This is a genomic window from Staphylococcus sp. ZWU0021 (genome assembly GCF_000798895.1).
Taxonomy (GTDB): Bacteria; Bacillota; Bacilli; order Staphylococcales; family Staphylococcaceae; genus Staphylococcus; species Staphylococcus saprophyticus.
Map to the genome: position 1 here is coordinate 460,981 of NZ_JTLN01000027.1, position 57,671 is coordinate 518,651.

Consider the following 57,671-nt stretch of genomic DNA (forward strand, 5'->3'; position numbering starts at 1 on the left):
TCTTATTTTTTTCTGTGTTTTCAATTTCTACAAATTCTGGATTTTCTAAATATTTATTTAAAAATGGGTGCAATGACTTAGGAATAGTTGCACTAAATACTGCAATATGTGCATTTTCATCTAGTCTTGTTGCTACGTAATCCACTTCATCTATTAGTCCTAAATCAATCATTAAATCTGCTTCATCAATCACCAAATAAGAAGCTAAGTGTACATGTAAATCCCCATGTTTAGCTAAATCGTTAATTCGAGTTGGTGTGCCTATGATAAGTTGCGGTTGGTTCTTAACTCGGCTACGATCTTTTTCGATATCTGTGCCGCCAATGAAGAGTTTTACAGATACGTCTTCTTTGAATCTTGTTAAATGACTTGCTACATCAAATAGTTGTTGTGCTAGTTCACGTGTTGGTGCAACAACTATTGCTTGTGGTTCTTTATAGTCTGTATCGATTGAATTTAATAATGGTAATAAAAACGCATGTGATTTTCCTGTGCCTGTTTGTGATTGACCAATTAAATTCACTTGTTTAATTATCTTTGGTATGACACGTGTCTGTATTTCAGTCGGTTGATTAAAATTCAAATCTTTCACAGCATCTATAAGACCTGCTTCTAAATTAAATTTTTCAAATGGGTGATTTGCCATGTCTTGGCCTCCTTAAATCTTCATCTTGTCTATTATAAAGCAAAACACTATAATTTTGAACTAAATTATTGATTTGGAATCTGACTTTGAACCTTTAAGTAGTCTTTGTAGAGAAATACGCACCTTATCAAAATAATTTCGCAGAACAATCTTACTTTTTACTCTACAGCATTTAAAATGGTTGAGATACTTATTTATATCTCAACCACTTATTAACTTATTTAGTGTATCTACCATAAAAAAGTATCCCTAATAATTCATATAGTATTTTACTATTTGTTGTTTCTATTGATTCGGGCATATTTTGGTTTAAGATAACCTATAAATTTTTAAAATTTTAATTATAGATAGTTGAAGGGATCTGTATTAAGTTTTGACGCTATAATTTTAAAATCTTCTGTTTCATTATTTAACCAATCTACTAATAACTCACATAAACCTTCTTTCATTACATATTCACTGTAATGATTAATATCTAATAGATTCATACCTGCGATTTTTGCATCTAAAGCATCATGGTGTTTTATGTCTCCTGTTACAAATATATCTGCACCTTTATTTATAGCGTCAAATTCAAATCCAATACCTGAACCACCAATAATTGCTACTGTTTTAATGTCTGCATCTAAATTACCTGTAAATCTAACACTAGGCATTTTCAAATTCGTTTTCACATGGTTTACAAATGCCATTGTATTCATCGTTTCTTCCAATTCACCAAGCATTCCCAAGCCATAATCTGCTTCTTTTTGTAATTCTATAAAATCAAATACAGGTGTTTCATATGGATGGTGTTGCATTATAAGTTGTTGAGCTAGTTGTTTCTGATTATAATCAATCATAAATTCTAATTTATATTCTTCAACAGATGAAATTTGGTCTAATTCACCAATGTGCGGATTGGCACCCTCAATCGGTTTGAATTGTCCATTTCCTGGGGTTTCAAAGAAACAATATTGATAATCCCCTTCTTCTGCTAATCCTGCTTCACTTAATTTATTTTTAAAGTCTATTAAATTTTCTTTAGGAATAAAGACTTGAACTTTATAATAGGAGCGTAACTCAGGATTTAAAATACGTTGATGATTTAACTTAAGTTTATTGGCAAGCATTGCATTAACGCCTTTAGGGTAAACATCTAAATTTGTATGTAGTGCAATGACATTCATATCATGTTTAATTAATTTTCTTAAAATTGCACCATAACCATCATCTTGTGTTATTTGTTTGATTCCTTTGAAGATAAGTGGATGGTGACAAATAATGGTATTACAGTGATTTTTTAATGCGTCATCTACTACTTCTTCAGTACAATCAAGTGCAGTCATAATGCCTGAAATCGTTGCGCTTTTATTGCCAATTAACAATCCTACATTATCCCAAGATTCAGCAGAAGCAAATGGAACATGCTTATTAATGATATTCAGTAAATTTTCTATGTTCATTTAAATCACCTCATTAATTAAATTAATATCCTTATCAATTTCTCTTAAACGTTCTGTATGTACATTTGGATTCAAATTACTTTTTATTTTTAACAATGCGTCATGTTCGCGTTTCCATTTTTTATAAAATAATGGGGTTTTATTTTGGAGTAATTTTGGGCCAAATTTTATTTCTTGTTCAGTCATAGGTTCACAATGATTATTATAATCAGCAACAAGTATTTCATAGATGTGACCTTTTTCTTCCAAAATTTCTTCTGCGATTATAGTGTAGTTTAACTTTAATAGTTGCTCACGTATTGCACTAGATTGAATATTACTTTGTAATATCAGTCTAGGTTTGTTTTCTAATTTTTCAGTGCCTTCATTTAATATTTTAGCGATTAATGGACCACCCATGCCACAAATTGATACAGAAGTGACATGGTCTTCGGGTCTTATAACAGTTAAGCCATCTCCGAGCCTAACATCAATTTCATGACTCAGTTTATAATCTCGTACATTGCGAATAGACGCATCAAATGGTCCTTTAATCACTTCCCCAGCAATTGCAGAATCAATTAAATGATTTTCAATGGCATAAATTGGTAGGTAGGCGTGATCTGATCCAATGTCAGCTAAACAATTACCTTGAATAAAAGTACTTACTTTTTTTAATCTCTGATTTAATGGAATCATATTGTTACTCCTCTGATATATGTAAAAAAGGAGCGGGATTGAAATCTAAAAATGTAATTAGATTTCGTATGCCCGCCCCCTACAAAGATAAATTGATTTCAAAATACTTAGCGTGAGTGAATTTAGAAATCAGTCAGTCATTGCTTTAACAATTTATACACAATAACGTGTGGTTTCCAATTTATGTTTATATTACTTGTTAGTCCATAAAGTCTTTTAGACGTTTACTTCTGCTTGGGTGTCTTAGTTTTCTAAGCGCTTTTGCTTCTATTTGACGAATACGTTCTCTAGTAACGCCAAATACTTTACCTACTTCTTCTAATGTGCGCGTACGTCCATCATCCAAACCAAAACGTAAGCGTAGTACATTTTCTTCACGGTCCGTCAATGTATCTAAGACATCTTCTAATTGTTCTTTTAACAATTCATAGGCCGCATGATCAGAAGGACTTTGAGCCTCTTGGTCCTCAATAAAATCACCTAAATGACTATCATCTTCTTCACCAATTGGTGTTTCAAGTGATACAGGTTCTTGAGCAATTTTTAAGATTTCTCTTACTTTTTCTGGTGGTAAATCCATTTCTTCCCCTATTTCTTCAGGTGCAGGATCTCTACCTAAATCTTGTAATAATTGTCTTTGAACACGAATTAATTTGTTAATTGTTTCTACCATGTGTACCGGTATACGAATTGTACGTGCTTGGTCAGCAATCGCACGAGTGATTGCTTGACGAATCCACCAAGTTGCATAAGTTGAAAATTTAAATCCTTTATTAAAATCGAACTTTTCTACTGCTTTGATTAAACCCATATTACCTTCTTGAATAAGGTCAAGGAAAAGCATGCCACGACCTACATATCTTTTAGCAATACTTACTACAAGTCGTAAATTGGCTTCAGCTAATCGAGATTTCGCAACTTCATCGCCCTGCTCAATTTTTTTCGCCAATTCAATTTCTTCTTGAGCGTTTAATAAATTTACTCGTCCGATTTCTTTTAAATACATACGCACTGGATCATTTATTTTTACGCCTGGAGGTGCACTTAAATCATTTGGATTTAATTTGGAATCTTTATCTGAACTATCTTTTTCATTAACTAAACTTATGTCATTATCAGTTAATTGATCAAATAATTCGTCCATTTGATCAGAATCCATTTCGAAATTTTGCAGTTTTTCTGCAATTTCTTCATGACTAAGGTGCCCTTCTTTTTTACCTTTTTCAATTAATTGTTTTTTTACATCTTCTAAAGTTAGAGATGGATCAATCGTTTGTTTTTTAACTTTAACGTTATTTCCAGACATGAAATGGCCTCCCGAATATAATATCAAATTGATATTAAAATATTTTTATAGATAAAATTAGTGAAATCTACTCAAAATATTTACTTAGTATACATTTTAGCAACCCCATATAAATAAATATACAGACAAATACATAAAAAATTAATTCATTCTATTTTTATTGTGATTTACAATTTTTTCTAAATAATATTTTTGCAGTTCTAAATCACCTAACCTTGAAGCTTCCCGCAACTTTTGATTAAGCGATTCAATCGTTTCTTCATTTCTATTAGATGTCAGTGTATTTATATAATCGTCAATCTCATATTCATAAGGTTCTTCATTTATCATATAATTATCTAATGATATAAATGCTTCTTTGATTTCATTGATATCGATATACTGTAACACATCACTAATATTAAACGTATCATTTTCAGAGTAAAACTCATGTAAAACATTAAATATACGCTTAAAATATTGATTTGTAAAGTCCTCTGTTTGAAGTAATTTATGATAATTCAAGAAAGTGTCTTTATCGTTCATAAAATGTTTTAATAAAGCACGTTCTGCTTTTTCATGTTTGCTCAAATTATTAAATTCAGGAACAGTGGGTATTTGATAATTGTGTGGCTGATAATAATCTTGTTGCTGTCCTACTTCATTATTTAGACTATCCAAGCTAACTTTAAACAATTCAGATACTTCTTGCAATATTTTTTTGCGTAAAATCGTTGATTGCATAAATGAAATATCATTAGTTATCTCTTTTAAATATCTTTCATATGCTAGATCATTGTTTTCTATTTCGTCTTGATGAGTGTGAATTTTGTAAATGATGAAGGACTTCTTCTCATGTTCAACATAATAATTAAAAGCGTCTGCGCCATGTTTACCAATATATTCATCAGGGTCCATATTTTTAGGAAGTTGTACTACAAAGACGTTAAAGCCTTGTTGTAATAGAGCCTGTCCTGATTTCAAAGTAGCTTCAGTACCCGCAAAATCACCGTCGAACATCAAAGTGACATTTGTTGTTAATTTCTTTATAAAGGCAATATGTTCATTTGAAATCTGTGTACCCATACTAGCAACAACTTGTTTCAATCCTGCTTGATCTGATTTGATTACATCCATAAAGCCTTCTAATAAAATAATTTCATCATTTTTACGTATTGATTTTCTTGCTTTATCTACATTGTAAAGTAATCTTCGCTTTTGAAATATGGGTGTTTCTGGACTATTTAAATATTTTGGCTCTTGATTTGTATATGTTCTACCAGAATAACCAACAGTTCTTCCTTGTGCATTATTTAATGGAAACATGATACGATCACGAAATCGATCATAATAACTAAAATTCTCTTCATTTCGTGACAACAAACCAGATTCATAAGCTAGTTCAATGTCATATTCTTTTTTCTTTAAAAAATCATGACAGAAATGCGCATTATTAGGTGCATAACCAATTTTTCTTGCATCTATTAATTCATCTGTAAAACCACGTTCTTTTAAATAATTTAATGCCGCTTCACCTTCAACAGTTTTCTTCAGTGCGTAATGGTAATAATCTTGCATTAATTCATGCATTTCAATCATTTTTAAATCATCTGAAGCGACTTGATGCCCATTGTCTTGATTAGCATAACTTTGATCGGTTTCAACTTTAATATTTACACGTTCACCTAATTCTTTTACTGCTTCTGTAAATGGGATATCTTTAATTTCTTGTGTGAATTGAAAAACATTACCACCTTTTTTACAACCGAAGCAGTGACAAATTTGTTTATCTTCAGAAACTGTAAATGAGGGTGTTTTTTCATCATGAAAAGGACACAAACCTATATAATTGCGTCCTCTCTTCTCTAACTTCACATACTCACTAACTAAATCAAGTATATCCGTTTTATCTTTTATTTCATTTATCGTGGATTGATCGATTCTCAATATTATCACCTATTAAACATTAGTCATACTATTATAATTGTTTTCGTTAATTTTTGAAATTATTTTGCTCAATAAGACTGATAATATCATTTGCTGTTTCTTCAATAGCCTTATCTGAAACATCAATTATAGGACAACCAATTTTATCAACTAATTCATGGAAATAATTCAGCTCTTCTTCTATGCGTTGTTCAGTAGCATATCTTGCACTTTCACCTAAGCCAAGTTGTCTGAGTCTTTCTTTACGAATTCTATTTAATTTTTCTTCACTAATTTTTAAAGCGATACATTTAGAAGAATCTATATTAAATAAATCATCTGGAGGTGTTACTTCAGGTACGATTGGAATATTCATAACTTTGTAACTTTTATGTGCTAGATATTGTGATAACGGCGTCTTAGACGTTCTTGAAATCCCTAACAATACAATGTCAGCCTTGAATAAACCTTTTGGATCTTTACCATCGTCATATTTAACTGCAAATTCAATTGCATCAATTTTTTTGAAATAAGCTTCATCTAGTTGATGGACTAAACCTGGTTCAAAATACGGCTTTTCATCTATTTGATCTAATAAAATATTCATTAGTGGCCCCATAATATCCACTGCTTTAATTTTAAATTCTGCTAATTTCGCTTCCATGTATTTTCTAATTTCTGGTTTAACTAGTGTATATACCACTATCGCTTCGGTATCTTTTGCTACTGAAATCACTTCATCCACATTTTCTAGTGCTTCTATATAGGGATACCTACTTATTTCACTTTCACATTGTTTAGGATTAAATTGTGAAATGCAAGCTCTTGCTACAAGTTCGGCTGTTTCACCTACTGAGTCGGATGCCACGATTATTTGAATATTTTTCATTTACTTAAAACCACCTATTCATTTAGTAAGGATACAAAGATTTTAGTGATCGTAGTTTTAGAAATACGACCTTTAACTTCATATTTATCATTATCTTTCTTTACTACAATTGGTAATGAATCAATTTCTTTTTCGATCATAAGATTTGCTGCATGTATGACTTTCTCACCTTCAAGTACAAAACTCAAATTCGGCATTCGTGTCATAATAATATTAACTGGCATTGTATGTATATCATCACCAATCATAGAAGCTCTCAGTAAATCTTTACGAGAACAAACACCCATAAAGTCACCATCACTATTAATAACAAACAATGTGCTGACATCTTCTAAAAATATGGTGCAAATTGCATCATAAACTGACGTCTCACTTTTAACGACGACAGGGTGAGACGCATAATCTTTCACAACATATTGCTTCAATTCATCCGCAATTAATTTATTCTGAGGTTTGCCAGAATAATAATAACCTACACGTGGTCGAGCTTCTAATATGCCAGACATTGTTAATATGGCTAAATCCGGTCGCAATGTAGCTCTAGTCAAGCTCAGACGATCAGCAATATGTTCTCCTGTAATAGGCCCATTACTCTTTACTATTTCAATTATTTGTTGTTGCCTTTTACTTAGTTCTATAACACTCACCCCTTTATTCATTCTTCTTAATTATACATTGAATTTTTAATTGCTACAAATACATATATTTACTTGCTTATAAACTATCAATACATTAAAATTAGACTTAAAGCGAGTTAAGGATGGTGAAAGCTTAACAAGTAACAATGGCTAAAATTAAATGATAGTTAAAAGCGAGTGTACACACTAATTTGGGTGGAACCGCGGGTTAACATGAATCTAGTAAATAAACACATATATTACATATGTGATTAAAAAGATTAACTCGTCCCAAGATATAGATTAAACTTTTTGGCTTATTCTGTGTCTTGGGGCGTTTTTATGTAAAAAAGGAGAGTTATATTTAATGACAAAAGATATGGAAACAATCGTCTCATTAGCAAAACATAGAGGTTTTGTATTCCCTGGTAGTGACATTTATGGTGGTCTATCAAATACATGGGACTACGGCCCACTTGGTGTCGAATTAAAAAATAATGTTAAAAAGGCATGGTGGCAAAAATTCATTACACAATCACCATATAATGTTGGTATTGATGCTGCAATTTTAATGAACCCTAAAACTTGGGAAGCATCAGGTCATTTAGGTAATTTTAATGATCCGATGATCGATAACAAAGATAGTAAAATTCGTTATCGTGCAGATAAAATCATTGAAGACTACATGTTAAATGAAAAAGGTGACGAAAACTTTGTCGCTGACGGTTTAAGCTTTGATGAAATGAAACGCATTATTGATGAAGAAGGTATCGTTTGTCCTGTAAGTGGCACAGCGAATTGGACTGATATTCGTCAATTCAACCTTATGTTTAAGACTTTCCAAGGGGTTACTGAAGATTCTACTAACGAAATTTTCCTACGCCCTGAAACTGCACAAGGTATTTTTGTTAACTATAAAAATGTACAACGTACTATGCGTAAAAAATTACCTTTTGGTATAGGACAAATCGGTAAATCATTCCGTAATGAAATTACGCCTGGTAACTTTATCTTTAGAACACGTGAATTCGAACAAATGGAATTGGAATTCTTCTGTAAACCTGGTGAAGAAATTGAATGGCAAAATTATTGGAAAACATTCGCGAGTCAATGGCTTAAAGATTTAAATTTAAGCGAAGAAGCAACGCGTTTACGTGATCACGATGCAGATGAATTGTCTCACTATTCAAATGCGACTACTGATATCGAATATCGTTTCCCATTTGGTTGGGGTGAACTTTGGGGTATCGCGAGTCGTACGGATTTTGACTTGAAAAAACATAGTGAACATTCTGGTGAAGATTTCCAATATCACGATCAAGAAACAGGAGAAAAATATATCCCTTACTGTATAGAGCCTTCATTAGGTGCTGACCGTGTTACTTTAGCATTTTTATGTGATGCTTATGATGAAGAAGGAGTCGAAGGAAGCAAAGATTCAAGAACAGTACTTCACTTCCACCCTGCACTTGCACCATATAAAGCAGCTGTATTACCATTAAGTAAAAAATTATCAGGCGATGCAATTAAAGTGTTCGAAGAATTAAGCGCTGATTTTGCAATTGATTTTGATGAATCACAATCAATTGGTAAACGTTACCGTCGTCAAGATGAAATTGGAACACCATACTGTATCACTTTTGATTTTGATTCTTTAGAAGATGAAAAGGTTACAGTTCGTGACCGTGATACAATGGAGCAAGTTCGTATGCCAATCACTGAATTAAAATCATTCTTAGCTGAAAAAGTTAAATTTTAATTTTAAGAATGATATATTCAAAATCAAATAAAACTTAAATAGCAATTTAAATATTTATGGGACAAGAAACTAAGATTATTTCATTGTAATGGATTAATTTTTCTTGTCCCATTTTTTTATATAAAAAAAACAAACCTATGGTCTGGGCCAATAGGTTTGAATATAAATAATTATTATAAGTTATCTAATCGATATAATTGATTAATTAGTTTTTGACTTTTGAAATACATACCCGCATACTCTTTATACAATAAGATAACAAGTTCTGACATTTCATCGACAATTGTTTCGTGTATGCTCAATGAACTCATTTGATTAATTGGTAACTTCTGAAGGATATCTAATAAATACAACGTTTTGTTTGATAACTGAAATGCGTGTGTATCTTTATATGCAACATTTTCAGAAATTGCACCATCATATTTAAAACTATAACCGACTAATTTTGATTGATCTTCACTTTGAGTTATCACACATCTGTCAAATACTGCATTAAATCCAAATTTTGTCATACATTTTAACAATACAACAACTGACATGAGTTGTGCTGAAATCCCCTGCCTAATCTTATCTAATACAAAATGCAATAATTCGTAACTATTTTTAGAGATTTCATCTGTTTCCATGGAACGGTCGATCGTTTCAGTACACAAACTTGCATAGCTACTTTCATATATATCTAGTCGCAGATGGTAATTTTGGTCAATGACATCAACTGAACTTAAGGTGCCCATACCTTTCCACTTTGAATAAATAAACAAGCCATACACAAATAATTGCGTATTAGCCTGCAAGCCGCTCTTACTTTTCTTGGCTCTTCTTACCATAAGTGGGACTTTAGCACCATATTCATTTAAGATAGTTATAATTTTATCGGATTCGCCATAATCAATGGTTTTTATAATAATCCCTTTTTGTTTGATTAACACACGAATTCACCGACTTTCAACTTTAACTTAATCTCTATCTTCTAAATAACCCATTTGGCGAATGAAATTAACTTTATTTCGCCAGTCTTTTTGTACTTTAACCCATAGTTCCAAGTAAACTTTCGAGCCTAATAAACGCTCTATATCTTGACGCGCACGTTTACCAACCTCTTTTAATTTTTTACCGCCTTTACCAATGACAATCCCTTTTTGAGAATCTCTTTCTACGTAAATAGTAGCTTCAATTCTCACTCTATCTTCATCTTCTTTAATCATACGGTCTACATTAACACCAATCGCATGAGGAATTTCTTCACTTGTTAAATGTAAAATTTTCTCTCTTATCAGTTCTCCAACAACAAATTGTTCTGGATGATCTGATATTTGATCATCAGGATAATATTTAGGGCCTTCTGGTAAATATGATTTTATAACATTAATAAAATGATCTACATTTAAGCCTTCAAGTGCAGAAATAGGTACGATTTCTGTAAAATCCATATATTTTTTATATTTTTCAATTCTAGGCATTAATTCATCGGGATGAACCAAGTCAATCTTATTTAACACTAAAAATACTGGCGTTTTGATTGTTTTTAGCATATCCATAATATATTCGTCGCCTCTACCAATATCCTCATTGACGTTTACCATAAACATAATGGCATCTATTTCAGATAGTGTATTCGTCGCAACGCGCATCATATAATCTCCTAATTTGTGCTTAGGTTTATGAATACCTGGTGTATCTAGGAAAATAATTTGCGCATCTTTTTGTGTCATGACACCTTGAATTTTGTTTCTAGTTGTTTGTGCTTTATCGGACATTATCGCAATCTTATGTCCTATTACACGATTTACAAAGGTTGATTTACCAACATTGGGTCTACCAATGATAGATATAAAGCCTGATTTGTGTTCTGTCATTAATTTAAATCCTTTCCTGAAAATCCTAAAGGCAATAACTCGCCTACTGATAATTCTGTCATATCACCTTTATGATTGGTCATATAAACTGGCATTTCGTCATCACAAAGCTCTTTCATTACTTGTCGACATGCGCCACATGGTGAGGACGGTTCATCTGCATCTACAGTTACAGTAATTGATTCAAAATCTCCTGGGCGGTATCCATCAGCAATTGCCGCAACTAAACTTGATCTTTCAGCACAAATCGCCATTGGATAAGCTGCATTTTCAACATTACCACCGTAATAAGCTTTGCCATCTTTCGTTCTTAAATACGCACCAACTTTAAAATTACTGTAGGGTGCGTACGCATTTGCCTGTGCTTTTCTTACTTCTGAAAAATAATGTGGTTGGTATGCCATTGCTTCATCTCTCCTGTTCAATATTCAACACCATGGAAATGGGTGTATAACTATATTTTATTAAAAGCTTTATTCATTAAGTATAAACAACTTTTGTGAATTTGCACTATTATTTAAAAATATACGGTAAAAAAACAATCAGCCCAATTAAGACAGCTATAATAGCCGCAATAATCACGCTAAAAGCAGCAACGTCTTTCGCTTTCTTAGCTAAAATATGATAATCCGTTGTTACCAAATCGACTACATATTCAATAGCTGTGTTTATCGTTTCAAATGCTAGCACAAGTCCAATCGCTAACAATATAAAAAGCCATTCCACTTTTGTAATATGAAATATAAATCCACAAACAATGACTATCAAACCAAAAATAAGATGAAGTAAGAAATTCTTATCTTTTTTTAATAAAACTATCATGCCTTGAAATGCATATTTAAATCTATCCATACGCGCCTCTAATCTCTAGTTAAGCCGTATGCATTAAGAATTTGATCTTGGCGTCCGAACATTTGTTTCTCATCTTGCTCATTCATATGATCATAACCTAATAAATGTAAAAAGCCGTGTAATGCAAGGAAGCCCAATTCTCTTTCAAATGAATGTCCGTACGAGTCTGCTTGTTCTTGAGCAACATCAGTACAAATAATAATATCGCCTAAAACTCTCGGCATTTCTATACCAGTTATTTCAGGTTCATCTTCCTCTAATGCAAAAGATATAACATCTGTGACTTTGTCTTTATCTCGATACATTTTATTAATTTCTTGAATCTCATCTTTATCTACAAAAGTAACTGACAATTCAGCCTCTTCTTCGATATTTTCTTGTTCCTTTGCAAACGTTAGCAGCTTGTCAATTTGTGTAAACCAATCCTCTTTCACTAAATTAGTATGGTCACTAAAATCTATCGTAAACATTTATTCATCTCCCTCATAACGATCAATAATTTTACTTACTAATGGATGACGTACCACATCTGTTTGGTCTAAATGATGAATACTTAAACCTTTAACGTTTTCTAATTTTTTAATCGCTTCTTTCAAACCACTCTTTACACCTTTTGGTAAATCTACTTGTGTTTTGTCACCAGTGACTACCATTTTTGATCCAAATCCTAATCTAGTTAAGAACATTTTCATTTGTGCATGTGTAGTATTTTGAGCTTCATCTAAAATGACAAACGCATCATCTAATGTTCTACCTCTCATATAAGCTAATGGGGCAACTTCAATGATACCTCTTTCTATAAATCTAGCAGTTTGTTCTCTACCTAAAACAGTATTTAACCCGTCATAAAGCGGTCTTAGATAAGGATCTACTTTTTCTTTTAAATCTCCTGGTAGAAATCCTAAAGATTCGCCAGCTTCAACTGCAGGTCTTGTCAAAACAATGCGTTTTACTGACCCTTTACGTAACTGTTTAGCAGCATAGACTACAGCTAAAAATGTTTTACCTGTACCAGCTGGTCCCACACCAAAAACTAAATCATTATGGTGCATCGCATTTACGTATAAACGTTGTCCCATTGTTTTAGCACGAATCGTCTTGCCAAATGCATCTTTAGTAATTTCATCTTCATATAAATCTAATAAGTATTGAATCGTACCATTTTGTGCCATTTTCACTGCTGCTTCAACATCTTTAATCGATATTGTTACACCTTGTTGTATGACTTTTAATAAATTAATTAGTACGGATTCCGCTTTTTCAACATGCTCAACTTGCTCTCCTTTTACAGCAATTTCTTGACCACGAGCATGTATAATGACATCAAATCCTTCCTCAATTGATTTAAGGTGTTCATCATTATTACCAATGAGTGCTTGCGCTTCATTGATGTCATTTATTTGAATAATTCCAGGCATATAGGTGCTCCTTTACAAGTATATTCGTTTCTTTTATTTTATCCTATTAGATTTTAAGTTACAAAATGATTGTTAACAAATAAATAATCAGCTTGTATAAAAATATACAATTACTGTTTAAAACTATTGATTATACATCTCTATTATATCACGAATACTCAATATATTATTTTAAAGTGAATTGAATAGGACAGAATTTCATTAATTTTAACAGAAGATTTACATTCTATCTAATTTTATAATAAAACGAAAGCTTTATAATGTATAAATATGATTGTGATAATCAGATAAATAAAAGTTCTTACTACGATTATAATATTAAAAACGCCTTATAACATCAAATTACATTGATTTATAAGGCGTTAACTTAAAACATTATATTATAATTGTTTCGGTCTTTCTAATACTTCTGACCAAATAATACCATTAACAACTTCGTCCTCAGCAAACCTGAATTGTTCATTTGTAGCTGTTCCTTGTATCGCATGAGCATTCATAAGTTGTTTTAAACGAAAACGCTTTGTTCTTTCTGATAAATATTTATCAGCTATAATTGCACGTGCTTTTCGTTCAGTTCGTTGCAACTTCTTCTCAGTTTCGCGATCAATTTCACTACGTACATCTTGCATTTGTCCTATTAAATCGGATTCTAATTCTTGTTGTAATTTATCATCTTGCTGTTGTTGTGAACGTTTTGCTTTTTCAGCTTCAGTTTCATTATCCGTTCTCATCGTTCTTGATGAGCGCTCAGGACTCGGTGTTTCCATTTTTTCTGCACGTGTTTCAACCGGTTCTGCTTGTGTCTTAGTAGGTTGAGGAGCGCGTGGTTTTTCACGTTCTTGCGACATAGGGTCTTCATTTAATTGTTTCTCTATTTCTTTAAATGTTTTTCCTATTTCATCAAAAAAGCCACGTTTCTGTGGTTCTCCTCCATGGTCATTTGACCGTTTGTTGACTGGTGGTTTTTGGTTTTGTCTTTCTTTATGGCTATTATCACTAATAGCACCAATTATTGTCACAATCACAGATATTACAAAGATAATAATACCTATACTCATTTAATCACCCCTAATTATTTATCCGGTGATTCATCATCTTTTTGATTCGTACGTTGATTAATAGAATTTCTCATGCCTGTGTCAGCTTCAACATTTTTTAAATTGTAATAATCTTTTACGCCTAAGTTGCCAGAACGTAAAGCTTCAGCCATAGCCAATGGTACTTCTGCTTCTGCTTCAACCACTTTAGAACGCATTTCTTGTACTTTTGCTTTCATTTCTTGTTCTTGAGCTACAGCCATCGCACGACGTTCTTCTGCTTTAGCTTGTGCAATATTCTTGTCTGCAAGCGCTTGTTCAGTTTGTAAATCTGCACCAATATTTTTGCTAATATCAACATCAGCAATATCAATTGATAAAATTTCAAATGCTGTACCAGAATCTAATCCTTTACTTAAAACAGTTTTAGAAATATTATCTGGATTTTCAAGAACTTGTGTATGGTGTTCACTTGAACCTATTGTTGAAACAATACCTTCACCAACACGTGCGATAATTGTTTCTTCACCTGCACCACCAACTAAGCGAGCAATGTTGGCACGAACTGTAATACGTGCTTTTGCTTTAACTTCGATACCATTCATTGCTACACCAGCAATAAATGGTGTTTCAATGACTTTAGGATTAACTGACATTTGTACAGCTTCTAATACGTCACGACCCGCTAAATCTATAGCAGCCCCACGTTCGAATGGTAAGTTGATATCAGCTCTTTGCGCTGCAATATTAGCATCAACAACGCGATCAACATTACCTCCAGCTAAATAATGCGATTCAAGTTGATTTGTAGTTAAATGCAATCCAGCTTTGTGCGCTTTAATTAGCGGTGAAATCACTTTACGTGGAGATACTCTACGTAATCTCATACCTACTAAAGTACCGATGCCTACTTTAACACCAGCAGCAATTGCTGAAATCCATAATCCTACTGGAACAAATGAAAATAGCAACAACAATGCTACTAATACAATAACGACGATTATAATTAATCCGATCATACTTTCTCTCCTTTATGATTCGATTTCTCTTACAACAACACGTGTACCTTCAACTTCTAAGATGGTAACCTGTTTATTCCTTAAAATAAATGAACCATCTGAAACAGCATCGATTCTTTCATTATTTAATGTAATAATCCCTGCTGGTCTTAAGTCCGTTGATGTTGTTGCAGTTTTTCCAACTAAATGAGAGCGATCTTCATGTGAAGTGTAACCTGCCTCTGCATTTGTAGAATCTTTCAGTACAACTTTGTCTAAAAATGGAATTTTGCGTTTAAATCCTTTCACAAGTATCACCCACTCAATAATAGATAAGATTAATGCAAAGACAACATTAGCAATCATGAAGATTAAATTGTCTCCTAAAGTAATAATACTGAAAATAATAAAACCCATACCAATGATGCCAATAACCGCACCGACAACAAATAATTCAATGATAACTAATATGACTCCTACTCCAAAAAGTATCACAGAATAGAAATTAACGTCGCCTTTCACAAAAAATCCTAAGAAAAATATCAATAACGCTATCGTTGATATGATACCAACAACATTAATCTTATTAGAATATAATTGATATAGAAAACCAAGAAAGATAATACATGTTAAAATCAAAGCGCCAATTGGATGTACTATAAAGTTAGCTATATTATCAATCCAATTTCCATCCTCGACTAAATTGGAAGGAAAAATTGTATGTAAACTACTTGAAAGAATCACTCTATCACCTCGCTCTCAATTTGATTATACATGAAACTAATATGCGATTATACCGTTTACACTATAAAAAACTATTATCTTCAAAGAAATTTTCATTATTACTTTTTGCTTTAATAATGGTTAAGTACTACATGCTATGTATAATAAAAAATATGTTGATTTAAAAAGTACAATGGTTTTTTATAAAAAAATAATAGCCTTAGCTGTATATAACAACTAAGGCTATTATGGTTTATAATTAATGTTGGTGTTGAGGGAGTCAACGAAACTATTAATTATTTGAATTTACGTTTACGTGCAGCTTCTGATTTCTTTTTACGTTTAACGCTAGGTTTTTCGTAAAATTCACGTTTACGTACTTCTTGAATAGTACCGCTTTTAGAAACTGTACGTTTGAAACGACGTAACGCATCTTCAAGTGATTCGTTCTTTTTGACTACTGTTTTAGACATGTGTATTTCCCTCCCTCCAAATATCAACGAAACTTTATTATCAATACACGGTATGAACCATGTATAATCTAGTATAATATATCTGATTAATGTGGTCAATTACTAAAATTCAGATTTTGTTATTTTGAATAAATTCTATTAATACATGATTAAATTTATCCGGTTATGGATTTTTATCGTTGTATCATCTTATTCTTTATAATTCATATAACACGCTATTAGCACACATCAATACATTAAACTAATTGTGTAAATCCTTTTCGAAACTCAAAGCACTTAAAACATATAAAGGTGCTGTTTCAGCCCTTAAAATTCTAGGACCTAAGCCAATTTGGTAACCAACATCTTGTAACAGTGAGACTTCATCCTCATCAAGGCCACCTTCAGGTCCAAATATAATTAATACTTTATCATTTGGTTTAAATTGTTGAACTAACGATTTAAATTGACTTACTTCACCACTTTTAGCGGCATCCTCATAGGCAATTAGAATATAATCATACGTTTTGGTACTTTTAAGTACATCGTTTAATGTTGCTTGATATTGAATCGTTGGAATAGCTAATCTATAACTTTGTTCTGCAGCTTCTTTGATAATCTTCTGCCAACGCTCTAATTTCTTTGCAATTTTATTTTCTGTAAGCTTGACAACAGAACGTTTCATACCTACAGCAATAAATTCACTTGCACCTAATTCCGTTGACTTTTGTAGCATCCATTCATATTTGTCAGACTTGATTAGTCCACTACATATCGTTACATTTTGTGGTAATTCTGTATCCACATCAATACGTTCTTCTAACGAAACCATGATACCTTCTGCACCAATATTAACAAGTTTACATTTATAAACATAATGATCAGCAAATGTAATAATGATATAATCATCAACTTGATGTCTCATGACGTTTGAAATATGATGTATATCACCTTGATCAGTTATACAAAAACGCTGATTTACATCAGCGTTTTGATCTATAAAATATCTTTGCATGTCAATCGCTCACTTTCTGTCCGACGATACAAACCCAACTATTGTCATGGTTAATAGAAACTATTTCAAATCCACTGCGTTTCATATGTTCAACAATAGCCTCGTGTTTTTCTTCTATAATACCAGAAGTTATAAAATAACCGTCTTTATTAAGTGTATTATAAGCATCATCTATCATTTCTTCAATAATATGAGCTAAAATATTAGCGATAACAACATCAAATTTTTCAGTTTCTTCTTTTAATAAATTACCTGGGACTGCTTCAATAGCATATTCACAGTTGTTTTTTTGAAAGTTTTCTTTAGCTACTCTAACAGCCATTTCATCTACATCAAGTGCTTTTATACGTTTAACGCCTAACAAATGTGCTGCAATGCTCAGTATACCTGAGCCTGTGCCGACATCTATAACTGAATCACTAGACTTAACATATGCTTCAATTGCTTTTAGACACATACTCGTTGTCGGATGATCACCTGTTCCAAATGCCATACCTGGATCTAACTCAATGCATAATTCACTATCATCTTCCTGTTGGTATGTTTCCCAACTCGGAACAATTGTGAATTTTTCAGATGCGCGAAATGGATGAAAGTAATGCTTCCACTCATTCTCCCAATCTTGCTCTCTAATTGTTTGCTCATCAAAGCTAAACAAATCTAAATCAAGACTTTCAATGTCTTTTAATGATTGAATTAATTTTTCTTGAAAATCTTTTGTATACTTAATTTCATTAAAATATGCTTTAACTCTCACACCTTGTGTAGGATAATCTTCTGCATTTAATGCATATATTTCACCATACTTATCTTCGAAATCATGTGTTAAATCTTCTGAATCTTCTATAACAACACCATTAGAGCCATAATCTTCGAGTAAATTGGTTATGATTGGTGATACCTCATGGTTAGCAACGATTGCAACTTCAGTCCAGTTCATAAGTTATTCTCCTTTGAAGAATCTTTTTGCTTTATCTCTAAAATTTGATGGCTGCTCAGAAAGCTCCTCGCCATCTATTTCAGCAAATTCTCTAAGTAATTCTTTTTGGCGATCGCTAATTTTTGTAGGCGTAACTACATTGATGTTAATAAATAAATCGCCATAACCGTAACCATGAACATTTTTAATGCCTTTTTCTTTCAGACGGAATTGTTTTTCAGTTTGTGTACCGGCAGGAATTGTTAGCATGACACTACCTTTAAGCGTTGGTACTTTAACTTCATCACCTAAAGTGGCTTGAGCAATACTGATATCTAATGAATAGTAAATATCATCGCCGTCTCTTTCAAATTTTTCAGATGGTTTGACTCTAAACACAATATATAAATCACCTTGAGGCCCACCGTTTTCTCCTGGAGCACCTTCACCAGCTAATCTAATTTGTTGTTCATTGTCTACACCTTCAGGAATCGTCACACTAATTTTAACATTTTTATTTTCAGTACCTTTACCATGACAAGTTGGACAAGGTTCTTCAAATTCTTGGCCTGAACCACTACATACTGGACATACTTTTTCAGTTCTTACTCTACCAAGAATAGTATTTTGTTCAACTGAAACATGACCAGAACCATTACAGTAATGACAAGTTTTTTTCTTAGTTCCTGGTTTAGCACCTTCACCATCACATGTGTGACAAGCAACATCTTTGCGAATAGAAATTTCTTTTTCGCTACCAAAAACAGCTTCATCAAATGTGACAGTCATCGTATATTGTAAATCGTCACCTTTTCTTGGGGCATTTGGATCTCGTTGCTGTCTGCCACCACCAAAGAATGAACTAAAGATATCTTCGAATCCGCCACCGCCGAATCCACTAAAGTCTTGGCCACCGAATCCTTGGCCGCCAAAGCCACCTTGTGGTCCATCGTGTCCGAATTGGTCATAATTTGCACGTTTATTTTCGTCACTTAATACTTCATATGCTTCTGAGATTTCTTTAAACTTCTCATCAGCACCCTCTTCTTTATTTATATCTGGATGGTATTGTTTTGATAATTTACGATAAGCCTTTTTAATTTCATCTTTAGAAGCGCTTTTGCTAACACCTAAAACTTCATAATAATCTCTTTTGGCCACTCATACCTCTCCTTTCACGGTTTTATTAAATCTATTATAAAAAGGAAAAAGTCAAAGCCAATGTTCAATTGACTTTGACTTAATTTGGCTAAGCAATTGTGTCATATATTTCTGTTAATAACAATTATTTAGTCAATGACTCGACTTATTTTTGGTTATCTTGGTTGTCATCATCTTTAACTTCTTTGAAATCAGCGTCTTCAACATTACTATCTTGAGAAGCATTTGCATCTTCACCTTGAGCTTGTTGTTGAGCTTGAGCTGCTTGTTCATAAACTTTTGTAGACAAGTCTTGAACTACTTTTTCTAAGTCTTCTTTTTTAGCTTTGATATCATCAATATCTTCGCCTTCTAGTGCTGATTTAAGTGCTTCTTTTTTGTCTTCAGCATTTTGTTTATCTTCTTCGCTGATGTTTTCACCTAAATCAGTAATTGTTTTTTCAACTTGGAATACTAAGCTATCTGCTTCGTTTCTCAAGTCACTTTCTTCGCGACGTTTTTTATCTGCTTCAGCATTTTCTTCAGCGTCTTTAACCATACGATCAATTTCGTCGTCTGAAAGTGCAGAGCTAGATTGAATTGTAATATTTTGTTCTTTGTTTGTACCTAAATCTTTTGCAGTAACGTTCACAATACCGTTTTTGTCGATATCAAATGTCACTTCAATTTGAGGTACGCCACGTGGAGCTGCTGGAATATCAGTTAATTGGAATCTACCAAGTGTTTTGTTATCTGCAGCCATTGGGCGTTCACCTTGTAATACATGGATATCAACTGCAGGTTGGTTGTCTGCTGCTGTTGAATAAACTTGAGATTTAGATGTTGGGATTGTAGTATTTCTTTCGATAAGCGTATTCATACGTCCACCCATAATTTCAATACCTAATGATAATGGTGTTACGTCTAATAATACGACATCTTTAACATCACCAGTGATAACGCCACCTTGAATTGCTGCGCCCATTGCAACTACTTCATCTGGGTTCACACCTTTATGAGGATCTTTTCCAACTTCTTTTTTAACAGCTTCTTGAACTGCTGGGATTCTAGTAGAACCACCAACTAAGATAACTTCGTCAATGTCAGAACTTGATAAACCAGCATCTTTCATTGCTTGACGCGTAGGTTCCATAGTTCTTCTGATTAATGAATCTGCTAACTCTTCAAATTTAGAACGAGTTAAAGTTAATTCTAAGTGTAATGGACCATTCTCTCCTGCAGAGATAAATGGTAATGAAATTTGTGTTTGAGATACACCAGATAAATCTTTTTTAGCTTTTTCTGCAGCGTCTTTAAGACGTTGTAACGCCATTTTGTCTTTAGATAAATCTACACTGTTTTCTTTTTTGAATTCTGCAACTAAGTGATCAATAATTACTTGGTCAAAGTCATCCCCACCAAGTTTGTTGTCACCTGCTGTAGAAAGCACTTCAAATACACCGTCACCTAATTCAAGGATTGATACGTCAAAAGTACCGCCACCTAAGTCGAATACAAGTACTTTTTGATCTTGTTCAGTTTTGTCTAAACCATATGCTAAAGCAGCTGCTGTTGGCTCATTAATAATACGTTCAACTTCTAAGCCAGCAATTTTACCAGCATCTTTAGTAGCTTGACGTTCACTATCATTGAAATAAGCTGGAACAGTAATGACTGCTTTATCTACACTTTCACCTAAATAATCTTCAGCTGTACTTTTAAGATTTTGTAAAACCATTGCTGAAATTTCTTGTGGTGTATATGATTTTCCATCAACATCAACTTTATAATCAGTACCCATGTGACGTTTGATAGATTGTATTGTATTTGGGTTAGTAATTGCTTGGCGTTTTGCAACTTCACCTACTTGAGTTTCATCATTTTTGAATGCTACTACAGATGGTGTAGTTCTAGCGCCTTCAGGGTTTTGAATTACTTTTGGCTCATCGCCTTCTAAAATTGCAATACATGAATTTGTTGTACCTAAGTCAATACCTATTACTTTACTCATAAATAAATTCCTCCTGATATATTTAAAAATTTGGTGTTTTCAACAATAAAACGAATTATTGATTTACTTTAACCATTGAAGGTCTTAAAACTCTTTCTTTCAATTTGTATCCACTTTGTAGTTCTTGAGTGATTTGACCTGATTCGAAATCAGGATTGTCATCTTGAACTACTGCTTGATGTACATTCGGATCAAATTGTTGACCTTCTGTCTCAATTTTTTCTAAACCATTATTTTTTAATGCATTTAATAGACTTTCATGAACCATTTCTACACCTTTTTTAAGTGATTTAAATTGTTCATCTTCGCCATCTATTTGTAAAGCACGTTCAATGTTATCTATTGTTGGTAAAATATCATTTAGTACATCTTGTGCTTTATATGCTTTCATTGTTTGATTTTCTTTTTGAATTCTACGTTTATAGTTTTCAAACTCAGCGTATAATCTTAAATATTTTTCTTCATTTTCTTGAACATCTTTTTTTAATTGTTGAATTTCTTCATCTTTAGGATCTACGTATTCTGCAATTTCTTGTGAATCGTCCTCCTGCAGATTATCTTGTGATGTTTCTGTAGTTTCATCATTGTTTTCAACTGAATCGGTTTGTGAAGTTTCTTCATTAACTTCTTCATTTTCGTTGAAAGCTGATTCGTTTTGCTCTGTCATAGTCTGCCCTCCAATACAATTCTTAATTACCAAATCGTATTTAGTAATCGAATTACGTTCTGATAATTCATTGCTGTTGGTCCGATAACCGCAATTTGACCTTTCAGCCTATCATCAATATGATACTCACTTGTTACGATAGAAATATCACTTAAACTTGATTCAATTTCATGTCCAATTTTCACATTGATGGAAGTATTGGACATTTCATCAAGTAGTTGTGTGATTTTGTTCGATTCTATATACTGTAGAATCGGTTGAATAGATGATACGTTTGATTCATTCAACGCATCTATGAGTTTAACCTTTCCGCCCATAAAAATGCCATTACTTTGATTATCAAAATGAATATCAATCATATTTAGCATGTCTTTTATAAAATCTTTTTCAGTATCAGATTTTACAAAAGCATTTAATTCATTTTCAAAACGGTGGTTATTCCATTCATTATATTTAGCAGTAACAAAATTTGATATTTTGGTTAATTCGTCATTAGATAATGGTACTTCAGATGCTAAATGTAAATGTTCAACATGACCTGATGTAAACACAACCACCATAATAACCAAATAAGCATTTGCTCTAATCAAATGAATATTATTGATTATATCTTGTTTATGATTTGGACGCATTACCAGCGTTGTATATTGTGATGCAATTGAAAGTTCATTAGCAAAATCACTCAATGTAGAGGAAAGGTCATAATGATTTTCAATTACCAAATCTTTTAAACGCTGCATTTTAGTTTGTTGTTGATGAGATGTTTCTTGTAATAATTGATTCACATAATATCTGATACCTGATTCTGATGGATATCTTCCTGATGAAGTATGTGTTTTTTCTATTAGTTCGAGATCTTCTAATTGTTTCATCTCATTTCTAATAGTAGCAGGGCTAACATTTAATTTATGTCGTTCAATCAGTGTTTTAGAACCAATTGGCTGACCTAAATCAACATAATCTTCAACAATTGCATTTAATATGCTTAATTGTCTATCACTAATCATGTTTTCACCTCATTAGCACTCTTTTGTTTCAAGTGCTAATTATAATTTATCAAATTGGTCAAAGTAAGTCAATGTTAAAGCCTCGGTTTTTAATAAAAACTTATACATTTAGTAAAAAAGACTCAAATACAAGGTTTCCGATGACTTTCCCTCTCTCAGTCATTGAAATAAAGCCTTGGTTATCTACAATAAGTTCTCTTTTAAGTAAATCCTCAATTGTTGTGCCATATACTTCATCTATAGATAAATCAAACTTTTCTTTAAATCTAGCTTTATTGACACCTTGGTTCATTCTTAAACCTAAAAACATTTCTTCTTCCATTTGTTCATTTTTTGTTGGTCTCGTGGACTCTAACAAAGGTCTTTCATTGTTCTTTATTTTCTTTATATAGTGATTTACAGGATTAACGTTACTGTACCTTTCACCGTCAACATAGCCGCTTGCACCTGCGCCAAAGCCATAGTAACCTTCATTTTTCCAATAAACTTTATTATGCTCTGATTCGTGACCCATTTTTCCAAAATTAGAAATCTCATATTGATGTAACTCAGACCTTTGCATGCGTTCTAAAAGATATTCATACATTTCTTCCCCGATATCTTCATTAGGTATTTTCAATTTGCCTTTTTTATACATATTATAAAATTGAGTTTTAGGTTCTAAAATAAGACCATAACTAGAAATATGATCAATATCCATCGCCAATGCTTTTTCTAAACTATCTTTAAAATCATCGATGGTCTGTTTTGGTAAGTGATACATTAAATCTAAACTAATAGAAGGAATACCTACGGCTCTCGCATTTGTAACTGCTTGGTATATATCAGATGTATTATGTGTTCTTCCTAATATTTCAAGCAGCTCTGGTTTAAAAGTTTGAACGCCCATAGATAATCTATTCACACCAAAATCCTTTAATAATTGAACTTTTTCCAAAGTCAATTCATCTGGATTTGCTTCAAAACTAAATTCTCCTTTGATTTCGAAAATATCAGTAATAGCTTTAAGTAAACGTTTAAGTTGTTCATAACTAAGTGCCGTTGGCGTTCCTCCACCAACAAAAACAGTTTCTAACACCTTCGTTTTACTATATTGCATTTCTTTAATTAAACAATCTAAGTATTCATCAACTGGTTGGTTATGAATAAAATATTTATTGAAATCACAATACGTACATATTCTTACACAGAAGGGGATATGTATATATGCACTTTTCACTTCCATATTGTGTTCACCTACTTCCCTATTTAAAAACATGATGTTTCATAAAAAACTGGGGCATAAATCGTTCGGATTTAAGGCCCCAAGTTTAAAGTATTATTAATCTTCATCCATTTTGAGTACTGCAAGGAAAGCATCTTGTGGAATTTCTACATTTCCCACTGCTTTCATTTTGGCTTTACCCGCTTTTTGTTTTTCTAATAATTTTCTCTTACGTGTAATGTCTCCGCCATAACATTTAGACAATACATTTTTCCCCATAGATTTAATGTTTGTTCTCGCGACAATTTTTTGTCCTACAGCAGCTTGTACTGGTACTTCAAATTGTTGTCTTGGTATTAATGTTTTCAACTTATCGACAAGAGTTTTACCACGTTCGTATGCAAATTCTTTATGCACGATAAAGCTAAGAGCATCGACTTTTTCACCATTTAATAAAATATCCATCTTAACCAGGTCACTTTCTTTATTATCAATAAATTCATAATCAAAAGAAGCATAGCCTTTAGTATTAGATTTTAATTGATCGAAGAAATCAAATACTACTTCTGATAATGGAATTTCATAAATAATATTCACTCGAATATCATCCATGTATTCCATATTAATAAATTGACCACGTTTACGTTGACACAATTCCATTACAGCACCGACATAATCATTTGGTACCATCATAGTCGCACGTACAAACGGCTCATAAATGGTTTCTATTTTATCGCGATCTGGCATATTCGCTGGATTATCTACAGATACTTCCTCACCAGATTTTAATATACATTGGTAAATTACCGATGGCGCAGTTGCGATTAATTCAATGCCGAATTCACGTTCAATTCTTTCTTGAATAATTTCCATGTGTAACATACCTAAAAAACCAGTACGGTAGCCAAAACCTAATGCTTGAGAAGATTCTGGTTCAAATTCTAATGAGGCATCGTTTAATTGCAGCTTCTCTAAAGCTTCTCTTAAATCGTTATAGTCTTTGTTATCAATAGGGAATAATCCACAGAATACCATTGGATTCATTTTTTTATAACCTTGTAGTGGCGCTTCAGCAGGTCTCTCTGCATGCGTGATTGTATCACCTACACGGGAATCATCAACATTTTTAATACTAGCAATGATATAACCTACATCACCCACTGTTAATTCATCTACTGATAATTGTTTTGGGGTGTTAATACCTACTTCAGTTACTTCAAATTCTTTTCCAGTAGCCATCATTTTGATACGATCTCCAGCTTTAACAACGCCTTCCATAACACGTATGGATGAAATGACACCTCTATATGGATCATACTCAGAATCAAATATTAAAGCTTTTAAAGGTGCTTCTGGATCACCTTCAGGTGGTGGTACTACCTCAACTATTTTTTCCAATATATCTTCAATACCTATGTTTGATTTTGCACTTGCAAGTACGACATCCTCTTTATCAATACCAATAACGTCTTCAAGTTCTTGTTTAACGCGTTCTGGCTCAGCTGCAGGCAAATCAATTTTATTGATAACAGGTAGAAGCTCTAAATCATTATCCAGTGCTAAATAGACATTAGCTAGTGTTTGTGCCTCAATACCTTGTGCTGCGTCCACTACTAAAATAGCACCCTCACACGCTGCAAGTGATCTAGATACTTCATATGTAAAATCTACGTGTCCTGGTGTATCAATCAAATGGAACGTGTATGTTTCTCCATCCTTCGCTTCGTATTTCAATCGTACTGCGTTTAGTTTTATAGTAATACCGCGTTCTCTCTCTAAATCCATAGAATCTAGCAACTGTGATTGCATGTCTCTTGTTTCAACTGATTTAGTATTTTCTAAAATTCTATCAGCTAAAGTAGATTTACCATGGTCTATATGTGCGATAATAGAAAAGTTTCTTATATTTTTGCGTCGATTATAACGATCTTGTTTATCCATGTATTATCCTTCTCACTTTCATAATTCTAGCCCGTTTGTATGTATGACATTCTTTGATATAATAACGTTTTTACAAGTTAATTGCAAACTTGCAAAGCCATTAGTTTATAATAATTCAAAATATTAATTCACTTGTTAACACTTTATCAGAATATTTTATAGAATAAGTGTTTCATAACTTTATACATTATTATATCATTTATATTGAATTTACGGGCGGCTCATAAATAAATGATTGCAGAAAGTCGCTTGTTTTGATAAAATATTTCTTGTTGTAATCAAATTCATTTTGATAGCGAAGATCACTTTTAGGAGGTGACACACATGCCAAACATCAAATCTGCAATTAAACGTGTTAATACAACACATACTGCTGAAGAACGTAATATTTCTCAAAAAAATGAAATGCGTACAGCAGTTAAAAGAGCTCATTCAGCTTTAGAATCAAATGCTGATAACAAAGCTGACTTATTGAGTTTTGCTTTGAAAAAAGTAGATAAAGCTGCACAACGCAACTTAATCCACGACAACAAAGCTGCTCGTATTAAGTCATCATTAATGACAGCTGCTAAATAATATTAAAGTTCAAGCAATTGCTTGAACTTTTTTTATATCTTTTTTTAAATAAGTATCCTTTTAAAATACTCCCAATTTAATGTATGCACAGCGGGATAATATTGCTTTGTTTAAAACTACAGCGATAAAATAAATAACTCTAATATGAGATGTTTATCCATATAAGATGATTTTAATTTATAATCCGTCTCAGCACAGGAATCTATAATATTTAGCAAATTTTCAAGTTGGTAGTTTCTTGCTTGATTAAGCGCTAATTTTACTCTGTATGGGTGTACATTTATTGTCTTGGCAATTTGTTGACCACTATAACCCTTTTGACTTAATATTTTAGACTGATAAAAAAGTCGATAATTACTGGTAATTAATGCTAATAACTTAATTGGTTCTTCTTTCATTGCAATCAGATCATTAACCAATTGAATTGCATTTGATTTTTTATTTTTTTGAATATAATCTGTTAGTAAAAACACATTTTGTTCTAAACTTCTATTAACAATTTGGTACACATCTTGTTTATTAATTGTTGATCTGTCACCTAAGAAAAGGATTAATTTTTCGAGTTCTTGTTTAACAATATTAAAATTAACGCCTGTTAATTCTATAAATAGGTCAAGTGCATCTTGTTTGATATCTTTAAAATTTTCATGAAGCTCTTTTTTCATCCACTGCATAATTTCTTCTTCTGACATTTGCTCTATTTTTTTTAATTGGGCATTCTTTTTTAATGTTTTCACCAATTTCTTACGCTCATCTAATTTACTATGATATACCTCAAAAATAATCAACGTATCTCCATCATATTTTTCAATAAATTCAATGAGTTGATCTATGTTATGATTCAAATCTTTAGGAGGTTTTTCACCAGTGAATAGGTATGCATTTTGAACAAGTACTACTTTTTTATCAGAGAAAAAAGGCATGGTCAATGATTCTTCTATTACGGGTGCCAAATCATGTTCGTATAAATTATATTTTACGAAATTAAAATCATCTTTAGGTGCATTTAAATAGTTATTTATTTCTTCTGCTGACTTTTTTTCTATAAGTTCAGGTACTTCTCCGTAAATTGTTATTATATTATTGCTCATATATAGCACCCTTTCATCTCTATTACACATTAAATTATTATATCACGCAGTATTTGTTCTCTCTACCCAAATCATTTACCAAATTGTGATTTAATTTGTATCGAATTTGATAAAGTAATTGTGACTTCCCCAGAGAGACTTGTCATATATATTTTAGATCCTATTGCTTTCAATCTAGTAATAACTTCGGTACTAGGTAATTTATATCTATTATTTTGTCCAACTGAAATTAAGCTGATTTTAGGATGCATTATATTGACAAAGTTAGAACTAGAACTTGTTTTACTTCCATGATGACCTACTTTTAATACATCCAAATTATTAAGTTTGTACTTATTAAGTAAAAGAGATTCATTATGTTTTGAAGCATCGCCCATAAATAACATTTTATATTTATTATATTGTATGTAGGTAATAATAGAATGTTCATTTAGATCGTCTGAATTTTGTATTGTAGCATCTAACAAACGAATATCTGCTTTGCTAAGTACGATATGATTAAAAGTTTTAAAATCTAATAATTTAACCTTATGTTTTTTACATTGTAACGTTAGCGCTTTTAATTGTTCTAAGCTAAAGCTATTTGCATTTATTATTATATGATCTATTTGATATTTTCCTATTAGATAGCTTAATTCTCCCATATGATCAACATGTGGGTGTGTAATAATCAAATAATTAATTTTAGGTAAACCATGCTTTTTTAAAGTGGGCAGAATCTTTCGTTTTGATAGCATGTGGTTGTCTTTCATACCTTTTTTAATCAATACACCCCCAGTATCTATAAGCATAGATTCCTGTTTATCCGTTTCAAATAATATAGCATCTCCTTGGTTCACGTTTAACATAGTTAATCTGTAATCATTTGATTTCGGTAAAATGGTTAAAATGAAAAATATGCTTATTAGAATCAATAAAAAAAGAAAATAATGCTTATGAACGAATAAAATAAGTGCAACAATGATAAGAAACACAGCAATCGCAATAAAAAATGAAGATAATTCGGGGGTGAACCATTTTAAAGTAGAGAATTTCATAAAAATAGAAACAAAGTAATCATGAATCAAGAGCAATATATTTAGGCATTTTGTAAAAATTGTAACTTTAATAGGAAAATGAAGCGAAGCAAAATAAATTAACGAGGCAGGAAATAAAATAAATGTGTAAAACGGAACAAAGAATAAATTAGCTAAGATACCTATCCATTGGATTTGATTAAAATGGGCTGCACTAATAATGGAAGATGAAAGTTGTGCTATAACACTGACAAAAATCATGCTTTTGACGATATTAGCGTCTTTTAAAATCGGGAGTGCAAAAAGAATACAAAAAGTTATAAAAAATGAAAACTGAAATCCAATATTATATATTAATTGTGGAGAAATTAGTGTGATTAAAATAAAAACACCAAAAAGAACATTCATAGAATGTTTGTACAACTTTTTCGGAAGTAATAGAAGAATAAGCGCAACTAACACTGCACGAATAGCACTTGGAGCCATACCAGTGTAAATAGTATAAATGGGTAACAAAATAAAAATAATAGCTTTTATCAAAAATAAGGGACATCTGACTTTAGTCAAAGTATAAAAAATAATACTAACTAAAGCTGTGATATGTGTCCCACTTATTGCTAGTAAATGATAAATACCAATTTCTCTAATTTGATCTAATTGATGGTCTTTTATCTTGGAAGTATCTCCCGTAATCAATGCAATTATTTTACCTGGATCATCGTTGTGTTCTGTAACAAGACGCTTATAAATATATTGCTTATGTAAATCGACCAGAGACATCCAACCCATTGATATTGACTTACAACTTGATAAATCGAAGCTTTTTATATTGATATATAATTTTCTACTTATTCCTTCCCCATTAAATTTAAAAGCACCATGGATTTTACAATCGCGTCGGTATAATTCAGACGAATCCGAAGATTTAACTTTTCTGTTCGGCTTAAAATAATATTGATAATAATCGCTATCAATTTGGAGTTTACCACTTAGAGTATTGTCGCTAATGACAGGTTTAGTGATAAATTTTGCATTAGCAATTAAAGATTTACTTAACATATCATTTTGAAATTCTAACGTTTGATGATAATACCTATAAAATAATCCAAAAGCTATAAAAGGAACAATTATAATCATAATAACTTGCTGCCATTTGAACTGCTTTATTTTAAGTAAAAATATAAGGAATATAAAAAGAAGTATTGAAAGAAATTTGAGATGTAGCCAAAGAATGCCAACTAAATATGCTATGCCATAATAAACCGTGGCTATTTATTTAATAAGTATTGTGCTACATGCTCTTGATCAAATGAAATTTTTTTATACTCAATACCTGCTTGTTTCAATAACTCCAATGCATATGTATGGTTATGATAATCTTCGGCATAATATATTGTATCAATACCAGATTGTATGATTGATTTTGTACAGTTCAAACAAGGGAAATGAGTAACATAGATTGTAGCGCCATCTGTAGAAACACCTTGTTTAGCACATTGAAGTAAAGCGTTCATCTCAGCGTGTATTGTTCTGATACAATGGCCATCCTCTAATAAACACCCTTCATCAATACAATGAACTTCACCTGAAACCGAACCGTTATAGCCCCCTGCAATGATTCTATTATCTTTCACTATAGTAGCACCAACTGACAAACGTTCACACGTAGAACGCAAAGCCAAAAGATGACTTTGAGCCATAAAGTATTCTTCCCATTTGATACGATCCATGATGATTTACCTCCATATATGTATTATATTTTTTGATTAATTATAGATTAATTTGAATTGAACCATAATGCAACTAAAAGTTATATAGTCAGCTTTGAACCGATTTTTTCTAAAGTCTTAGCTCCAATACCATTTACGTCTTTTAATTGCTCTACAGACTCAAAAGGGCCATGTTGTTGTCTATATTCTATAATAGCCTTAGCTTTAGTCGGTCCAATCCCATTTATCGTTAATAACTGAGATTCTGTTGCATCATTAATATTTATTTGTTCTGAGTTTATTGTACTATTACCTTTTTTACTATCTTCTGTGTGGTTATTCTTTAAAGCAAAATGATTCATATTAATGTCTTTTTGATCTTTGTCACCAATTTTCGGAATATAAATGACTTTCTGGTCTTGTAATTTTTCAGCTAAATTCACACTTGAAAGATCAGCATCTTTTAATAAAATTGCTTTGTCCACTAATTGCTTAACCCTATCCGTATCTTTCATCTTATAAATATCAGGATGCTGTACAGCACCTTTAATATCAACAAAAATAAAGCTACCCTTTTTATCATTTTTTACTGATTTTGCATTATCATTATTAGTAGCAATTGTTTTACTATTGGTACTTTGTTCATTAATTAATGTGGAATCATCATTTGTACTTAAGTTTGCATTGCTGTTGTCATCTGTATTGCTGACATTTAAAAATTTATAACAACAAATAGCAAGCAATAGTACTAACGCGCATCCAACTATGATCACTAATTTATTTTTCTCAAAAATTACTTTCCATTTTGACCAGTCTAATTGCAAAAAATCACTCCTTTATACTTAACACGTATAAGGGAGTGATTTTACTTTTATTTTTTAGCTATGAAAAATAATCTATAACCATTTTCAGTGTGATTGTTTATGTCAAAGTCAACAAAAGTCTGTATATGGTTAAAACCTACTTCTTTTAACATCGCTGTATATTCATTTTCAGTATAAGTTTGCTGATAATGTGATTCATCAAACCTAGTATAATGCGTACTATCTTGTTTAATAAAAAACGACATATCGTGCCAAACACTCAGAGGTTCTTCGCCTTGGACAGCTTCCCACCCTAAGAAAACATCTTCGGATTCGTCAATATAACTTTGATTATTAAACAATGTATTCATTTTATAAGCTGTGTGAACATCAAACATAAAGACACCATCTTGAGATAAATGTCGATAAACATTTTTAAATGTATCTGAAACATTTTCTCTTTCAGGTAAATAATTCAAAGAATCACAAAATATTGTAATGACATCAAAATGTTGTTCAAGCTCAAAATCAGTCATATCTGCTTCAATCCAATTAACAACATTAGATTTTTGAGCAGCTATAGCTAACATATCAACACTAAGATCCATTCCTGTCACTTGCTCAAATTCAGTGAACAGCGATGTTAAACTACCGGTTCCACAACCAATATCTAAAATAGAATGCTTTTTACCTGCAAAATGATTAACAATGCTTAGCCAATCTTCATACGGTTGATCTAAGGTTAGCTGATCATAAAACAAGCTCATTTCTTCATATTGTGCCATTTTTAATAAACAGCCTGTCTGTATGATTCAAGAGGTGCATCTCTATACAGTTTTTCAATATTATAATAATCTCTTTCATCTTTATGGAATACGTGTACGACTACATTTGCCAAATCAATAAGAATCCATCTCGCATCATTAAAGCCTTCCATTCGTTTAACTTCAATTTCCGCTTCATTAGCTGCATCTTTGACTGCACGTGCGATAGACTGAACTTGTTTTTCATTATTTCCGTGGCAAACCACAAAATAGTCTGTCATATCACTAATACCTTGCATATTTAAAGAAATAATATCTTCTGCTTTTTTATTCTCAGTTGCTTCCACAGCTAATTTTAATAATTGATCTGATTTCATTTAATCATCCTTTACTCTTTCGTCACTGTAATTGTAATAATTCAAGCATGCAATCGTCGCGTCATAGACATTAATATCTTTATTAATTAAATATAAAACGGTACGCTTAGATATTTCATATATTGTTTTATCTAAGCCACCTTTATTGTATGCTAAATCTCTAATTTCTTCAACGCCTGGGGTTTGACGCCCAGGTTCTATATAGTCTGCAATAAAGACAAGTTTCTCTGTTTTTGTCATTTGAGCACGACCTGTCGTATGGTTTTTTATCGCTAATAATACTTCTTCATCATCGATACCATACTTCTCTTTCATAATAACCGCACAAACAGGTCCGTGTAAAATTTCCGAACCATAACTTAATAGATTGCTATCTAAATCATGTTGCGTAACAACTTGATACATCGTTCCTAAATCATCATATTTAGAATAATCGTGTAATACACCCGCAAGTTCTGCTTTATCTTTATCACCATCATAAATATCTGCTAATTTAACCGCAGTTTCAGCCACTCTTAATGAATGGTTAAACCGCTTTTCAGGCAATTTCTCTTTGACAATTTCTATTGCTTCATTAACTTTCATATAATCCTTCCTCTCGGATATATTGTTCAACACTTGGAGAAACGAGTGCTTGAATATTCTCTTTATTCTTCACTCTTTTTCTAATTAATGTTGAGCTTATATCAATACGTGGAATTGTTATCGATAGCATTTCTGATTCGACTTCTTGTGTCGTTTTATCTCTATTGACGATTACAAAAGTAATGTACGATTTTAATTCATTAATCTTAAACCACTTATGCAGTTGATTATATTGGTCTGTCCCTATCACAAGATAAAGTTTTGCATCAGGATGCTTATCTAAAATGTACATCACTGTATCATAGGTATAACTTTGTCCTCGTCTTTCTATTTCATTTAAACAGATACGACCAAAACCCAGATCATCTATAACAGATTGAATCATATCAACTCTATATCGACCTTCCAAATAATCTGTATGTTCTTTTAGCGGAGATATAAAACTAGGTATAAAATAAAATACGTCCGGTTTTATAAATGCGTTAACTTCACTAGCTACGACCATGTGGGCGATATGAATCGGGTTAAATTGCCCACCATATAAGACAATCGATTTAGCCATTATGGTAACTGAATTTGTTTATTATCTTGTGATTCTTTGTAAAGTACAATCATCGACCCGATTACTTGTACAATATCACTACGTGTTGCATCACTTAATGATTGTGCTAAGTCATTTTTATCTTCAAAGTTGTTTTGCAATACATGTATTTTAATTAACTCTCTATTTTCTAGAATATCTTGTATTTGCGCTACCATATTGTCATTAATACCAGCTTTCCCTATTTGAAAAGTTGGATCTACGTTATGGGCTTTACTTCGTAAAAATCTTTTTTGTTTACCTGTTAACATAATTCAATCTCCTTTTATAAATATTTTAAAACAGTGTCTTTCATTATTTGAATTTGTGGTAATTCACCTGTCCAAATTCTATAACTTTCAGCACCTTGGTATACGAACATATCTAATCCATTATGAATAGGATTTCCTTTAGCTTCTGCAATTTCTAAAATAGGTGTCTTAAATGGTACATAAACGATATCACTCACTAACGTGTGACTATCCAAATTATCAAGGTTAATAATAACCTCTTTATTTTGATTCATACCTGCTGGCGTTGTATTGATAATAATATCAAATTCTGATAATGCTGCTTCAGCTTCTTGTAAACTAATTTTATTCACTTCTAATTGCCAACTTTCAAATCGATCCATAGATCTATTGGCTACTGTAAGTTTGGGTCTAACGAATTTTTTTAGTTCATTAGCGAGCCCTTTACTCGCACCACCAGCGCCTAAAATTAATATATATGCATCTTCTAAATCTGGATATACTTGTCTTAAACCTGTTACATATCCAATACCATCCGTATTGTAACCAATCCATTTCCCGTCCACAATTTTCACCGTATTAACTGCTCCAACTGTTTTTGATTGTTCATCGATTTCATCCAGATAGGGTATAATACGCTCTTTATGTGGTATTGTAACGTTAAATCCAGAAAGTGCTTTGTCATTAATTATCTCTTTGATACGATGAAAGTCTTCGTTTCTAATATTAATCGCTTCATAAGATGATAAATCATTTAAAGCTGCAAAATTTGCATTATGCATAACTGGTGATAAAGAGTGATCAATAGGATTGCCTATCACTGCGTACTTCACATTAAACCCGCCTTACATTATAGAATTTCGTAATACGACATCGACATTTTTAGGTACACGAACAATGATTTTAGCACCTTCATCAATGGTAATAAAACCTAATCCAGAAATCATAACATCACGCTTTTCTTTACCTGTTTCTAGACGTACGGCTTTAACATTTTGCAAATCAAAATGATCTGGGTTATTAGGGGGCGACAATACATCCCCTAATTGATTACGCCACAATTCATTTGCATTTTCCGTTTTAGTTCTATGGATATTAAGATCATTTGAAAAATAACATACTAATGGTCGTTTACCACCACTTATATAATCAATACGTGCTAAACCACCGAAAAATAATGTTTGTCCTTCATTTAATTGATATACACGTTGTTTAACCTCTTTTTTAGGCATAATTGTTTTTAATTCTTTTTCCGTTACGTAATGCGTCATTTGATGTTCTTGAATCACACCAGGTGTATCATACATGAACGAAGTGTCATCAAGTGGTATATCAATCATATCTAAAGTTGTACCAGGGAATCGAGAAGTGGTAACTACATTCTTTTCACCCACACTGCGCTCTATCAATTTATTAATCAGTGTAGATTTACCTACATTTGTAGTCCCTACAATATAGACATCGTCATTATTTCTCAAAGTATTAATAGCATTCAATAAATCTTCGATACCCTCATTTTTTTCAGCAGAAATTAAAATGACATCTTCTGCATCTAAGCCGTATTTTCTCGCTGTTTTCTTCAACCATTCTTTTACACGGCGTTTATTAATTTGTTTCGGTAATAAGTCTAGTTTATTACCTACTAAAATGATTTGTTTATTTCCAACAATGCGTTTGATTGCATTAATAAAAGATCCTTCAAAGTCAAAAACATCCACAACATTTACAACAATACCTTTTTTGTCTGCTAAGCCATTAAGTAAATTTAAAAAATCTTCACTATCCAAGCCTACATCTTGCACTTCGTTGTAATTTTTTAACCTAAAGCATCTTTTACAAATAACGTCTTCTTTATAAAGACTACTTTCTGGAACATATCCAGGCGCATCTAAATCTTCAGATTGTAAGGGTGCGCCACAACCGATACATTTTAATATCTCAGTTTCTGCCAATCAATTTTCCTCCCATTTAATATAACCTTTTTTTCTAAAATGCTGTAGTAATCTACGTTCAATCATGCGATTAAACTTCGTTATAAATCCATCTGTTTTTTTCACTGGGACAACCATAATTGTGAATAATCCGCGTCTATTTCCGCCAAACACATCTGTTAGCATTTGGTCTCCAATGACAACTATTTCTTCTGGATTCAAATTCATTAATTTAGATGCTTGATTAAAGGCGCGACCTCTGGGTTTTTTTGCTTTAAATATATAGTCCACATTTAATGATTTTGAAAAATTGCCTACGCGTTGTTCGTTGTTATTTGAAACAATTGTTACAGTTATGCCGAGTTCTTTTGCTCTATCGAACCATTCTTTTACTGCTTCTGTTGGATCAGCTACATCCCATCCTACAAGTGTGTTATCTAAATCTGTAATTATACCTTTTACGCCTGAATTTGCGAGTTTTTCTATATCAATTTGAAAAATAGATTGTACATATTCGTTTGGCATAAAATAGTGCTTTATCATACCCATGTTTTATTTCACCTTTTTATATAGTTTTAATTAAACGATCAACAATTTGACTTGAAGCAATTGCTGCTTTTTCTAAGAATGCTTCGAATGTTATACCTGCATCACCATCTGCTAAATCAGAAATAGCACGTGTAATTATGAATGGTAGGTTAAACTGATAACATGTCTGGGCAATCGCTGTTGCTTCCATTTCTGCTGCCATGGCTTGTGGAAAGTTTGTTTTGATATCTGCGCGTTGTTCTGCAGTGCCAATAAAACTATCTCCACTTACAATTAAACCAGATTTAGCAACCCATTTTTGATCATTTATTGCTTCTTTTGCTAATTCAATTAAATGGCTATCCGCAACAAATTGTGCAGGCATTTGAGGAATTTGACCCAATTGATAACCAAATGCTCTTGCATCTGCATCGTGATAAGCTACCATGTCACTTACTATAATATCTCCGACACCAAGTGATTTGTCTAATGCACCCGCCGAACCTGTATTAATAATTAAATCTGGGTGAAAACGATTTATTAATAAAGTAGTAGAAATTGCAACATTTACTTTTCCAATACCACTTTGAGTCAAGATAACTTCTTTATCATGTAAACGCCCTTTATAAAAAACAACATGAGCAACATTAATTATTTCTAAGTTAACAATTTTATCTTTTAAGATAGCTACTTCTTCTTCCATAGCACCTATAATACCTATCATTATATTTCACCTCATTTTAAAATCCTAGCCTTTGTTATTCTACCATATTTGAACACATAGCTCGATAATAGTTCAATGTTTTTGCATAAAATAATAATTATTGAAATTATTTAAACTTTTTAATTATATTAACTATCATAAATTCGTTTATTTTAAAAATTTAACATGAAAAATACCCTGAACTTAATGTATTGTAACCATAAGTCAGGGTATTATCTATTTTCATTTAGCTACCAAATAATTCAGTTAAACCTTGAAGCGAGAAGATACCAATTACAATCGTTACGACTACTGCAACAATCCCGAACCAAAGCATCCATGTCGGGTGTTTGTAATCTCCTACGATTGATTTACGTTTACTAGCAATTAATATCGTACCTAATGTAATAGGTAAAATCAAACCATTTAGTGCACCTGCTACAATAAGTAACGTGACAGGTTTGCCTAAGAATAAAAATACTAACGTTGACACTACAATGAAACTAATTACAATAATATTCGTTTTATTATAAACAGATTTATGTAATGTTTTTAAGAATGTTGCACTTGTATATGCAGAGCCAATAACTGAAGACATTGCAGCCGCAAATAGTACAATACCGAAAATATTTCGTCCTATAGGTCCTAACACATGTTCAAATACAGAAGCAGGTGGATTATCAGCATTCAATGTAACGCCCGTTACTACTACACCTAATACAGCTAAGAATAATAATGTTCTTAGTACACCAGTTGTTAATATACCTGAAATCGCAGCCTTATTTACAAATGGTAAATAATCTTTACCTTTAATTCCAGAATCTAATATTCTATGTGCGCCAGCAAAAGTAATGTATCCGCCAACCGTACCACCAACTAATGTGATAATTGGTAAAACAAGCGCTAGTGGTTGCTCTGGCATCACTAAATGTTTTGCAGCCTCAGCATAGGGTGGATTGGCTTTAAACATAACAAAAGCGACAACGATAATCATCAATACACCTAAAAACATTGTTACGACGTCCATTATCTTTTGTCCACTTTTACTAATAAATATTGCAATTGAAAGAACGGCAGTAATTGCTGCACCTATTTTAACATCTAACCCAAATATCGCATTCAAACCTAATCCAGCACCGGCTATGTTACCAATATTAAAAGCTAGACCACCAATTGCAATGAGGATTGATATAAATGTACCCAGTCCATTAAAAATTTCATTAGCTACTTCTTGTCCACGTTTACCTGTAACAACGAGTACACGCCAAATATTAATCTGTGCACCAATATCAATTAATATAGATAGTAAAATTGCAAATGCAAAACTAGATGCAAATTGTGCTGTAAATACAGCAGTTTGTGTTAAAAATGCTGGTCCTATCGCGGATGTTGCCATTAAAAACACAGAACCTAATAATAACCTTTTGTGATTTTTAGTAAACTGGAAATCTTTTTCGTCTGACCTTAATTTTTCTCCCATTGCTTAGCCCCCTAACCTTGTAATTGAAATGCCTTCTTTCGTTAATTGTTCTCTAATTTGTGTTACAAATTCAATTGCATGTGCCCCATCGCCGTGCACACAAATAGTATCTGCTTTAATATCTATTGTATTGTTATTTTTTGTAATTACTTTTTGAAATTTAACCATATTTATCACTTGTTTAATCGCTTCATCTGTATTGGTAATCAATGCATCAGCTTCTTTTCTGCTTACTAACTGTCCATCGTCTTCATAACGTCTGTCGGCAAAAACCTCAGAAGCTGTGGACAATCCTAAAGCCTGTGCTTCTGAAATTAATAAAGTATTAGAAAGTCCCACATAGATTAAAGTCGGATCAAAGTCATAAACTGCTTTTGCAATAGCATGCGCAATAACTTTATCTCTTGCTCCCATTTGATAAAGTGCACCATGCGGTTTAACATGATTAATCTTAACGTCATGAATTCTACAAAAACCATTCAATGCACCTAATTGATAAACAACAATATCATAAACTTCTTCAGGAGATAAATCCATATTTCTTCTGCCAAAGCCTTGTAAATCAGGAAGTCCTGGGTGTGCGCCGATACCTATACCGTTGTCTTTTGCAAGTTTAATGGTATCGTTCATCACATGTTGATCGCCAGCATGAAAGCCACATGCAATATTTGCTGATGTTATTAAAGGAATAATTTGATTGTCACCACCAAATGAATAGTTACCAAACGCTTCTCCTAAATCACAATTCAAATCTACTTTCATTTATACTTCCTCCTTTAAAATTTGATGTCTATCTAAAAATTTAATGTCTACTTGGCTTGCATCACCATCAGCATATTCAGGATAAGATAATACAGCATACAGAAAATCAGCAGTTGTCGTAAAACCATCGATGACCATTTCATCAAGTGTTACTTTTAATTTATTAATAGCAAGTTGTCTAGTGGAAGACTTCACAATCACCTTTGCAACTAATGAATCATAATATGGTGAAACTTTATATCCGTGATATAACAAACTATCAACACGTATATTAAAGCCTTGTGGCAGATGTAAAGCTTCTACAGTGCCTGGTGTAGGTTGAAATTGTTTCTCTGGATTTTCTGCATTGATTCTTGCCTCAATGACATGACCATCAAAAGTAATGTCTTCTTGTGTGAATGGTAGTTCATTATGTTGCATGAGATACAATTGTGCTTGTAATAAGTCTCTGTTTGCTCTCATCTCTGTTACTGTGTGTTCAACTTGAATGCGTGCATTCATTTCTATAAAGTAATACGCATCATCCGTAACTAAATATTCAATGGTGCCTGCACTGCGATAATGAGATGCACGCGCCACTTTAACAGCATCATTACACATTGCTTCTCGCATCGACTCAGAAATTGCAGCGCATGGTGATTCTTCAATTAACTTTTGATTTTTCCTTTGTACAGAACAATCTCTTTCACCTAAGTGAATAAAATTATTTTTGCCATCACCGATAACTTGAACTTCCACATGTTTTGCAATAGGGATGAAAGCTTCAACATAAATACGGTCATCATCAAAATACTTTTCACCCTCACTTTTAGCTTCTTTAAAAGCTTTTTCGAGTGACGCTTCTTCTTTGATAATACGTATACCTTTACCGCCACCACCACTCGCTGCTTTTAACACAAGTGGATAACCAATATCTTGAGCAATAGATTTCACTTCACTTATCGAATCAACAGCACTTGTAGAACCCGGAATAATAGGAACACCGACATTATCAACTGTTTGTCTAGCAGTGATTTTATCCCCCATCATTTCCATAGTTGTCTTAGTAGGACCAATAAAATAAATCTCGTTCTCTTCAACTTTTTGGGCAAACGATGCACTCTCCGATAAAAAGCCATACCCTGGATGAATCGCGTTAGCTTGTGTTATTTTGGCTGCGCTAATAATTCTGTCTTGGTTTAAATAACTTTCAAGTGGATTTGCCTCACCTATACAAACAGCTTGATCTGCTAAACTTACATGCAAACTTGATTCATCACCTATCGCATAGATTGCAACAGTTTCAATATTTAGTTCTCTGCACGCTCTTATAATACGTACAGCAATTTCTCCTCTATTTGCTATCAGACAACGATACAATGCAAACACCCCTTTATTTGACTTATTTTACGTTAACAATCAGTTGATTGTATTCTACGCTCGAACCGTGCTCAACTAAAATTTCTTCTACAACGCCTGAAACATCGCTTGTTACTTCATTAAGCACTTTCATCGCTTCAATATATCCGACTGTATCTCCTTTTTTAATTTCGTCACCCACTTGTATAATAGGGTTTGTTAACTCTTTTTCGTCTTGTAAGAAAAATGTGCCTACCATTGGAGATTTAATTTGTTGATATGTATGCTCATTTGTTGAATCATTCTCTTCATTTTTAGCATTATCTATTTTATTACTATCATTTTTTTCTGCTTGGTTTGATGTAATATGATTTGCATCATTCTCAGTAAAATCAAGTTCGATTTCGTTTTCATAGTCTTTATATTTAAATTTTTTAACGTCGTTCTCTTTAACTAATTTAATTAACTGTTCTATTTTTTCAAAATTCATTATAATTCCCCTTTTAATAAATTTTTGATTCGTGACGCTGTTGGTCGAAGTTGTTTTATTTCAAAAATTGGATTTTTTATTATTTCTTTTCTTTTTTCAGAAAAACATTTTTCTTTTTGCTTTAGTGTCTTGATTGCATCTTCGACTGATATCCATTGGAATCGGATGGTTTCACCTGGCTGTTTTTGTGCCAGTATCGATAAATCAGCTGCACAAACTGTTGCAATTTTAGTATAGCCTCCCACAGTTTGCTTATCATTCAGTAAGATAATGGGATTACCATCGTTAGGCACTTGAATACTACCAAGTGCTACTGGTTCTGAAATGATATCTGCAGAATTGGTTGGCGCAATATTTTCGCCTTGTAAGCGGAATCCCATACGGTCAGATTTTTCTGAAATTTCAAACGATTCAGATGTTAATTTTGCTTTTACTTCTTCTGAAAACTGCTCTATTTGTGGCCCTTCTATAATATGAATCGTGTGTTGTTCATCGTTTTCATTTTCAATACGCGCACTTATACCTATCTGAGATAAATAGTGATCGTTTTGTTGAATAGTCAATACATCACCTTTTTTTAAAGCTCGTCCTTTATAGCCGCCAATTTGATTACGGGTGTGTGTGGCATAACTATTAGCTATCAAAGGTACATTGATAGGTTGTCCAAAAGCTATGTATCCTCTGGCACCATGTAACGCTGAATTTAACTTTAATATATCGCCTTTTTGTGCTTTAATAACCGTTTGATGAGATATAGGTTCATCATTAATAGTAGCGTCAAACTGAGCACCTGTTATAACAAAGGTATTATCTGCTGAAAATTGAATGGACGGGCCGATAATTGTAACTTCTATTGCAGGTCCTTCATTATTAATTAATGTTTGTGCAAGTCTATACGCATAGATGTCTAATGCACCAGCTGTTGAAAACCCTTGATTTTGATAACCAATTCGCCCTTCGTCTTGGATTGTACTAAACAAACCGGGCGTTAATATTTTAATACTCATTACTTACTGTCACCCACTTTTCAATATCAAATTGATTACTTTTTTGTTCCTCTTCAATCTGATTTAAGGTTTGTTCATTAATAGCATAAAACTTAATATAATCTCCTGAGTTGTATAAACACATTGGATCTCGATTTATATCAAACACTTGTATAGGTGTTTGTCCGATAATTTGCCAACCACCTGGAGAAGATTTTGGATATAATCCTGTTTGGTTATTTGCAATACCAACAGAACCCGCAGGAATACTTGTCCTCGGTTCCTCTCTTCTGGGTGTATGTAATTGTTTATTTAACCCTCCTAAAAATGGGAAACCTGGCATAAAGCCCAGCATATATATTAGGTAGGTATTTTCAGTATGTAATTTAATAACTTCTTCTGAAGTTAATTGATTATGTTTCGCGACTGTTTCTATGTCTGGGCCACGGTCACCACCATAGTATACGGGTATATGTAAAATTTTAAATTGTGAGTTTGATGTCAGTCCTGCATCAACATCAACATTGCCTAAGTCCAAGCTGTTTATGATTTCTGTCGCATCGCTTTGAGTGATATCGATAGTCAACATAATTGCGCGATACGAAGGTATTATTTCTAAAATAGCTTTATTACTTTGATCCTTAATATACTGTTCTATTCGCTGTACTTCTTTAAAAGTATCAGGATCAATCTGTTCATCAAAATAAATCATGATGGTTTGTTCATTAATGATTTTATATTCCAGAAACGTTGCCCCCTTTGTTAATTATCACAACTTATTATAAAAACAAACTAAGTTGTACATTCAACATTTCTATTATATCATTTATTATAAATTTCTGTTTAATAGCAAATAATTATCATAGATTATAATAAATAATGAATTCGGCTTATATGAAAAGAATCAATATAGATAGCCTAAATAATTTTATAATTGTTATCAATTTATCAGAATATAGTCTGCAAGTATAGAAATATTTTAGCAAAGTGTAAAATCCCCCCAGACATTTAACATGTGTGGGGGGATTTGCACTAAAATTTATTTGATATTTACGATTTTAACATTTATTTCTCCACCATTTGGTAGTGGAACACGTACTTCATCGTCTAATTTTTTGCCAATTAAACTTTTGGCCATAGGTGATTCGTTAGAAATTTTACCTTTAAATGCGTCTGACTCTGCAGAACCAACAATTTGATATTCTTCTTCTTCTTCACCAGGTAATTCAACAATCGTAACTGTTTTACCTAATTGTACTTCGTTATTATTACCTGTATCTTCGATAATAAGTGCATTACGTAACATGTTTTCTACACGTTGGATATCTTGCTCAATAAAACCTTGTTCATCTTTTGCCGCATCATACTCTGAGTTCTCTGATAAGTCACCAAAAGAACGGGCAATTTTAATTTTTTCAACGACTTCAGGTCGTTTAACAGTTTTTAATTCTTCAAGCTCATGTTCTAATTTCTCAAAACCTTCTTGCGTCATTGGATATTGCTTTTGGTTTTCCATTATGTCATCTTCCTTTACTTATAAATACTATTGTTTACTAACTAAAGTTTGAATCTTCGTCGTCATTATATCGATAGCTACTTTATTACTTCCGCCTTCTGGTATGATAATATCTGCGTATCTCTTAGTTGGTTCTATGAATTGATTATGCATAGGCCGAACTACATTCAGATATTGATTAATAACAGATTCCATTGTACGTCCTCTTTCTTCGGTATCACGAAGCAGACGTCTTAATATGCGCAGATCAGCATCTGTATCAACATAAATTTTGACATCCATTAAATCTCTTAATGTTTTGTTTTCAAGTGCAAATATACCTTCTACGATGATAACATCTTTTGGCTCAAATGCAATCGTTTCCTTACTTCTCGTATGATTTGAGTAGTCATATGTTGGCACTTCAACCTGCTTACCATTCCTCAAGTCATTCAAATTGTCAATTAATAAATCATTATCAAATGCAAATGGATGATCGTAATTGGTTTCTAAACGTTCATCAAAAGTTAAATGTGATTGGTCTTTATAATAATAGTCTTGAGCCAATAGTGCAACACTATGACCTTCTAAATTTTTCATTATTTCGTTTGTAACGGATGTTTTCCCCGATCCTGAACCACCGGCAATGCCTATTATTGTTGTACTTTTCATTATCCAATTTCCTTTCTCATCATGTTATTCGCATAAATTGGATGAGCGACTTTAATTTGAACTATCTGCAACGGATGGCGTGCAGCATCAAGTTCATTTCCCTCTTCATCATAAATTGTTTCCACAACTTGTCGAAAAGTATCAATTTCTGGTCCAAAAAATTCAATTTCCTGTCCAGGTTCAAATTTATTGCGTTGTTGTACTGTAGCAATTTTAGTCGCTTTATCATAATCTAACACTAACCCACAGAAATCATAAGCAGAATTTTTCTTATTTTGTTGACCAAACATTTGCTCTTCATAACCTGGTGTACCTTCTATAAATGCAGATGCAGTATCTCTATTAGCGCATTTGTCTAGTTCAATCAACCATTCTGGCTTAATCTTAAAGTTCTCTGGATCACTTGCATATGCGTCTATAACTTTTCTATAAATTGAGACTACTGTCGCAATATAATGTATGGATTTCATGCGTCCTTCAATTTTTAAAGAATCTACACCAATATCCATCATATTAGGAATCGATTCTATTAATTTCAAATCTTTAGGGCTCATTGCAAAAGGTGCAACCTCATGATCACCATAATATAAATCTAATTCCCCATCAGATTCAATATGTAATAAATCATAATCCCATCGACAACTTTGACAACACCCACCACGATTTGAGTCACGCGCAGTCATATGATTACTTAATGTACATCTTCCTGAATAAGCAATACACATTGCACCATGTATAAAAGATTCAATTTCAATATCAACTTTTTCTTTCATCTCTTTCATTTCCATAGCACCTGTCTCACGTGCTAAAACAACCCTATCTAAACCTTCTTCTTTCCAAAACTCAACTGCTTTGTAATTAGAAAGTGATTGCTGTGTTGAAAGGTGGATTTCCAATTCTGGCGCTACTTTTTTACAAGTTTCAATTATAAGCGGATCAGCAACGATAATACCAGTTGCACCTGTTAATGCTAAATCGCGTAAATAGGTGTCTAAGCCGTCTATATTTTCATCATGAGCAATTATATTAGTGGTTACGTATATTTTAGCACCATAACGCTTTGCAAATGCAACACCCTCTTGGATTTCTGGCATTGTAAAGTTATCTGCATTAGATCTCAAACCATATTCTTGTCCACCGAGAAAAACAGCATCTGCACCATAATGTATAGCTATTTTAAGTTTCTCTAAATTACCAGCAGGGGCAAGAAGTTCAGGCTTTTTCATTTTAGGTTTATTTTGAACATTAATTTCTTCTAAAATTTTCACGAGTTAACCTCCATTAGTATACTGTTTGTTTATATAAGAAGCCTTCGTCAAACGGGCGATGTTCCGGTTGTATTGCTTCTATTGGATCGACAAGCATGAATTTTTCATCTTCATATGCATCTGGGTCCTCATTATACAGATCTATTGCTTCTCTGTATTGTTCAGTACAAATATTGATATAACTTTCTGACTGTAAGATGCCGTCTATTTTCAGTGAATCTATACCCGCTTCAAGTAATGGTTCCAATTCTTCTATTAAGCAAATATCGTTTGGTGACATAATATGTGTTCCATTATAATCTTCATAAACTGGGTATTTATTATCACGTTCTTCGTCATATAATAATAAATCATTCGTTTCATCGTTACGGGAGATCTTCATTTGACGTTCTTGGAAAGTGTAATAATTACCTAACAACATACGCTTAGATTGGAACATGCAAGTCATACCATGAACTTGAACTTCAATTTCAACATTCGCATGGGCTTTGATATTAAGGATTTCGTCCAAACTCAATTCTCTAGCAAGTTGTGCACGTGCAGCTCCTTTTTCTCCCCAATAATTACATTGAAAATAATTAGTCACCAGTGCTTCTGCATCCCAATGTAAAGGAATTGGATCTGTGTGTTGTTTAACATACATAACAACAGCTGGGTCTCCAAAGATAATTCGATCAACTTTTATTTCATGAAGAAAATCAATATAAGCTTCAACTGCACTTAAATGATAGTTATGGAATATACCATTTACTGCAGCATATGCCTTTTTACCATTACGATGAATCATATCCACTGCTTCAATCATTGCTGCTTTATCAAATTCTCCTGCTAATCTCAAACCAAATTTTTGCTCGCCAATGACAAAGGCATCAGCACCTTTTTCAATTAATGTTTCGATATGTTTAACCGATTTGGGTGTCACTAATAATTCTGTCATTTAGATTCTCCTTTAATTGAAATGGCTAATCCATCATCAATATTTAAAAAGTTAGTCGTATAAGCTTCGTTATTCATAAGCCATTCGTTATATTCAATCACCTTTTTAACCATTTGGCGCACATTGCGAGTCCGCACAACTGAAATATCAGAAACAAAGCCATGATAGAGTACATTATCCGTAATAACTACGCCACCTTCTTTTAATAAAGGTGTATATAATTCAAAGAATTTCTTAGACTGTGCTTTAGCAGCATCAATAAATATCATATCGAAACTTTCTTGTTCGACATTATGAAATTGCTCTAACGCGTCACCCTCAACCAATGTCACTTGATTTGAAAAATCGTATTTCCTAATATTTTCTTTTGCTTGCTGTTGCATATCTGAATCACGTTCAATTGTCGTAATATGTACATCCTTAGATACAGATGCAAATTGCATTGCACTATAGCCAATCGCTGTACCAATTTCTAAAATATTTTGTGGTTTATGCAGCCTAATCAATTGCTTAATCATTTCTAAAGTAAGTCTGTCTACAATAGGGACGTTATTCGCTTCTGCATATGGTCTCAAAGACTCTATCGTTTCATCGGTTTGTTTATGTAAATTTAATAAATAGGATTGATTATTATCCATTTTCAAAACTTCCTTCGTTATAATATAATACATAAGTTTTAACAATAAAATAGGGAGTAGTATAGAAGCCTTTTGTACATAAGGTTCCTTGCCCCATCCCGGCAAAAATGGCCAATTAAAAACTCAAAATACTTATAGATTTGCGCTAGAATGCGTCATTTTATGTATGACCATCATATTTTCTTTAGAAATTATGCTTTAACATCTATTATCATTGTATTTTCAACTTAATCAGTTACCGCACAGACTATCAATCACACTAGTCATTGGTGCTCGTGCTAGTTTAATTTTAGTAAAGATGAAAAATATATTTACATATAACATTTATATGGTCTATTCCATTATTAATAAATGCAATTTCAAAATCGTATGTGTTTGAATTTAACTTTATATATTTTACCATAAACACCCCGATAATATAAGCATAAATTCCGTAGTTAGTTAACTCTTAAATATATAATTATCATTAATCATTCGATTTTTATTCGTTTATTTACAGAAAAAAACCATACTGCTTTTCCAGTATGGTTTACTTCATAGTGACTTATATTTAAAGAACGATTTTTTAATTATTCGTGGTCATGATCGTGGTCATGATCATCCATTTCTGTATTAACGACTTCTTCAATCATATCCCATTCTTCGTCAGTTTCCACTGGTAAGAATTTGCCACCTTCACCATTTTCATCTGGCTCATTAATCATAGGCACCAATTCAATTAAATCGTCATCATCTGATTCTGCACCTTCTTCAGCAAGAATAACGTATTCTTTTTTGAATTCTGGGTGGAAAAATTCTAATACTTTACGATATAAGACTTCATTACCTTCTTCATCATATAATGTAAGTAATTCCTCTTCATTGTTAATTTCTAATTGAGAATCATGGTTATGCTCTGTCATTATTAAAAGCTCCTTTTTATTGTAATGAGTCTAAATAGCCTTGCAATATAAATACTGCTGCCATTTTATCTATTACTTTTTTTCGTTTCTGTCTAGAAACATCCGCTTCAAGTAATGAACGCTCCGCAGCCATAGTGCTTAGACGTTCATCCCACATAATTATTTCTAATGATGGCAGTGCTTCTTGAAGTTGCTCCTTGTATTGTAACGAAGCCTCGCCTCGAAATCCAATAGAATTGTTCATATTTTTTGGTAATCCAATAACTACAGTACCAACGTTATCTCTTTTTATAATTTTTACTAATGCTTCAATACCTAATTCATTGTTCTCTTCGTCTATACGGAGTGTGTCTAATCCTTGGGCTGTCCAACCCATCAGATCACTTATTGCAATGCCAACAGTCTTACTTCCTACATCTAATCCTATAATTTTATGCTTTAACATAAACTAATTCGATTTCTCTTGCAAATAGTTTGAAACTAATTCTTCCATGATATCATCGCGATCAATACGACGAATTTGATTTCTAGCTTCGTTATTACGTGGAATATATGCAGGATCTCCTGATAATAAGTAACCAACAATTTGGTTCACAGGATTATATCCTCTTTCTTCTAAGGTATGATAGACATTTTGTAATACTGTTTTGACATCTTCTTTTGGAATTTCATCATAATTAAATTTCATTGTTTTATCAAAATTTTCCATTGTTCTTACACTCCTTTGTATCGAGTAAAAAAAGTTCTTACTTATATTCTACATTAGAATCGAATCAACTTATAGAGATTTAATGTAATCTTTAATGAAACGTAATGATTCTGTTATGTTCTTTGGTTCAGTACCGCCGCCTTGAGCCATATCAGGGCGTCCGCCACCTTTACCGCCTACTACAGGAGCCATGTTTTTAATGATATCTCCTGCTTTCACTTTATCAGTTAATGCTTTTGGTACGGTAGCTACTAATGACACCTTACCATCTATATTACTAATAAGTACAATAACAGTATCTTGTAATTTTGATTTAAAATCATCCATAGTTTCACGTATTGCTTTAGCATTAGGAACGTCTACTTCCGTTGCTAAGACTTTCAATCCATTAATTTCTTCTACTTGATTAGTGATGTCACCCATTTTTAATGATGTCACTTCTTTATTCTTTTGTTCAAGTTGTTTTGTAAGCTCTTTTTCTTCGTCTTGCATATGAACGATTTTCTCTAATACTTGGTCATCTGATTTTACTTTTACTTGCGATTTAACTGCGTTAAATTGAGATTGAATCGTTTCTAAGTATAAGAAAGCTGATTTACCAGTCAATGCTTCTATTCGACGCACTCCAGCACCTGTACCAGACTCACTTACTATTTTAAATAAACCGATTTCTGCTGTGTTGTTCACGTGAATACCACCACATAATTCAATTGAAAATGGGGCCATATTTACAACTCTTACAATTTCACCATATTTTTCACCGAAAAGTGCCATAGCACCTAGTTGTTTTGCTTCAGAAATTGGCATTTCTTGAATATCTACTTCAATACTGTTCCAAATTTCTTCATTAACACGACGCTCAACCGTGTCAATTTCCTCTTGTGTCATTGGGCCAAAGTGTGAAAAGTCAAATCTTAGACGATCTGCTTCAACAAGTGAACCTGCTTGATTAACGTGATCTCCAAGGACTTCTTTTAATGCAGCGTGTAATAAATGTGTTGCACTATGGTTTTTCTTGATTGAACGACGTTCTTTGTGATTCACACTCGCTGAAACTTCAGCATTCTTCTTAACAGTACCAAATTGAATCTCACCTTTGTGCAAATTCTGACCATTTGGTGCTTTAGTCACTTCAGTAACTGCGATTTCAAAGTTTTCATTACTAATTGTACCTTGGTCTGCCACTTGACCACCACTAACAGCATAAAATGGTGTCTCACGTAAAATAAAGTAAATCGTCTCTCCTGCTTCTGCAGATTCTACAAGTTCACCATTTTGGATAATATCTGTGATGACAGAGGCTTTGTCCATAACATCATACCCAACAAATGTGCTATCTGTGGTAATCTTTTTCAATACTTCACTTTGAACTTGCATAGATTGTGAATTTTGTCTTGCTTGTCTTGCTCTGTCTCGTTGCTGTTGCATTTCTTCTTCGAATGTTTGCATATCTATTGATAAATTTTCTTGTGTCGCAATTTCTTCTGTTAACTCAACTGGAAAGCCGTAAGTGTCATATAATTTAAAAGCGTCTTTACCACTGATTTCATGGGTAGATGTTTTCGCTTGTGCAACTAAGTTATTTAGAATAGCTAGACCTTCTTCTAATGTTTCATGGAAGCGTTCTTCTTCTGATTTAATGACGCGCTTAATAAAGTCTGCTTTTTCTTTAACATTAGGATAATATGGTTCCATAATGTCAGCTACAATATCAACTAGACGATACATAAATGGTTCATTAATATCTAATGATTGACTGAATCTTACTGCTCTACGTAATAAACGACGTAAAACATATCCTCTTCCTTCATTAGCTGGTAGTGCACCATCTGCAATGGCAAATGCAATTGTACGAATATGGTCGGCAATCACTTTAAATGCCACATCATAGTTATCATTTTCCAAGTATGTTTTACCTGATACTTTTTCTACTTCATGAATGATAGGCATAAATAAGTCTGTTTCATAATTTGTACGCACATTTTGAGCAAGTGATGCCATTCTTTCAAGACCCATGCCGGTATCAATATTTTTATTAGGCAGTGGTGTATAAGTATGATCTTTATTGTGATTGAACTCACTAAACACTAAATTCCATACTTCAAGGAAACGTTCATTTTCTCCCCCTGGATACATTTCTTCTGCAGGATCATCTTGTCCAAAATCTTCTCCACGATCATAGAAAATTTCCGTATTTGGACCTGATGGGCCTTCACCAATATCCCAGAAGTTGCCTTCAATGCGAATAATACGACTTTCCTCAAGTCCAATGTCTTCATTCCAAATTCTATACGCTTCTTTATCCTCTGGATGTATTGTCACATATAGAAGTTTAGGTTCCATTGCCATCCACTTTTCACTTGTTAAAAATTCCCATGCAAATTCTATAGCTTCTTGCTTAAAGTAATCCCCAATTGAAAAGTTACCTAACATTTCAAAAAATGTATGATGACGTGCTGTGAAGCCAACATTTTCTATATCATTTGTACGAATTGCCTTTTGAGAATTAACTATTCTTGGTTTTCTAGGTGTTTCTCTACCATCAAAATATTTTTTCAGTGTAGCTACACCAGAATTAATCCATAATAGTGAATCATCGTCAATAGGGACTAATGGTGCAGAAGGTTCTACCATATGGCCTTTTTCTACGAAATAATCAATAAAATTTTGTCTAATTTCACTTGCTTTTAAGTTTTTCATACTTAAAATTCCTCCATCTCAACTCATGTTAGTTCTTTAAATAATTAAAAAAGAAAATAAAAAACGCCCATCCTCATAAAGGGACGAACGTTTCGCGGTACCACCCTAGTTATAAGTGTTAACAAATTAATTCAATCTTAATTGTAAGTATCACACAGATCAAACGACTGACTTTAATTCCCTAACATACACTTATCACTTAATTAGTTATTATGCTTGCTGACACAAAGTAGCATTCAACTATACCGACTGTACTTTTCACCAACCAGTACATCTCTTTTCGCTCAGTATAATTTACTCATCTTTATGTGAAGTTAATTATATTGTATTTATTTTCTTGTCACATGTCAATCTTCAACGAAGTCATATGGGGAAATATCTCCCATATTAATCATTGGGTTAATTTTAAAAATATTGTCTTCAGTTAGAATGATATCAGCATCAAATGTGTCGCTGATTTCTTCTTCAGTAGATGCATCGTTATTAAAGTAGGCTTTTAAAAATGTGCATAACTGTGTCATTCTCACTTGTCCATGCGTTTTTAAACCAATATCAAAGGCTTGCGGATCACCTAAAAAGACAAGGGATTGTTTAGCCCTTGTTAAGCCAGTATATAATATGGGCTTTTGTAGCATTCTAAAGTATTGTTTTACCATAGGCATGATGACTATTGGGAATTCAGAACCTTGTGATTTATGGATCGACGTACAATAAGCATGAGTTAATTCTATTAAATCTTGACGAACAAAAGTAATTTCATTACCTTCAAAATCAACGACTAATACATCTTTGTTCAACGCATTTTCTTTTGCCCAAAAAACACCCACGATTACACCAATATCACCGTTGAAAATATTATCATTAGGCCTATTTACAAGTTGCAAGACTTTGTCACCTTTTCTAAAAAACACATCACCAAATTCTATTTCACGTGTATCTTTATCCTTAGGATTTAAAATATCTTGTAATACCATATTAAGTTTTTTAATGCCTGCTGACCCTTTATACATTGGTGCAAGCACTTGAATGTCACTCATATCATAGCCTTTATTCACAGCGCTTGAAACAACTTTTTCCACAACTGTCGGAATCTGATCTGTATTACAATTTATAAAATTTCGATCATGAAAACGTTGGGTTATATCAATCGGTTCACCTAGTTTCATCCGATGCGCTAATTCAATAATACTAGAACCATCTTGTTGTCTATAAACTTCTGTTAAATTAACACGAGGTATCACTTTTGAATCAATTAAATCTTTAAATACTTGACCAGGACCTACAGAAGGCAATTGATCTTCATCACCTACTAAAATGATTTGTGCATCTATTGGAACTGCACTTAAAAATTGGTGAAACAGCCAAGTATCAACCATAGACATCTCATCAATGATAATTAATTTTGCTGATATTTCATTATCTAAAATATCTTCCGGTTGTGTATCCTGATTCCATCCGATTAAGCGATGAATTGTCATGGCTTCTAAACCTGTCGACTCTGCCAAACGCTTTGAAGCTCTTCCTGTAGGCGCACCTAATACGACTGGATAATCATCATTTTGATAATCATCATAATTTAATGAGAGACCATGAATTTCTGCATATAATTCTACAATACCTTTTATCACAGTTGTTTTACCTGTACCAGGGCCACCTGTGAGCAGCATAATTTTAGAATTAATAGCAGTCTGTAACGCATCTTTTTGTGAATTTGCATAATTAACTTGATTGCGCTCTTCAATTTCTCCAATCTTCATTAAAAGATCAGACTGTTCTATTTGTTTGAGTTTATTCTTATACGCATAATTGCGATAAAGATTCTGCACACTTTTTAATTCTGAATAATATAAACTCGGAATTGCAACTTCATTTTCTTGTTGAATGAGTTTGGTATCATTTACCAATTCTTGTAATACATGATTCAATTGTTGCATTTCTATTATTTCACTAGGTGCTTGAGAAAGCATATCTTGAGTCATTTCTAATACATTTTGAGTAGGTAAATATGTATGTCCTTGCTTAATACATTCCTCTTCAAGTACATATAACAAACCCGCTTTTAGTCTTTCTGTATCATTGAACTGGATTCCAACATTACGTGCTAAGGTATCAGCTTTATTAAATCCAATTCCTTTTACATCATATACGAGTTGGTAGGGTTTATTTTCAACAACATTAAGTGTTTCTCCTAAATACGCTTGGTAAATCGCCATAGCTAGTTTTGGTCCAAACCCTAAATCATGTAAGCGTATGATAATTTGCTCCGTCTCTTGATTACTAGCAATTTGTTCAGCAATTTGTTTTTGCTTTTTCTTAGGTAAACCAGGTACTTGCTCTAATACCGACGGGTCATTCAAGATATCGTTTATAGCATTTTCACCTAGTTTATTAACAATACTTTGCGCAGTTTTTTTACCAATACCTTTAAATAAATCACTTGATAAATAACTAATAATTGCCTCTTTAGTTTGTGGTAATTCTTTTTCAAACGTTTCAGCTTTAAGTTGTTTACCATACTTTGGATGTGTAACAACTTGGCCTTTGAATGTATAAACATCACCTTCAGCAATTTCTGGGAAAAACCCTACAATCGTAGGCATTGAATCAAATGTTTCACTTGACTCAATTGTATCAACTTTTAAAACCGTATAAAAATTTTCTTTATTTTGAAATAAAATCGCATCAACGGTTCCTTTAATCATTGAATTATTAAATAGTGTAGGGTCTCCCATCAGTTATTCCTCCTCTGCGATAGATTTAAATGTTTTTATAGCATGCTGACTCATAACATGTTCTGGATTTGCGTCTACAGCAGCTTCAAAATATTCAATTGCTTGTGCTGTATCTTCAGTCTGCATATAAGTTGCCAAACCTAAATTATATAATGCATCTGAATGTTTATTATCCATTTCTAACACCAACTTAAGTTGCTTTATCGCTTGCTCAAACATTTCTAAATGACAAAGTACAAGCCCATACTGAAATTGAACCTCAACATCATGACGGTCATCTTGTTCTGCTGCAGTCATTAAAAAAGGTAAAGCCTCTTTAAATGCTTCTAATTGATTAAATGACATGCCAATCATATAGTTAGTATCGACTTGATCAACGTTAAATTTCAACGCTTGTTGATACAATTTAATCGCTTCATTAAAACGGCCTTCATTGTAATATACATTCCCGAGATTATAATAGATTGCGCCATTTTGCGGATCTAAAGTAATTGCACGTTGAAAGAATTTTTCTGCTTTATCTACTTCGTTCGCTTCAGCTAATAAAATCCCTGCATTTATGTAATTTTCCACTTCTTTTGGATTTGCTTCTATGTTTTCAAATAATGCTTTTAATGCTTCTTCAAAATTGCCTTGTTTAATTAAATTATATATCTGTTCTTGATTCATTTCTAACCCTCATTTCTGACTACTTATTATAACATTTACCACGGTATTTGAAATGATAATTTCAAAAAAAGAAATCGTTAGTTACTATTTTGAATAGCTTTCTAACGATTTCGAATAAAATTCAAAAGTAATATTTATACAACGTAACTTAGTTGACCAGATTCTTTATAAACGTCATCTATCGTTGCGCCACCTAAACATACATCACCATCGTATAAAACGACAGATTGGCCAGGTGTAATGGCGCGAACTGGTTCATTAAATATCACGCGTATAGCATTTTCGTTTTCATTTTTTACAAATACTTTCGTATCTTTTTGACGATATCTAAATTTAGCAGTACATTCGAAACCATTTTCTAGATCTACATCATTTACGAAAGAGATATCAGATGCTATAAGATAATCGCTGTATAATGCGTCATGATGGAATCCTTGTTCCACATATAAAATATTGTCATCTAAATTTTTACCTACAACAAACCATGGATCACCATCGCCACCAATACCTAATCCGTGACGTTGACCAATTGTATAATACATCAAGCCAGCATGAGTGCCGATTTTTTCACCTTTTAGTGTTCTCATTTCTCCAGATTGTGCTGGTAAATATTGTGATAAGAATTCTTTGAAATTACGTTCGCCAATAAAACAGATTCCTGTTGAATCTTTCTTTTTAGCTGTAGCTAGGTCTTGTTCTTCTGCTATTCTGCGTACTTCTTTTTTCTCTATATCTCCTATTGGGAACATCACACGTGACAACTGGGATTGAGATAACTGATTCAAGAAATATGTTTGATCTTTATTATTATCAACACCTCTTAGCATTTCAACATGACCATCTTCATGACGACGCACACGTGCATAATGCCCAGTTGCAACATAATCTGCACCAAGTTTTAACGCATGTTCTAAAAATGCTTTAAATTTAATTTCTTTATTACACATAACATCTGGATTTGGTGTACGCCCTTTTTTATATTCGTCCAAGAAATAAGTAAACACTTTATCCCAATATTCTTTTTCAAAATTAATTGCATAATATGGAATACCTATTTGATTACATACAGCGATGACATCATTATAATCCTCTGTTGCAGTACAAAATCCATTTTCATCTGTATCATCCCAATTTTTCATAAAAATGCCAATTACATCATATCCTTGTTCTTTTAAAATATGTGCTGTAACTGAACTATCAACGCCGCCTGACATGCCAACTACTACGCGTGTATCTTTATTTGACAACTACATTTCCTCCCTAAATTTATGGTATATTTTGTGAATTTCTGAAACTATATATTTAACTTCTTGTTCTGTCGTCTGTTCATTAAAGCTAAATCTAACTGAGTGCTTCGCTCGCTCATCATCACTATACATTGCTTGTAACACGTGTGATGGCGTCGTTGTTCCTGCTGTACATGCCGAGCCTGATGATACATAAATATTTGATAAATCTAATAATGTGAGCATTGTTTCAACATCTACAAACGGTAAATATAAATTAATGATATGTCCTGTTGAATCTGTCATGGATCCATTGAGTTCAAATGGAACTGAGCGCTCTTGTAACGACACTAGAAACAAATTCTTTAAATTCATAAGATGCACATTATTTTCATCTCTATGCTCATTAGCTAACTTGATTGCTTCAGCTAAACCTACAATTTGTGGCACATTTTCAGTACCAGCTCTACGTTTTGCTTCTTGTTCTCCACCTAATTGTTGATACTTCAATTTAGTTTCTTCTTTAAGCAAAAGTACGCCGACACCTTTTGGACCACCAAATTTATGCGCAGTAATACTCATAGCATCCATATTAAAATCATGGAAATCAATTTCTAAGTGTCCAATAGCCTGAACTGCATCAACATGGAATAATGCATTTGATTCTGAAATAATTTCTTCAATATCATACATAGGTTCAACAGTCCCAATTTCATTGTTAACAAACATAATTGAAACTAAAATGGTTTCTTCAGTAAGTGCATTTCTTAATTGATTAAGGTTAATCAATCCTTCTTTATCCACTTCTAAATAAGTAACTTCAAAACCTTCTTTTTCGAGTTGTTCAAATACATGAAGTACAGAATGATGCTCAATCTTAGTAGTAATGATGTGTTTACCTTTGTGCATGTGCTCATAAGCAATACCTTTAATTGCAGTGTTATTTGATTCAGTTGCACCACTAGTAAAGATGATTTCACTTGGCTTAGCATTAAACGATTTAGCAATTGTACGACGCGCATCATCTAAGTATTTTCTGGCATCCCTACCCATGCTGTGAATTGATGACGGATTACCAAAATGTACTGAATAGACTTCCATCATTTTATCAATAACTTCTTGTTTGACGGGTGTTGTTGCAGCATAATCTGCATATACTTCCATGTTTGACACTCCTTAAATTTTTATCAATGTTCCAATAATAGCACCATATAATTTATTTTTCTAGTCGTCTGTTTCAAAATGGCCATTTTCATCTATATCTCTGA

At 32.7% G+C, this 57,671-nt stretch carries 60 protein-coding genes (2 of these 60 only partly in view); 2 read left to right on the forward strand and 58 right to left on the reverse strand.

The window, feature by feature from the left end; all coding sequences use genetic code 11:
- The 7 genes from L987_RS07650 to L987_RS07680 form a co-directional block, all read right to left on the reverse strand.
- On the reverse strand, window positions 1–646 hold the 5' portion of the coding sequence (locus L987_RS07650; protein WP_047503914.1) for a DEAD/DEAH box helicase. 695 nt of this gene lie to the left of the window's left edge; 646 of the gene's 1,341 nt are visible here — the first part of the coding sequence; its start codon is at window positions 644–646; the stop codon falls past the left edge of the window.
- Window positions 647–987: 341 nt separating this feature from the next.
- The gene (locus L987_RS07655; protein ID WP_047503917.1) at window positions 988–2,091 is read right to left on the reverse strand and encodes a Nif3-like dinuclear metal center hexameric protein; all 1,104 of its coding nucleotides are present in this window, start codon (window positions 2,089–2,091) and stop codon (window positions 988–990) included.
- Window positions 2,092–2,769 carry a tRNA (adenine(22)-N(1))-methyltransferase gene (locus L987_RS07660; protein ID WP_011303008.1) on the reverse strand — a complete coding sequence of 226 codons (678 nt, stop codon included), beginning with the start codon at window positions 2,767–2,769 and terminating at the stop codon, window positions 2,092–2,094. It abuts the gene before it with no gap.
- A gap of 199 nt (window positions 2,770–2,968) precedes the next feature.
- Window positions 2,969–4,075, reverse strand: coding sequence for an RNA polymerase sigma factor RpoD (gene rpoD, locus L987_RS07665; RefSeq protein ID WP_011303007.1), 1,107 nt, complete (start codon window positions 4,073–4,075; stop codon window positions 2,969–2,971).
- Between the two features lie 141 nt (window positions 4,076–4,216).
- A complete protein-coding gene (gene dnaG / locus L987_RS07670) occupies window positions 4,217–6,001 on the reverse strand; it encodes a DNA primase (protein ID WP_011303006.1) in 1,785 nt (594 codons plus the stop codon).
- A gap of 46 nt (window positions 6,002–6,047) precedes the next feature.
- A complete protein-coding gene (locus L987_RS07675; protein ID WP_011303005.1) occupies window positions 6,048–6,869 on the reverse strand; it encodes a pyruvate, water dikinase regulatory protein in 822 nt (273 codons plus the stop codon).
- 14 nt (window positions 6,870–6,883) lie between these two features.
- Entirely contained in the window at window positions 6,884–7,528 is a 645-nt protein-coding gene (locus L987_RS07680; protein ID WP_075345136.1) for a helix-turn-helix transcriptional regulator, read from the reverse strand.
- A 325-nt stretch (window positions 7,529–7,853) separates the two neighbouring features.
- On the opposite strand from L987_RS07680, the gene L987_RS07685 reads away from it, so the two are divergent.
- A complete protein-coding gene (locus L987_RS07685; protein ID WP_002483167.1) occupies window positions 7,854–9,245 on the forward strand; it encodes a glycine--tRNA ligase in 1,392 nt (463 codons plus the stop codon).
- Window positions 9,246–9,418: 173 nt separating this feature from the next.
- On the opposite strand, the gene recO is transcribed toward L987_RS07685, so the two are convergent.
- The 18 genes from recO to lepA form a co-directional block, all read right to left on the reverse strand.
- On the reverse strand, window positions 9,419–10,174 hold the full coding sequence (recO, locus tag L987_RS07690) for a DNA repair protein RecO (RefSeq protein WP_002483166.1): 756 nt from the start codon (window positions 10,172–10,174) through the stop codon (window positions 9,419–9,421).
- A gap of 27 nt (window positions 10,175–10,201) precedes the next feature.
- Window positions 10,202–11,101, reverse strand: a complete 900-nt coding sequence (gene era, locus L987_RS07695; protein ID WP_047503921.1) for a GTPase Era — start codon at window positions 11,099–11,101, stop codon at window positions 10,202–10,204.
- Window positions 11,101–11,505 (reverse strand): cytidine deaminase, encoded by a 405-nt coding sequence (gene cdd, locus L987_RS07700; RefSeq protein WP_002483164.1) that lies wholly within the window; start codon window positions 11,503–11,505, stop codon window positions 11,101–11,103. Before cdd ends, era begins: the two co-directional genes overlap by 1 nt.
- A 109-nt stretch (window positions 11,506–11,614) precedes the next feature.
- Window positions 11,615–11,953, reverse strand: a complete 339-nt coding sequence (locus L987_RS07705; protein ID WP_047503925.1) for a diacylglycerol kinase family protein — start codon at window positions 11,951–11,953, stop codon at window positions 11,615–11,617.
- Between the two features lie 8 nt (window positions 11,954–11,961).
- Window positions 11,962–12,423, reverse strand: a complete 462-nt coding sequence (gene ybeY, locus L987_RS07710) for an rRNA maturation RNase YbeY (RefSeq protein ID WP_011302999.1) — start codon at window positions 12,421–12,423, stop codon at window positions 11,962–11,964.
- On the reverse strand, window positions 12,424–13,371 hold the full coding sequence (locus tag L987_RS07715; protein WP_002483161.1) for a PhoH family protein: 948 nt from the start codon (window positions 13,369–13,371) through the stop codon (window positions 12,424–12,426).
- A 380-nt stretch (window positions 13,372–13,751) separates the two neighbouring features.
- Window positions 13,752–14,429 (reverse strand): hypothetical protein, encoded by a 678-nt coding sequence (locus L987_RS07720; RefSeq protein WP_037538372.1) that lies wholly within the window; start codon window positions 14,427–14,429, stop codon window positions 13,752–13,754.
- Between the two features lie 14 nt (window positions 14,430–14,443).
- Entirely contained in the window at window positions 14,444–15,427 is a 984-nt protein-coding gene (gene floA / locus L987_RS07725; RefSeq protein ID WP_011302997.1) for a flotillin-like protein FloA, read from the reverse strand.
- Window positions 15,428–15,439: 12 nt separating this feature from the next.
- Entirely contained in the window at window positions 15,440–16,150 is a 711-nt protein-coding gene (locus tag L987_RS07730) for an NfeD family protein (protein ID WP_011302996.1), read from the reverse strand.
- A 275-nt stretch (window positions 16,151–16,425) separates the two neighbouring features.
- The gene (gene rpsU, locus L987_RS07735) at window positions 16,426–16,602 is read right to left on the reverse strand and encodes a 30S ribosomal protein S21 (RefSeq protein WP_002483157.1); all 177 of its coding nucleotides are present in this window, start codon (window positions 16,600–16,602) and stop codon (window positions 16,426–16,428) included.
- 241 nt (window positions 16,603–16,843) lie between these two features.
- Window positions 16,844–17,596, reverse strand: a complete 753-nt coding sequence (locus tag L987_RS07740; protein ID WP_047503928.1) for a 16S rRNA (uracil(1498)-N(3))-methyltransferase — start codon at window positions 17,594–17,596, stop codon at window positions 16,844–16,846.
- A 1-nt stretch (window position 17,597) separates the two neighbouring features.
- The gene (gene prmA / locus L987_RS07745) at window positions 17,598–18,536 is read right to left on the reverse strand and encodes a 50S ribosomal protein L11 methyltransferase (RefSeq protein ID WP_011302994.1); all 939 of its coding nucleotides are present in this window, start codon (window positions 18,534–18,536) and stop codon (window positions 17,598–17,600) included.
- Between the two features lie 3 nt (window positions 18,537–18,539).
- Window positions 18,540–19,676: a molecular chaperone DnaJ gene (gene dnaJ, locus L987_RS07750; protein WP_011302993.1), complete on the reverse strand. Its 1,137-nt coding sequence runs from the start codon at window positions 19,674–19,676 to the stop codon at window positions 18,540–18,542.
- A 145-nt stretch (window positions 19,677–19,821) separates the two neighbouring features.
- Window positions 19,822–21,666, reverse strand: a complete 1,845-nt coding sequence (gene dnaK, locus L987_RS07755; RefSeq protein ID WP_002483153.1) for a molecular chaperone DnaK — start codon at window positions 21,664–21,666, stop codon at window positions 19,822–19,824.
- Window positions 21,667–21,721: 55 nt separating this feature from the next.
- Window positions 21,722–22,333, reverse strand: coding sequence for a nucleotide exchange factor GrpE (grpE, locus tag L987_RS07760; RefSeq protein WP_047503931.1), 612 nt, complete (start codon window positions 22,331–22,333; stop codon window positions 21,722–21,724).
- Between the two features lie 26 nt (window positions 22,334–22,359).
- Window positions 22,360–23,340: a heat-inducible transcriptional repressor HrcA gene (gene hrcA / locus L987_RS07765; protein ID WP_011302992.1), complete on the reverse strand. Its 981-nt coding sequence runs from the start codon at window positions 23,338–23,340 to the stop codon at window positions 22,360–22,362.
- A 100-nt stretch (window positions 23,341–23,440) separates the two neighbouring features.
- A complete protein-coding gene (hemW, locus tag L987_RS07770) occupies window positions 23,441–24,565 on the reverse strand; it encodes a radical SAM family heme chaperone HemW (protein ID WP_011302991.1) in 1,125 nt (374 codons plus the stop codon).
- A 96-nt stretch (window positions 24,566–24,661) separates the two neighbouring features.
- A complete protein-coding gene (gene lepA / locus L987_RS07775; RefSeq protein WP_011302990.1) occupies window positions 24,662–26,485 on the reverse strand; it encodes a translation elongation factor 4 in 1,824 nt (607 codons plus the stop codon).
- Between the two features lie 324 nt (window positions 26,486–26,809).
- Between lepA and rpsT the strand changes: the two genes are divergently transcribed.
- On the forward strand, window positions 26,810–27,061 hold the full coding sequence (gene rpsT / locus L987_RS07780) for a 30S ribosomal protein S20 (RefSeq protein ID WP_002483148.1): 252 nt from the start codon (window positions 26,810–26,812) through the stop codon (window positions 27,059–27,061).
- 116 nt (window positions 27,062–27,177) lie between these two features.
- On the opposite strand, the gene holA is transcribed toward rpsT, so the two are convergent.
- The 33 genes from holA to sal form a co-directional block, all read right to left on the reverse strand.
- A complete protein-coding gene (gene holA / locus L987_RS07785; protein WP_011302989.1) occupies window positions 27,178–28,152 on the reverse strand; it encodes a DNA polymerase III subunit delta in 975 nt (324 codons plus the stop codon).
- A gap of 71 nt (window positions 28,153–28,223) precedes the next feature.
- Window positions 28,224–30,305 (reverse strand): DNA internalization-related competence protein ComEC/Rec2, encoded by a 2,082-nt coding sequence (locus tag L987_RS07790; protein WP_047503935.1) that lies wholly within the window; start codon window positions 30,303–30,305, stop codon window positions 28,224–28,226.
- A gap of 131 nt (window positions 30,306–30,436) precedes the next feature.
- Window positions 30,437–30,898, reverse strand: a complete 462-nt coding sequence (locus L987_RS07795; RefSeq protein ID WP_002483145.1) for a ComE operon protein 2 — start codon at window positions 30,896–30,898, stop codon at window positions 30,437–30,439.
- Window positions 30,899–30,978: 80 nt separating this feature from the next.
- Window positions 30,979–31,701, reverse strand: a complete 723-nt coding sequence (locus tag L987_RS07800) for a helix-hairpin-helix domain-containing protein (RefSeq protein WP_011302987.1) — start codon at window positions 31,699–31,701, stop codon at window positions 30,979–30,981.
- 47 nt (window positions 31,702–31,748) lie between these two features.
- On the reverse strand, window positions 31,749–32,465 hold the full coding sequence (locus L987_RS07805; RefSeq protein WP_002483143.1) for a class I SAM-dependent DNA methyltransferase: 717 nt from the start codon (window positions 32,463–32,465) through the stop codon (window positions 31,749–31,751).
- 2 nt (window positions 32,466–32,467) lie between these two features.
- Complete coding sequence (rsfS, locus tag L987_RS07810; RefSeq protein ID WP_011302986.1) at window positions 32,468–32,821, reverse strand: ribosome silencing factor; 354 nt, start codon at window positions 32,819–32,821, stop codon at window positions 32,468–32,470.
- Entirely contained in the window at window positions 32,822–33,406 is a 585-nt protein-coding gene (gene yqeK / locus L987_RS07815; protein WP_011302985.1) for a bis(5'-nucleosyl)-tetraphosphatase (symmetrical) YqeK, read from the reverse strand.
- Window positions 33,396–33,968: a nicotinate (nicotinamide) nucleotide adenylyltransferase gene (gene nadD, locus L987_RS07820; RefSeq protein ID WP_011302984.1), complete on the reverse strand. Its 573-nt coding sequence runs from the start codon at window positions 33,966–33,968 to the stop codon at window positions 33,396–33,398. The genes yqeK and nadD overlap by 11 nt, the downstream gene beginning before the upstream one ends.
- Window positions 33,968–34,258, reverse strand: coding sequence for a ribosome assembly RNA-binding protein YhbY (yhbY, locus tag L987_RS07825; protein ID WP_002483139.1), 291 nt, complete (start codon window positions 34,256–34,258; stop codon window positions 33,968–33,970). Before yhbY ends, nadD begins: the two co-directional genes overlap by 1 nt.
- Window positions 34,259–34,272: 14 nt before the next feature.
- Entirely contained in the window at window positions 34,273–35,070 is a 798-nt protein-coding gene (gene aroE, locus L987_RS07830) for a shikimate dehydrogenase (RefSeq protein WP_011302983.1), read from the reverse strand.
- Window positions 35,071–35,082: 12 nt separating this feature from the next.
- The gene (gene yqeH, locus L987_RS07835) at window positions 35,083–36,189 is read right to left on the reverse strand and encodes a ribosome biogenesis GTPase YqeH (RefSeq protein WP_011302982.1); all 1,107 of its coding nucleotides are present in this window, start codon (window positions 36,187–36,189) and stop codon (window positions 35,083–35,085) included.
- Window positions 36,190–36,717, reverse strand: coding sequence for a YqeG family HAD IIIA-type phosphatase (locus L987_RS07840; protein WP_011302981.1), 528 nt, complete (start codon window positions 36,715–36,717; stop codon window positions 36,190–36,192).
- Window positions 36,718–36,733: 16 nt separating this feature from the next.
- Window positions 36,734–37,420: a 5'-methylthioadenosine/S-adenosylhomocysteine nucleosidase gene (gene mtnN, locus L987_RS07845; RefSeq protein WP_011302980.1), complete on the reverse strand. Its 687-nt coding sequence runs from the start codon at window positions 37,418–37,420 to the stop codon at window positions 36,734–36,736.
- A gap of 226 nt (window positions 37,421–37,646) precedes the next feature.
- Window positions 37,647–38,879, reverse strand: a complete 1,233-nt coding sequence (locus tag L987_RS07850) for an NRAMP family divalent metal transporter (RefSeq protein WP_011302979.1) — start codon at window positions 38,877–38,879, stop codon at window positions 37,647–37,649.
- Between the two features lie 3 nt (window positions 38,880–38,882).
- A complete protein-coding gene (gene pxpA, locus L987_RS07855; RefSeq protein WP_011302978.1) occupies window positions 38,883–39,641 on the reverse strand; it encodes a 5-oxoprolinase subunit PxpA in 759 nt (252 codons plus the stop codon).
- Window positions 39,642–41,000 (reverse strand): acetyl-CoA carboxylase biotin carboxylase subunit, encoded by a 1,359-nt coding sequence (locus L987_RS07860; protein WP_011302977.1) that lies wholly within the window; start codon window positions 40,998–41,000, stop codon window positions 39,642–39,644. It lies immediately after the preceding gene.
- Window positions 41,001–41,022: 22 nt separating this feature from the next.
- Entirely contained in the window at window positions 41,023–41,469 is a 447-nt protein-coding gene (locus L987_RS07865) for an acetyl-CoA carboxylase biotin carboxyl carrier protein (RefSeq protein WP_011302976.1), read from the reverse strand.
- Window positions 41,469–42,476: a biotin-dependent carboxyltransferase family protein gene (locus L987_RS07870; protein ID WP_011302975.1), complete on the reverse strand. Its 1,008-nt coding sequence runs from the start codon at window positions 42,474–42,476 to the stop codon at window positions 41,469–41,471. The genes L987_RS07865 and L987_RS07870 overlap by 1 nt, the downstream gene beginning before the upstream one ends.
- A complete protein-coding gene (gene pxpB / locus L987_RS07875) occupies window positions 42,466–43,200 on the reverse strand; it encodes a 5-oxoprolinase subunit PxpB (RefSeq protein WP_077461038.1) in 735 nt (244 codons plus the stop codon). The genes L987_RS07870 and pxpB overlap by 11 nt, the downstream gene beginning before the upstream one ends.
- Before the next feature lie 294 nt (window positions 43,201–43,494).
- Window positions 43,495–43,971 carry a transcription elongation factor GreA gene (greA, locus tag L987_RS07880; protein ID WP_002483128.1) on the reverse strand — a complete coding sequence of 159 codons (477 nt, stop codon included), beginning with the start codon at window positions 43,969–43,971 and terminating at the stop codon, window positions 43,495–43,497.
- A 27-nt stretch (window positions 43,972–43,998) separates the two neighbouring features.
- Complete coding sequence (gene udk / locus L987_RS07885; RefSeq protein ID WP_011302972.1) at window positions 43,999–44,622, reverse strand: uridine kinase; 624 nt, start codon at window positions 44,620–44,622, stop codon at window positions 43,999–44,001.
- Entirely contained in the window at window positions 44,622–45,890 is a 1,269-nt protein-coding gene (locus L987_RS07890; protein WP_047503939.1) for a peptidase U32 family protein, read from the reverse strand. The genes udk and L987_RS07890 overlap by 1 nt, the downstream gene beginning before the upstream one ends.
- Window positions 45,891–45,903: 13 nt before the next feature.
- Window positions 45,904–46,827 (reverse strand): peptidase U32 family protein, encoded by a 924-nt coding sequence (locus L987_RS07895; RefSeq protein WP_011302970.1) that lies wholly within the window; start codon window positions 46,825–46,827, stop codon window positions 45,904–45,906.
- Window positions 46,824–47,465 carry an O-methyltransferase gene (locus tag L987_RS07900; protein WP_002483124.1) on the reverse strand — a complete coding sequence of 214 codons (642 nt, stop codon included), beginning with the start codon at window positions 47,463–47,465 and terminating at the stop codon, window positions 46,824–46,826. The genes L987_RS07895 and L987_RS07900 overlap by 4 nt, the downstream gene beginning before the upstream one ends.
- A gap of 569 nt (window positions 47,466–48,034) precedes the next feature.
- Window positions 48,035–48,367 (reverse strand): DUF1292 domain-containing protein, encoded by a 333-nt coding sequence (locus tag L987_RS07905; protein ID WP_002483123.1) that lies wholly within the window; start codon window positions 48,365–48,367, stop codon window positions 48,035–48,037.
- Between the two features lie 16 nt (window positions 48,368–48,383).
- The gene (gene ruvX / locus L987_RS07910; RefSeq protein ID WP_011302969.1) at window positions 48,384–48,812 is read right to left on the reverse strand and encodes a Holliday junction resolvase RuvX; all 429 of its coding nucleotides are present in this window, start codon (window positions 48,810–48,812) and stop codon (window positions 48,384–48,386) included.
- A gap of 3 nt (window positions 48,813–48,815) precedes the next feature.
- Window positions 48,816–49,076 (reverse strand): IreB family regulatory phosphoprotein, encoded by a 261-nt coding sequence (locus L987_RS07915; RefSeq protein ID WP_002483121.1) that lies wholly within the window; start codon window positions 49,074–49,076, stop codon window positions 48,816–48,818.
- A 69-nt stretch (window positions 49,077–49,145) separates the two neighbouring features.
- Entirely contained in the window at window positions 49,146–51,776 is a 2,631-nt protein-coding gene (alaS, locus tag L987_RS07920) for an alanine--tRNA ligase (RefSeq protein WP_011302968.1), read from the reverse strand.
- Window positions 51,777–52,123: 347 nt separating this feature from the next.
- Window positions 52,124–54,508, reverse strand: coding sequence for an SF1B family DNA helicase RecD2 (recD2, locus tag L987_RS07925; RefSeq protein WP_011302967.1), 2,385 nt, complete (start codon window positions 54,506–54,508; stop codon window positions 52,124–52,126).
- A gap of 3 nt (window positions 54,509–54,511) precedes the next feature.
- Complete coding sequence (locus tag L987_RS07930) at window positions 54,512–55,177, reverse strand: tetratricopeptide repeat protein (RefSeq protein WP_047503944.1); 666 nt, start codon at window positions 55,175–55,177, stop codon at window positions 54,512–54,514.
- A gap of 134 nt (window positions 55,178–55,311) precedes the next feature.
- Complete coding sequence (mnmA, locus tag L987_RS07935; RefSeq protein WP_047503947.1) at window positions 55,312–56,424, reverse strand: tRNA 2-thiouridine(34) synthase MnmA; 1,113 nt, start codon at window positions 56,422–56,424, stop codon at window positions 55,312–55,314.
- On the reverse strand, window positions 56,425–57,567 hold the full coding sequence (locus L987_RS07940) for a cysteine desulfurase family protein (RefSeq protein WP_047503950.1): 1,143 nt from the start codon (window positions 57,565–57,567) through the stop codon (window positions 56,425–56,427).
- A gap of 60 nt (window positions 57,568–57,627) precedes the next feature.
- Window positions 57,628–57,671, reverse strand: the 3' end of a protein-coding gene (gene sal / locus L987_RS07945) for a Sal family ABC-F type ribosomal protection protein (protein WP_081979845.1). The gene runs 1,588 nt beyond the window's last position; only the last 44 of its 1,632 coding nucleotides appear in the window; the start codon falls outside the window, past its right edge; its stop codon occupies window positions 57,628–57,630.

Coding starts and splice junctions, on each gene's coding strand:
- grpE (WP_047503931.1), bottom strand. CDS start 22,333: ATGACAGAGCAAAACGAATCAGCTTTCAACGAAAATGAAGAAGTTAAT.
- L987_RS07870 (WP_011302975.1), bottom strand. CDS start 42,476: ATGAGTATTAAAATATTAACGCCCGGTTTGTTTAGTACAATCCAAGAC.
- L987_RS07790 (WP_047503935.1), bottom strand. CDS start 30,305: ATGATTATAATTGTTCCTTTTATAGCTTTTGGATTATTTTATAGGTAT.
- hemW (WP_011302991.1), bottom strand. CDS start 24,565: ATGGAAGTGAAAAGTGCATATATACATATCCCCTTCTGTGTAAGAATA.
- L987_RS07675 (WP_011303005.1), bottom strand. CDS start 6,869: ATGAAAAATATTCAAATAATCGTGGCATCCGACTCAGTAGGTGAAACA.
- dnaK (WP_002483153.1), bottom strand. CDS start 21,666: ATGAGTAAAGTAATAGGTATTGACTTAGGTACAACAAATTCATGTATT.
- L987_RS07715 (WP_002483161.1), bottom strand. CDS start 13,371: ATGCCTGGAATTATTCAAATAAATGACATCAATGAAGCGCAAGCACTC.
- floA (WP_011302997.1), bottom strand. CDS start 15,427: ATGATCGGATTAATTATAATCGTCGTTATTGTATTAGTAGCATTGTTG.
- holA (WP_011302989.1), bottom strand. CDS start 28,152: ATGAGCAATAATATAATAACAATTTACGGAGAAGTACCTGAACTTATA.
- L987_RS07705 (WP_047503925.1), bottom strand. CDS start 11,953: ATGGATAGATTTAAATATGCATTTCAAGGCATGATAGTTTTATTAAAA.
- cdd (WP_002483164.1), bottom strand. CDS start 11,505: ATGGCATACCAACCACATTATTTTTCAGAAGTAAGAAAAGCACAGGCA.
- rpsU (WP_002483157.1), bottom strand. CDS start 16,602: ATGTCTAAAACAGTAGTCAAAAAGAACGAATCACTTGAAGATGCGTTA.
- L987_RS07660 (WP_011303008.1), bottom strand. CDS start 2,769: ATGATTCCATTAAATCAGAGATTAAAAAAAGTAAGTACTTTTATTCAA.
- recD2 (WP_011302967.1), bottom strand. CDS start 54,508: ATGGGAGACCCTACACTATTTAATAATTCAATGATTAAAGGAACCGTT.
- L987_RS07865 (WP_011302976.1), bottom strand. CDS start 41,469: ATGAATTTTGAAAAAATAGAACAGTTAATTAAATTAGTTAAAGAGAAC.
- alaS (WP_011302968.1), bottom strand. CDS start 51,776: ATGAAAAACTTAAAAGCAAGTGAAATTAGACAAAATTTTATTGATTAT.
- L987_RS07940 (WP_047503950.1), bottom strand. CDS start 57,567: ATGGAAGTATATGCAGATTATGCTGCAACAACACCCGTCAAACAAGAA.
- L987_RS07895 (WP_011302970.1), bottom strand. CDS start 46,827: ATGACAGAATTATTAGTGACACCCAAATCGGTTAAACATATCGAAACA.
- ybeY (WP_011302999.1), bottom strand. CDS start 12,423: ATGTTTACGATAGATTTTAGTGACCATACTAATTTAGTGAAAGAGGAT.
- mtnN (WP_011302980.1), bottom strand. CDS start 37,420: ATGATAGGTATTATAGGTGCTATGGAAGAAGAAGTAGCTATCTTAAAA.
- pxpA (WP_011302978.1), bottom strand. CDS start 39,641: ATGAAAGTAGATTTGAATTGTGATTTAGGAGAAGCGTTTGGTAACTAT.
- nadD (WP_011302984.1), bottom strand. CDS start 33,968: ATGGCTAAATCGATTGTCTTATATGGTGGGCAATTTAACCCGATTCAT.
- rpoD (WP_011303007.1), bottom strand. CDS start 4,075: ATGTCTGGAAATAACGTTAAAGTTAAAAAACAAACGATTGATCCATCT.
- L987_RS07680 (WP_075345136.1), bottom strand. CDS start 7,528: ATGAATAAAGGGGTGAGTGTTATAGAACTAAGTAAAAGGCAACAACAA.
- L987_RS07740 (WP_047503928.1), bottom strand. CDS start 17,596: ATGCAAAGATATTTTATAGATCAAAACGCTGATGTAAATCAGCGTTTT.
- greA (WP_002483128.1), bottom strand. CDS start 43,971: ATGGAAAACCAAAAGCAATATCCAATGACGCAAGAAGGTTTTGAGAAA.
- L987_RS07850 (WP_011302979.1), bottom strand. CDS start 38,879: ATGGGAGAAAAATTAAGGTCAGACGAAAAAGATTTCCAGTTTACTAAA.
- L987_RS07685 (WP_002483167.1), top strand. CDS start 7,854: ATGACAAAAGATATGGAAACAATCGTCTCATTAGCAAAACATAGAGGT.
- prmA (WP_011302994.1), bottom strand. CDS start 18,536: ATGAACTGGACTGAAGTTGCAATCGTTGCTAACCATGAGGTATCACCA.
- L987_RS07655 (WP_047503917.1), bottom strand. CDS start 2,091: ATGAACATAGAAAATTTACTGAATATCATTAATAAGCATGTTCCATTT.
- L987_RS07795 (WP_002483145.1), bottom strand. CDS start 30,898: ATGGATCGTATCAAATGGGAAGAATACTTTATGGCTCAAAGTCATCTT.
- L987_RS07905 (WP_002483123.1), bottom strand. CDS start 48,367: ATGACAGAGCATAACCATGATTCTCAATTAGAAATTAACAATGAAGAG.
- yhbY (WP_002483139.1), bottom strand. CDS start 34,258: ATGTTAACAGGTAAACAAAAAAGATTTTTACGAAGTAAAGCCCATAAC.
- rsfS (WP_011302986.1), bottom strand. CDS start 32,821: ATGAAATCAGATCAATTATTAAAATTAGCTGTGGAAGCAACTGAGAAT.
- L987_RS07840 (WP_011302981.1), bottom strand. CDS start 36,717: ATGGGTATGATAAAGCACTATTTTATGCCAAACGAATATGTACAATCT.
- L987_RS07900 (WP_002483124.1), bottom strand. CDS start 47,465: ATGGATAATAATCAATCCTATTTATTAAATTTACATAAACAAACCGAT.
- rpsT (WP_002483148.1), top strand. CDS start 26,810: ATGCCAAACATCAAATCTGCAATTAAACGTGTTAATACAACACATACT.
- hrcA (WP_011302992.1), bottom strand. CDS start 23,340: ATGATTAGTGATAGACAATTAAGCATATTAAATGCAATTGTTGAAGAT.
- ruvX (WP_011302969.1), bottom strand. CDS start 48,812: ATGTTAAAGCATAAAATTATAGGATTAGATGTAGGAAGTAAGACTGTT.
- era (WP_047503921.1), bottom strand. CDS start 11,101: ATGACAGAACACAAATCAGGCTTTATATCTATCATTGGTAGACCCAAT.
- udk (WP_011302972.1), bottom strand. CDS start 44,622: ATGAAAAGTACAACAATAATAGGCATTGCCGGTGGTTCAGGATCGGGG.
- yqeK (WP_011302985.1), bottom strand. CDS start 33,406: ATGAAAGTTAATGAAGCAATAGAAATTGTCAAAGAGAAATTGCCTGAA.
- L987_RS07930 (WP_047503944.1), bottom strand. CDS start 55,177: ATGAATCAAGAACAGATATATAATTTAATTAAACAAGGCAATTTTGAA.
- L987_RS07805 (WP_002483143.1), bottom strand. CDS start 32,465: ATGGCACAATATGAAGAAATGAGCTTGTTTTATGATCAGCTAACCTTA.
- L987_RS07720 (WP_037538372.1), bottom strand. CDS start 14,429: ATGAGTATAGGTATTATTATCTTTGTAATATCTGTGATTGTGACAATA.
- lepA (WP_011302990.1), bottom strand. CDS start 26,485: ATGGATAAACAAGATCGTTATAATCGACGCAAAAATATAAGAAACTTT.
- L987_RS07915 (WP_002483121.1), bottom strand. CDS start 49,076: ATGGAAAATTTTGATAAAACAATGAAATTTAATTATGATGAAATTCCA.